Source organism: Chitinophaga sp. W3I9, assembly GCF_050434025.1.
Taxonomy (GTDB): Bacteria; Bacteroidota; Bacteroidia; order Chitinophagales; family Chitinophagaceae; genus Chitinophaga.
In genome coordinates this window covers 3,886,111-3,943,781 of record NZ_JBNPWC010000001.1, presented here as the reverse complement: position 1 = coordinate 3,943,781, position 57,671 = coordinate 3,886,111, and the positions used below count along the sequence as shown (strand labels likewise).

Below are 57,671 nucleotides of genomic sequence, written 5' to 3'. Positions count from 1 at the left end.
GGCCATGCGTGGGTACCACTGTGCTATTTCGTAGATCCATCCGTTGGCGGTGCGCAGGCGGCCGGTGCGGTCGGTACCATATTCCGGGATGGTATAGGCGTAATCTATTTTCAGTTGTACGGAGGCGCCTGTTTTAAGGGCATCTGCCAGCTTCACCTGCATACGGGTATCATTTACCAGGTAATTGGCGGAGGCGGATTTGCCGTTGGCAACTACGTTTACGCTTTTCAACTCAAAGCCCTGTGTGAAGCTCCGGTTAGCAAATCGTTCGCCGGAAGCCGCTACGGTAGCGCTACCGCGGGAATCTTCCCGGTAAATGTTCTGGTCCAGCTGCAGCCATAAAAAGGGCAGTTGGTCCGGGCTGTTATTTTTATAGGTAATGACTACGGAGCCGCTTATACGATGTTGCGCCGTGTCGAGCGTTACGGCCAGTTTATAATCTGCTGCGTTCTGCCAGTATTTCGGACCTGGTTGTCCGCCTGCACTGCGGTATTCGTTACCGGGAGCAGGATAAAATAGTGGGGAAAAAGCCTCATGCGCATCATATTTAGATACTGTCTGGCCTATTACCTGCTGCATCCCGGTGCATAATAACAAGGACGCGATAGCATAGATTCTGTTGATTTTCATCGGAAGAGAATAGATTTAGCAGCACCGAATATACAGAAAATGCCGACAGTATAAAGCTGTTACAGCGAACGGCAAAGTGGTGAATTACTTTGTGGTTCGCTGTAACAGCTTCTACGGCGTATCTTTTTTTAAAGGCCGTGTTCTTTTAATTCTTTTTTAACATGTTTGAGACGGAAAGCGAAGATAATACTGAGAATACCGGTTCCCCAGAAGGCAGCGGCCATCAGTCCGAGTACAGTAGCCACACCGAGTGCGGGGTTATCGAGAATAAAGATAGCGATAATAATAAGCCCGATTCCTCCCACCAGCAGCCAGCCCCAGTTAGGCACCTTATCTGTTTGAAGCTGGATAGAGAATCCAATGAGACTGATACCTTTGAACAAAAACCAGAAAGCCAGGAAAAGCGGGATCACAGCCATACTTACCGAGGGATACAGCATCAGGATAAAGCCTATCACTACATCTATGATACCTGAGGCCAGCGACCATCCCCACCCGTGGTGCCCCCTGCGGTTGCCGGCAGCAAAAGCTATTTCAAAGATCCCTGTCACAAAAAGGGTGACACTGAAGAATATGCTGAGCAATACATAGCTGCTGAAGGGATTGGCGAAAACAACGCAACCCGCAATGAGGAATATGATCCCGTTGAGCAGGTACAACCACCAATACTTCACATTGTTCCTGATAGCCGAAATGAATTGTGACATAATAATTACTTTAACGTGATGAAAGGATAGTACTACGTTTCTCTCTAACACATCCGGTTGTAAAATGTTCGCCGGAATATAGGCGCGCAAAAACCGGGGAAAAGCACTTAACTTTGTCCAAATGATTTAAATCATTTATTTAATAAAAGACGGAAATTATCTTTGTGGAATGAATAAGGCGATCAAGCAAGAAAGACAGCCACCTAACTGGTGGCACCAGGCAGACTTCATGGGCATTCACGCGGTGCCCTTACTGGCATTTTTCACCGGTACAACAGCTTTTGACTGGATATTGTGCGGTGTACTGTATGTAGTACGTATGTTTTTTGTAACGGCTGGTTATCACCGTTATTTCTCGCACCGTGCATTTAAAACGTCGCGGTTCTTCCAGTTTATCCTGGCGGGAGGTGCACAAAGCAGTTTACAGAAGGGCGCCTTATGGTGGTCAGCCAATCACCGTATTCACCACAAACACAGCGACACCCCGGAAGATCCGCATTCAGCAAATGTTTACGGATTCTGGTATGCGCATATCGGCTGGATCATGGGCCCGGAATACAAGCCCACCCGTTTCGACCTGATCAAGGACCACAAAGCAAAAGAATTGTTGTGGCTGAATAAATGGCATATGATACCGGCAGTGGTACTGGCAATAGCAGTGTATTTTGTGGGCAATAAAGTAAATGGTACTGGCTGGTTCGACTGGTCCGCCGGGTTATCTACTTTACTGATCGGGTTTTTCCTGAGCACCGTACTGTTATATCATGGTACTTTTACCATTAACTCACTTATGCACAAAATTGGTAATAAGAGATATTATACCGGAGATGAGTCCCGCAACAGTGCTATCCTGGCGCTGATCACCCTGGGAGAAGGCTGGCATAACAACCACCACTACTACCAGAGTGCAGCCAGACAGGGCTTTTACTGGTGGGAATTTGATATCACCTATTATGTGATCAAAACACTGGGTTTCCTGGGAATCGTATGGGAAATACGCCCGGTTCCAGCCAAACTGAAGGAAAGCAATAAGCTGAAGCAGGAAGCTGCTCCACGCGTACCGGTGGAGGAACTGAGCTAAAGCGGATGTTGTCTTGGCTCAGGATTACGCTGATTTTACTGATTACCTGGATTTTTACTTTTTGATTTTTTTTGATTTTTTAGATTTTCGTATAATAATAGTTAAGGGAGATAAGAGCGAATACCCGCTTCTATCTCCCTTAATCCTTTATAAAATCCAAAAGAATAAAATCCAGGTAATCAGTAAAATCAGCGTAATCCTGAGCCAAGACAAAATCCGCTTTATTTTTCTATCTTGTCTCCCTAAAATTAAAATTCCATGCATTACACACCCGCTGCAGACAGGTATAACAATATGACCTACAACAGGTGCGGTAAGAGCGGTTTACAGCTGCCTGCCGTATCACTGGGTTTATGGCACAATTTCGGCTCTGTTGATAATTTTGAGAACGGACGCAGTATTATTCATAACGCTTTTGATAAGGGTATCACTCATTTTGACCTCGCCAATAACTACGGGCCATTACCTGGTAGTGCGGAGGAGAATTTCGGCAGGATATTGAAACAGGATTTCACCGGGCACCTGCGGGATGAACTGATCATTTCTACTAAAGCAGGTTATACCATGTGGCCTGGTCCTTATGGCGACTGGGGATCCCGTAAATACCTTGTTTCCAGCCTGGACCAGAGTTTACGCCGCATGCAGCTCGAATATGTGGACATTTTTTATTCTCATCGCCCGGATCCGGCTACCCCTGTTGAGGAAACAATGGGAGCGCTGCATAGCATTGTGCAACAGGGCAAGGCGTTGTATGTGGGACTTTCCAACTATACCGCCGAGCAAACAAAAGTCGCTGTAGAGATATTAAAATCGCTTGGTACGCCCTGCCTCATACACCAGCCTAAATACAGCATGTTTGAACGCTGGATAGAAGGCGGACTGCTGGATGTACTGGAGGCCAACGGCGTAGGTTGCATTCCCTTCTCTCCCCTGGCACAGGGATTACTGACAGACCGTTACCTGAATGGTATCCCGGCCGGCTCACGCGCCAGCAAACCAACAGGATTTCTGCAGGAAGGTGAAGTAACGCCTGAAAGAATTGAGAAAGTAAAAAAGCTGAATGTATTGGCGCAACAACGCGGCCAGTCCCTCGCCCAGATGGCGCTGGCCTGGATCCTGAAAGACAAACGGATTACCACCGTATTGATCGGCGCCAGCTCTGTTGCTCAGCTGGACAACAACCTGGATACGCTGAAAAATACCGCCTTTACAAAAGAAGAACTGGACGCTATTGAAGCGATACTGAAATAGTTTTTTGGTGGTTAGCCGTTAGCAGAAATTGCTAACGGCTAACTGCTACTTTCTTCGTTTTGCCCGCTCGTATTGCACCGGCCATTTGATCTCAGCCCCCAGTTCATGGGCCGCCCTCAACGGGAAATATGGATCACGCAGCATTTCACGCGCCATCAATACCATATCTGCACGCCCCTCGGCAATGATAGATTCTGCTTCTTCTGCTGTGGTAATTAATCCTACTGCACCGGTGGCAACACCGGCTTCCTTCCGGATTTTCTCTGCAAAAGGAGTCTGGTATAAAGGTCCCACTTTAATTTGCTGATGTGCGGCCAGTCCGCCGGAAGAACAATCTACCAGGTCTACCCCCTTCCCTTTTACAATTGCCGCCAGCTTTACAGCTTCCTCCGGGTTCCATCCACCTTCCGCCCAGTCGGTAGCCGAAATACGCAACAACAAAGGATATTGCTCCGGCCACACTTCCCGTATGGTTTCTATTGTTTCTACCAGCAACCGTATCCTGTTTTCAAAACTGCCTCCATATTCATCTGTACGTTGATTACTAAGGGGAGATAAAAAGTTGTGCAGGAGATAACCATGCGCGCCGTGTATTTCTATTACCTGGAAGCCGGCCTTCTGTGCCCGGACAGCGGCGGTCTTAAAATCATCTTTCACTTTACGTATACCTGTTTCCGTGAGTGCTACCGGCATAGGATATACGTCGTTGAAAGGAATGGCGCTGGGCGCTACCACCTGCCATCCACCGTCTTCTGCGGGCAGGGCGCGGCTGCCTTCCCACGGTCTTAGTGTGCTGGCTTTCCTGCCGGCATGCGCCAGCTGAATACCAGGAACGGCGCCCTGCGCGGAAATAAATGAGGTGATTTCCTGCAGCATAGGTATGTGCTCATCTTTCCAGATACCCAGGTCGTGAATGGAAATACGGCCTTCGGGGGATACGGCTGCGGCCTCCGTGAGCACCAGTCCTGCGCCGCCCACTGCCCGGCTTCCAAGATGCACCAGATGCCAGTTGGTGGCAAATCCATCGGTAGAAGAATATTCACACATAGGCGACACCGTTATCCTGTTCCTGAACGTAACTTCCCTCAATTGCAGAGGGCTAAACAAATGTGACATAAAACGCTGCTTTTAAGACCTTTAAAATTAAGCATTAATCGTATAGCGAAAACATAATATTCAAGACACGCCAGGCAAAGCAAATATCCGCGGAAAAGCCTATTTTTAGGGCTTATACCTATACGTCCGATGTACCGTTTCCCTGTCCGATGCAAATTTGTTGTATCCCTTGTACTATGTTTTGTTATCAGTTTATGTGCGTTGGCGCAACAAAACGCCGACTTTTCTGCTTCCGCCACCAGCGATTGTGAATCGCTCATCACCAGTTTCACCGACCTGTCTACCGGTAACCCCACCGCCTGGCTGTGGGACTTCGGGAATGGAACTACTTCTACCAAAAAAAATCCCGGCGCCACCTATGTAAAAACAGGAAAATATACTGTATCGCTAAAAGTAACCTTCGGAGATGGCAGTACGAAAACAGCCGTTAAAACAAACTATATCGCAGTAAGGGCAAAGCCGTCAGTAAACTTCAGTGTGTCTTCCGGCAAAGGATGCGCACCGTTTACGACTACGTTCACGGATAAATCCACAGCGGAAGGTACCCTGCAAAACTTCAGCTGGGATTTTGGCGACGGCGAAGTTTTACAGAACGGCAGCGGCGTAGTTGATCACATTTACAGCAAACCAGGAATTTACAGTGTAGTACTTAGTGTAACTGACAGCTATGGCTGCACGAATTTCAAAGTACTGGATAAGGCAGTAGATGTAGCCCCTGCTATAAATGCTGATTTTACTGTAACAGAAAAAACCTTGTGCAGTGGTCCGGCCGATGTGTTCTTTAAAAACACTTCTACAGGTCCGGGGACCCTTTCGTATAAATGGGAATTTGATGATGGTGGCAGCAGTACTCAAAAAGATCCCGCCAAACATACTTTCAACAAAGGGCAGCACAGCATTAAGCTCACGGTTACCAATGAAAGAGGATGCAGTGATACAAAAGAAGTAAACGATATCAACGTCGCCAACTATGGTACCGACATTATTGTTCCGGCGCTTATGTGTTCTAACGAATATGCCACCTTTAATGCCAGTTTTAGCGGGGTTACTCCAAACAGCACCTTATGGGAATTTAATGGACAAAACGCTTACGGCAACTTCGACAACGCCACCTATATGCCCTATGGCAGTGCCGGCACTATTACGGTACGGCTAACCGCCAACTATGGAAGCTGTAAAGAAGTAGTAGAGAAAAAAGCGGTTATTAATCCCGCTCCCACAGGGAATCTGCTGATAGAAAGTCCTCCGACCTGCACGGTACCGGCTACCGTCAAATTCAAAGACAATTTAACCGGCGCCAGCAGCTGGAAATGGGATTTTGGGGACGGACAAAGTTCCACCGAACAAAACCCTTCTCATATTTACCAGGCAGAAGGCGCTTACCAAATTGTGTTGACCGGCACCAGCAGCAACGGTTGCGCTATGAACAGCTACAGTGCGGTGACGGTTTATACTACAAAAATATCTGCCATCGCCTATAATGACAGTGGTTGCGAAGGCATGTCGTCCGGCTTTACCGCCATTGGCAACTATAATGATCCCATTACAAAATATGAATGGGATTTTGGGGATGGCAGCCCGGTGTCCCATGAAGCCACACCAAACCACATTTTTAAAAAATCCGGCATCTTCGAAACATATCTCCAATATACCACCACGGCAGGCTGTACAGGCAGAATAAAAGTTTATAACGACGTCAGGGTATTTAAAAAACCAGTGGTAGATTTCAGTTCTCCCAATGCACCTATCGTTTGTGGGAATTCTATGGTTACCTTTAACGACAAATCTGATGTTGCCGATGCCTGGTTCTGGGAATTTGGAGACGGCGCAGGAGATGGCCATAAAAGCACTCAACATGAATACAGTGAACCCGGTGCATATGATGTAACACTTACCGTATGGAACGGCGGTTGCCCTGCTACGCTTACCAAAAAGGCATACATCACTACTGTTGATCCCTTCCCGCGGTTTACGATAGACGATGTGGATTGTGCGAACCGGAATGTAATCACCGTGACCGATGGTTCTCTGGGCGCCACCGGCTGGAAATGGGAATGGGGCGACGGGCAGGATACTGCTTATACGGTGAGCAGCAATAAGATCTCACATTATTACCAAAAAACCGGCACCTATATTATTAAACTTACTACAACAGCGGGCAATTGCACCACTTTTAAAGAAGTAATGGCGCGTATATATACTAAATCCCCGATTGAAATCACTACTGATAAAACCATATTGTGCGCCGGTGAGGCGCTGACCACCACCATTACTAAAGCTGATCCTTCCTATTATGATGTAGCTGGTTACTACTGGCAATTAAACGATCTTAGCAATTTTCACAATAATTCTTCCCAGTCGTTTGGTTATTACATCATGGAACCCGGTAAATATCGCGTAAGGGTAATTGGTATCAATGATCTCGGCTGTGTAGACACCAGTAATTCGATTGATGTAAACGTACGCGGCGCTGTTGCAGATTATAATTTCCCCGTTCCCTATTCCTGCCGCGGCACCGAAATGAGCTTTACTGATAATTCAAATGTCAGTAACAGCAGTGGAATTGTAAAATGGGAATGGGACTTCAGGGACGGAAGCACTCCGCAGACGTTTACAACCCCTCCCTTCAAACATACCTATAACAAATCCGGCTATTACCAGCCCTCCGTTACTATTACGGATAAAGAAGGTTGCAGGAATACATTTGATGGCAGGTATATCCAGGTGAATGGCCCCATAGCCGATTTTGAAGCAGATAACTATATAGTAAAACCCGGTACAGACGTATTTTTCCGCAACACCTCGAGTGAAGTGGGTGGCAATATCTCTATGGTAACATGGAATTTTGGAGACAATAATACTTCCAATGCCATGCAGGATGTAACCCATAATTATCCCAATAAAGGAACATATCCTGTAACTATAAAAGTAAATGACAATAACGGCTGTACGGACGAGGTAACCAAAAATATCAAAGTGGCATCTGTTGCCGCAAGTTTTGTTTACACATCAGAATTTGTAAACGGCGGAAAATGCGCTCCTATGATATTCCGTTTTAGTAACCGGTCCCTCAACTATCTGAACAGCTCCTGGGATTTTGGTGATGGCGGTACCTCTAATCAAAGTGATCCCGTACATACCTACACAGAATCCGGCCATTATACCGTAAAATTAAAGGTATACGGAGAAGCCGGCACTGAAGATGAATACAGCGAGATAGTGATCGTTACCGGGCCGTACGCTACCATCGCTACCAGTGCCGACGGCGGTTGCCTGGAAAAAGAGATCACCTTTACCATCAAGCCGGAAAATGCAACGACCTTCAGCTGGGACTTTACGGATGGTAACGTTGAACAAACCACGTCGCTCGAAATAAAACATCATTTCACCGAACCTGGCATTTATAAACCACGGCTATTACTGAAAGATGATGCCGGTTGTAAAGGCAGCGCCTTCCTGGATCACCCGGTGGTAATAGATCAGCTGGATATTAAGCTGAATCCTTCTCCCGCAAAAATATGCGATGCAGGAACGCTTACTTTTGCGCCTGCGTTTAATAGCTATTCTGCAGATGAACTAGGTATTACACCTGCTTATACCTGGACCTATGATGCCGCACTTACTCCAACGGATATCAATACTACCACACCGGTGTTTCACCTGGACAAAACCGGCGAATACATCTTCGGCATGACGGCCACCACTAAATACGGCTGCACACAAACCGTAACGGTACCGGTAAACGTATACCCGAAGCCGTTAGCTGCCATCAGCGCGCCCGATAAAGCGTGCAAGGACGTGCCGGTTACCTTCAGTGGCAGCGTTACCAAAACGAATGACGTTACCTGGAGCTGGGATTTGGGTAATAATACCACCAGTGATGTGCAGCAACCAGCGGCCTTGTCTTATTCGCAGCCCGGCCTGGTGCAGGTAAAGCTCACCGTTACCAGCAAAGACGGCTGCACGGACGAAAAAATACATCCACTGAATATTTTACCCTTACCGGACGTCAATGCCAGCGCCCCCGCAGATTTTATTTGTCTTGGTAACACCACTGTATTACACGCCGCCGGCGGCGGCACCTATGAATGGACCCCTGCCACCGGGCTAAACGATCCCACCATCGCTACCCCTACGGCCGCACCATTGGCAACCACCGCCTACCAGGTAAAGGTAACCGACAACAACGGCTGTATCAATAACGATGAAGTAGTAATACGCGTAGTACAGCCCTTTAAGATACAGGCAACGCCTGATACTGTTTTATGTCTCGGTGATAAATTGCCGCTACAGGTATCGGGCACGGATTATTATACGTGGACCGGCACCGGAATCGACAAGCCCTCCTCCCCTGCGCCTGTAGCCACGCTCAACGCCACAGGGCAATACGTGTATGAGGTAACCGGGTTCGACAAAGACAATTGTTTCTCCGATAAAGCTTCCCTTACCGTAAAAGTAAATCCTGCCCCAACCGTAAATGCTGGCGTAGACCGTGAAATTATGGCGGGCATCCCTGTATACCTGGCGGCCCACGCCAGCAATGATGTAATCCGCTGGCGCTGGACACCTGCGGAATTCCTGGATTGCGCTACCTGTACACGGGTGCAGGCACTGCCTGATTTCACGACAAAATACCGGGTAGAAGTAGAAAACGTATATGGCTGCAAAGCTGCCGACGAAGTAGTGCTGCACATTCTCTGCAACCAGGGCGCCGTTTTTATGCCAAACGCCTTCACCCCCAATCATGATGGCAGAAATGAACGCATCTATCCAAAAGGAAAAGGTGTAAAAGAAATTGAGTGGCTGCGCATCTACGACCGCTGGGGTACCCTTGTATTTGAGAACACCCACTTCGCTATCAACTCGCCTTCCTCCGGCTGGGACGGCCGTAGCGGCAACAAGGAAGCGCCAATGGGCACTTATATTTACTCCATGCAAACCGTGTGCGAAGGCGGCGAGAAATTCGAGTTTAAAGGGAGTATTACGCTGATTAAATAACGCGGATTTTGTCTTTCTCGCTGATTACGCTGATTATACTGATTACTTTGATTTTTACTTTTGGATTTTTAGATTAATAATATTTAAGGGAGATAAAAGCGAATATCCGCTTCTATCTCCCTTAATCCTTTATAAAATCCAAAAGTAAAAATCAAAGTAATCAGTATAATCAGCGTAATCAGCGAGAAAGACAAAATTCGCGTTAATTTGCAAAAGAATAGTTGAACATGACGAACGACGCCATCACACAACACCGGCTGGAATTAAGCAGGGACGGATATACGGTGATTCCCGGTATATTTTCGGAAAGTGCCATCGGGGAAATGATTGCTTTGATCGACAGCGTGGATCCTACCGGTCCTCTATTCCGGAAAACCAACGATCTCTTTGCCATCCGTTGTTTTTTGCAGGAGGTTCCTGCCATCACCCCGCTGATATTTACACCAGGTATCAGGCAAATTATCAGGGAGCTGTTTGGCGAACAGCATGTGCCTGTTAAATCCATTTATTTTGATAAGCCCGGGCAATCCAACTGGTTTGTTGCCTGGCACCAGGACCTCACTATTTCCGTAACAGAGAAGCTCTCCGTAGCCGGCTACGGCCCCTGGACCGTGAAACCCGGCCAATTCGCAGTACAGCCGCCAACAGACATCCTGGAAAGCATCTATACCCTCCGCATTCACCTCGACGATACAGATGAACAGAACGGCGCATTAAAAGTACTGCCAGGCTCACACGCCAAAGGTGTTTACCGGGCAGACAGTATTAACCTGAACGAAACACCGGATGTTAGCTGCCGCGTAAACAAAGGCAGCGTGATGATCATGCGGCCTTTACTGATGCATGCCTCCGGACGCAGCAGCAACGGTCGTAACCGCCGTGTAATCCACATCGAATTCAGCAACCGGCAACTGGCGGGTGGCCTCGAATGGGCAGAGGCTCAGAGCGGATTTTGTCTTGGCTCAGGATTACGCTGATTATACTGATTAGCTGGATTTTTACTTTTGGATTTTTTCCTGATTTTTAGATTTTCTTAATAATAATTAAGGGAGATAAAAGCGAATATCCGCTGCTATCTCCCTTAATCCTTTATAAAATCCAAAAGTAAAAATCAAAGTAATCAGTATAATCAGCGAGAAAGACAAACTCCGCTTAATACCCCGCGTTCTGCTTCAACGTAGCCGTACCGTTTTTAACACTGAGATCGATCTGGCGTTGTGGAATAGGGAACCGCACGTTTTTGCTGGTGAAGCTGCCGTTCACGATGTCGGTGGTGATATTTTTTTCGTAACTGAAATAGCGGTTCAGTTCTGTTTGTGCGATGCCCCAGCGCACCAGGTCAAAGTAGCGGTGCCCTTCCATTGCCAGTTCCAGCTTACGTTCAAACTGGATGGCTTTGATGGCCCATGCTTTGCCGTTGGCGGTAAAGGCGCCGGCAGGATAAGCTTTGATGTTGTATTTCGCAGCGGGCGTGTTGGTATATCCGTCCATCGGGTGTGATGGATTCAGGTATGTTTTTACCCAGCCAACAGGATTTGCAGCGCGCGTGCGAACAGTGTTGACATGATCCTGTGCGGTAGCCAGGCTTCCGGCCTGTGCCTGGCATTCGGCTGCCATGAGTAACACATCGGCGAAGCGGATCAGCACATAGTTGATGGCGTTGCCGGGCGCCCAGCCATTACCATCATAAAATTTATCCTGGGTAGCCTGCATGTACACGTTTTTGATGGCGGCATAAGGACCTGCGGATTGCTGGTCGCGCACCCAATTCATACCAGGATGATTGCCCCAGTCGAGAAAAGGAATACCGCGGCGGCCAACGGTCCAGTCGAGACGAGGGTCCAGGTTACCTGCATCCGGTGTAAAAGCGGCGCTGCTGGCTAGTCCCATGTCGTTCTTCACAGGATGGCTGTTAAAGTCGTCGATGTAGGGCAGCCCATTGGCGTCGGTGCGATAGGAGTTCACCAGGTCTTGTGAAGGCTGGTAGAAACCACAGCAGCTGAAAGGTCCGTTGTAAGGATAGTTCAGCATTTCGCCCTGGTTAGCGTTGCCGGTGCCGCCGGAACCATCGTTGGCGCTGTATTGAATGGAGAACACTGCTTCACTGTTATTCTCTGTAAAAGCATCAAAATTATCATGGAACTTTGTAGTGAGGGCGTAAGGAGTTCCTTTGGCGGTAACGCCGTGCGCAATCACATCTTCAAAAATGGGCATGGCTTCCGCATATTTCTTTTCATAGAGCAATGTTTTAGCCAGGTAGGCTTTGGCGGCCCAGCTGTTAGCGCGACCTATTACATCCTGTATTTCATTAAGATTTTCAGCTGCATATTTAAAATCCGCTTCAATCATCGGCCAAACGTCTTTGTCGTTCGGTATTTTATATTCATCTACATCGAGCTTGTTATAGCTGTTGGAATTTTCATCTACCCAGGGAACATTATCAAACATCTTTTTCAGGTCGGAATAAAAATGACCGCGAAGGAACCGGGCTTCCGCTGCCAGTTCTTTCTTTTCATCTTCCGTCATATCTGTAACATTTGGCAGGATGTGCAATACAAAGTTACAGCGGCGCACGCCTTCATAATTTACGCGCCATTTATCATTGAAGAAGCCGTTGGTAGCATTCCCCACGAAAGTGCCGATTTGCAAAATAGCGGCAGCATCACCGGGATCGCTGCCTTTATGGGCATCCCCACCGCATACGCTGCCATAGATCCAGTTATCGGGAGATACGGCAAAACCGCTGCCACCGGAGATATTCACCATATCGCCATCTTTAAAATCCTGCCCGTCCAATGCACCATAGGCGCCAATGAGCAGCGTATTTACACCCTTTTTATTGGTGAGGGAAGATTCTTCGAGGGAAGATTGCGGGGTGCGTTCGAGAAAACTCTTGCTGCAACCGGAGATGAAGGGAGTTGCAATGGCCGCACTCAATAGTATATGATATAATGATTTCATGATCCTACTTTTTTAAATGAGCAATTGTTAGAAACCCAGGTTGATGCCAATGAGGAACTGCCGCTGGTTGGGGTATGCGCCTTCGTCTACCCCAAAGTCGGTGATATCGGAACCCCCGATTTCAGGATCCAGTCCGGAGTATTTTGTAATGGTGAATACATTGGCAGCCTGTATATAAACACGCAGTTTTTCTACGTGTATACCCGACAGCAGTTTAGTGGGCAGGGTATATCCGAGCTGCATATTTTTGGCCCGGAGATAAGCGCCGTTTTCCACCATATAGGAATTGGGAACGCCTTGTGTGCTGGTAGATCCGTCCACTTCCTGGATAGGCGCTGTTGCGTTGTGGTGATCGGGTCTCCAGGAATCATACAAGGCTGTTTTGCTTTTGGCGCTTTCAAAGGATGGATAGAAATCGCGCCACCAGCGTACATTATTCCAGATCTGGTTGCCGTGTGTACCAAAGAGGAAGATGCTGAAATCAAATCCTTTGTAAGTTACGCCCAGGTTGATGCCGTAAGAGAAGTCGGGGTTAGGGTTACCGAGGAAGGTACGGTCGTCTGGTGTGATGATACCATCGCCGTTCACATCCTGGTAGCGGAAGCGTCCGAGCCCTTCGCCTTCCTGGTAAATGGCGTCTGTGCTGTTGGTTACTTTCTTTGCCTGTTCATCTGCTGCTGCAATTTCAGATTCTTCATTCCAGAAACCGATCACTTTATATCCAAAGAAAGAAGAAACCGGTTGGCCTACTGCATTGCGGATGATGTTGCTGCCATCGAAGCGGCGACCGTCGCTATCGAAGTAGTCTACGCCGTCGGCAATTTTCACAATTTTATTTTTATAGGTAGTGAGTGTACCGCTGATGTTCAGCTGCAGATCTTTGTTGATATTTTTATGCCAGCCGATGGAGAAGTCGAATCCTTCATTTTTCATGCGGGCAATATTTACAAACGGCTGGGCGCCTGTGCCGGCAAGTCCGGGCAATTCAGGGTTGTAGAGCAGGTCTTTGATATCTTTGCGGTAGTAGTCGGCAGAGAAATCTAATTGTCCGTTAAAGAGACTGGCATCGATACCGATGTTTGCATTCACATCGCTTTCCCATTTGGCGTCGGGGTTACCGATTTGTGTGCCTGCAAAGCCGGCATTGAGACCATTGTTAACGCCGGCCAGGTCGTAATAGGAAGAGTTGCGGTTCCCACCGTAGAGGAAGTAGCCATTGTTAACGCTGAGGTTGAGCTGGTTGCCCATGATTCCCCATCCGCCGCGGATCTTCAGGTCGGTGATCCAGCTGATCTTCTTCATAAATTCTTCCTGGGAAATACGCCATCCTGCGGTAATAGCGGGGAAGGTGCCGTAATGGTCGTTTACAAATTTGGAGGAACCATCACGGCGGATGGTAGCGCTTAAAAGATACCGGTCGTTAAATGAATAATCCACGCGGCCCAGGATAGAAAACAGTCCTTCTGATGCCCGGTTGCTGTAGTTGGTTTGTGTGCCGGTGCCGGTGCTCAGGTCCGGGAAGTAATCATCGAAAGTAAAATAATCTTTCGTAGTACCGCCTACTGCGCGGTTGCGGCTATCAAAAGATTCCGTGCCGGCAATTATTTTCAGGTCGTGTTTATTAAACGTCTGGTGATAGGTAAGGGTATTGGTCCAGGTCCAGCTATGCGCGTTCACAGATCCTTCTGTGTAGGAATTGCTGGTGGAATTTTCTTTGTTCTCATATTGCGGGAACAGGAAAGAGTGCGACCAGCCGGAGGCTACTTCTCCGCCGAAGCTGGTGCGGAAGGTCAGGTACCTGAGGAAGTCCACTTCTCCATATACATTCCCGAACAAACGGGTATTGAGACCTTTATTATTCCGGGTACGATACTGCGTCGCTACCGGGTTAAAAGCGTCTCCCAGTGCGTCGCCGGAGGAACCGGCAAAGTTGCCTTTGATATCATATACCGGTATAATGCTTTGTTCGCGCATAGCATGACCAATAGCGGCATCCGACGTATTGATATCTACCGAAGGATTTTCTGACATGGAAAAAGCGAGGTTCTCTCCCACCCTGATACCGGGTGTGATATTATACTGGGTGTTGGAGCGTACCGTATATCTTCTCAGGTAGGTGTTCATTAAAGTTCCCTGCTGATTAAAATAATTAAGGGAGAAGAGATAGTTCCCTTTATCGCCGCCGCCGCTCACTGCTACATTGTGGCTGGTGATGGGCGCCGGGCGGAAGATCTCACGGTACCAGTTGGTACCTGCTTTGTTGGCCTTTGAAATCTGGTAAAAGCTGTTATAATCGTCCAGGTCAGTATAGTTTGGATTTACATAATAGAGAGATGGGTCAACGGAGGGATCTCCTTCCATTGCGCCCGATGGCAGGATGTAATCCGGGATAACGGGTTTTGTACCGTTGCCATAGAGTTCTGTTCCGGGATCTAATCCGGAATTTTTGTAGGCCAACCACCGTAGGTCGGCCTGTTCCTGGGGGTTGAGGGTATTCCATACGTTACCTTTCTTTGGATATTGCCGGCCATAGTAGCCGTCGTATGCCACCTTTACCTTGCCGGAACCGCGGCGGGTGGTGATGATGATCACGCCGTTAGAGGCACGGGAACCATAAATGGAAGCAGCGCCGGCATCTTTTAATACCTGCAGGCTGGCTACGTCGTTGGGGTTGAGGTCTGCGATATCTGTGGTAGGCACGCCGTCCACCACATAAAGCGGGGAATTGGCGCCGAAGGTATTCACACCACGGATACGGATCTGCGGGGATTCGCCAGGCTGACCGGAGCCTATAACGGTGACGCCTGATGCCTGTCCTTGCAACTGTTCTGTTACCTGGCCGGAAGGTTGCTTTTTCAGGTTATCGATGTTCACTACCGCCACGGAGCCTGTCAGATCTTTCTTTTTCTGCGTGGTGTAACCGGTGACCACTATTTCGTTCAATGCGCTGGAACCCTCTTTCATGGTAACATTGATGAGTGATCTACCGCTAACGGGTATACGTTGTGCTTCGTACCCGATGAAAGTGATATCCAGTTCATCACTGCTTCTTCCCGGGGCGGAAATGGTATAAGAGCCATCGGCATTGGAAACGGTACCGATGCTGGTGCCCGCAATGCGAACCGTTACACCAGCCACGGGATTTCCTTTTTCATCCCTTACCACGCCCTTTACCGGGTGTTGTTGCTGTATGCCGGCGGGTTCTGCAGGAGCAGGAACAATGGCTTTTTCTGTGACCATGTAAAAGTGTTCCCGTACCTTTTCGAAGTGGAGATTAAAGGGCGACAACGCCTTGCCCAGGGCTTCTTCTGCCGACTGACAGGCAGCTACCGACAATTGTATCTTTTTGTTTTTAACCAGGTTGCTTTTGTAGGCGATGGATACGCTGAAATGTTCTTCGATGAGGTGGAGAACTGTTTTCAGGGATGATTCATCTGGTTGTGCTTCCGCACTGTTACCGGTTGCGGGGGGAACCGGCTGATTGCCGGCATCAGCCAATTCCTGAGCTGATACCGTTTGGGACAGGAAATACAGGGCCAATGCTTGCATCAGCAAAACACGTAAACCTTTTTTCATCTTGAACAGGTTTTAACGATTAAGAATAAGACATCTATAAAATTGAGCGGCGAATGTTACGGTTTATGGATCCAGACTTCGTCGCCTCTTTGGTTGAATTGCATACGGAAAACCTTACCCAGCTGTGTCATCATAGTATCGGCGTTATAAACGATAGGCATTGAGCCCGATACTTTATAGTTTAATAGTTGTGTGTCGCGAACGATCAGTTTTTTACCAAACACCTGTTCCATGAAGATGGCTGCATCTGCCAGCGTAAAATCATCCATGATTAACCTGCCGGTGTGCCAGGAGGTGTAGTGTATAGCATCTACACTTTTTTTGGTATAGTCGCCGTCCTGTTTGTTGTACCGGAGCATTTCCCCCGGCTGCAGGTACAGCGCTGCGGCTTTTCCCTTACTGGTTTCGCCTATATTGAGCAGGATACTTCCCTGCTGCAGCACTACTACTATTTCTTTACCGGTGCTGTTTACATTAAACTGTGTTCCCAGTACTTCCACGTCGAGGTTATCGTAGGTATGCACAATAAACTGCTGTTTGGAGGCGGTATGTTTTACATGAAAAAAGGCTTCTCCATCGAGCCATACCTCGCGCTGCCCGTTTCCGGCAACAGCATACAGCAGGCGGGAGTCGGCGTTCAGCGTAACTTCCGAGCTATCCGGCAACATCAGGTGCCTGGTTTCTCCCAGCCGGGTATAGGTGCTGAGGATGGCCGGTTGCTGTACTGCAGGCTTCCACCACCACCAGGCTGCAGTGAGCAGGATACCGAGTATTACGGCTGCTGCATATTTACCCACATTCCTCCAGACAGACGGATGTATTGGGATGGTTGTTTCTTCTTCCTCCTCTTCCAGTCCATTCAGCACGGCATCCCACAGTTGTTCCTTGTCCGGTGCGGACAGGGAATAGTCGCGGAAGCGGATGCTTTGCACGAGTTGCCTGGCGTCGCTGATGACCGATTCTTTTTCCGGGTGTTGCCTGAGCCATGATTCCCAGAATACATTCCTTTGCTCCGGGTGTAGTACCCATTGCTGAAAGTCCTCGTCCATCGCAAACTCCCGGGCCGTGTATGATAAATAGTTACTGGCTGCCAAGAGAACGTGCTTTTACCTAAAGAGCAGGTTAAGCTCAAAATCTCATCACTTTTTTAAAAAATATTTTTTATTTGCCCAAAAACAGCAACAGGAGCGGTAGCGGGAGGTTCTTTTTGAGGATACCGATGGCTTTGGAGATGGTATTATATACAGAATCTACCTGCATGGACATGATATCGGCGACTTCAGTATAGCTCAGGTTCTGGAAAAAGCGGAGATAGATCGCTTCGCGCTGGCGCCGTGAGAGGTTGCTGAGGGCTTCCTGGAGGAGGCGCTTTTGTTCTTCTATGGTTTCGTGCTGGATTAACTGGTTTTCGAGCGGCAGGGTGTATTCAAATTCAAAGGCTTCCCATGATTCGCGGTGCTGGTAGCGGCGGTCTTTACGCAATGCGCGGAGCAGCCGTCTTCTCAGGCTGCTGATCAGGTAATACCGGACATTCCCGATATTGGCAGTCAGGTGTTCCCTGCTGATCCAGAGATCCTGGAACAGGTCCTGCAAGCAGTCTTTCACCCTTTCCTTATCCTGGCAGAAATGCATGCCATAATGAAAGAGGTCATCGATGTGTGCATCGTATATTCCGGCGAAAGCGTGGCGGTCACCCTGTAGAAAGAGTCCCCAAAGTGAGGAATGGGAAGCCACCACGTGCAGCCCCGATCTGAAGGCTTTCCCTGTATTCATACTATTCTGGTTGATCTGCTAAAGCTTGTTAATTATTCTGACACTTGCAAATATTTTTTGGTACAGGATATGTCTGGTAGTATATAACATTAAAACTGAACGATATGAAAAACCTCACTTATTTGTTACTGTCATGCCTGGTACTTTTACTCAGCAGTTGTGAAGTTATAGGCGGAATATTCAAAGCAGGCGTGTGGACCGGCATATTAGCCGTAGCAGTGGTGGTGGGCCTGATCATTTTCTTAATAAGCCGCGGCGGCAAGCGGGGCTAAAGCTTTCTAAATGCAGCCTTGTAACAGTGTTACAAGGCTGTGTTGTTATCATGGGTGTTTATCGTAGTGATGGTTGTTAAAGGTAACCATGTGGTTGTTAAAGGGTATTTATTACGCTTCAGCGATTTTTTTCCTGCTCCTGCTTCAACATCGCTTCCAGCAATTCAATACGCTTCCTTTCTGTGGCCAGGAGTTGATCGTATAAAGCCACTATTTTTTCAATGGGATTAAACTGGTAATTGATCACGGTATTATTCTGGTCATACACATTGTTGATGATCACGTCTTCCCGGAAATTACGGATTACATCCGGCGATACTTCCAGGGCGGAAGCCACTCTCTCCAACCGTTCATCATCCATCGACTCACAATTCTCCATTTTAGATAACGCCTGTTGTGTAACGCCTAACCGACGCGCCAGATCAGCCTGCTTAATGCCCCGGATTTCCCGGAGACGGGCAATTTTCTGACCAATATTCATAGTAAAAAAAGTTTTGCTTTCTAAAAGTACGTCAAACAATCAAATAATAGCTGATCCGGTACTTTTTTCAAACACTTTATATACAATAAGTTAGCAGGACTGGCAATCGAACCATTTGTAAAACACAACTATACAGGTTGTATTTTACAACCTGCAAAACTTGCATTAAGCGCAATATTATGGAATCTTTGTTTTGGTGCTGCAACAGTTCCTATATGCTTAAAACAGCACCTGCCCACAACCAGATGATAAACATTCCCCTATTTGTGATCCACGTATGAAGCAATGTTTGTTAAGGGGAAAAGAATAATGACCAAGACAAAGTACTGAGATTAACATTCCGGCAGCAACCGCCGGAAAGGATGTATGTTTTTTTTAACCACGCTTGCAATCGATTACAAGAAAAATTGACCGCCACAAAAAATCCTTTATGAATTATTATCTCCTGATGAAAACATCCGGCGCATAGCCGCGTACTGGCAACATTCTCCTGAACAAAGGTGATTACCGCAGTTGCTATTCCACTGATCCACCGGATAAAATACTGGTGGAAATGGCCTTTCTGTGTCTGTAACGGAAACGTATACACGAATTTTATCCATCTTTTAAAAACAATTTATGCGAGACAAATTTTACGTTGGTATAGTAGCCATATTGCTGCTTTTATTCCGGCTGCCTGCCTCTGCTGACGCCATTCTCCCGGCAGCCGACAAGGAAGTAAGGGGACTGGTAACAGACAGCAGCGGCGTTCCCATGATAGGCGTAACCATCGCTGTAAAGAACAAGCCAGGAGTAGGCACCGCCTCCGACGTCAACGGACGGTATATCCTGAAAGTTCCGGACAATGCCTCCCTGATATTTTCCATGATAGGTTTCACCTCACAGGAGATCCCGGTAAACGGCAGGGAAGTAATTAATATCATCATGCGGCCCTCCTACAGCCAGCTGGGAGAAACAGTAGTAGTAGCTTTTGGCAAACAGAAAAAAACAGATGTAGTAGGCGCCGTAACCACTATTAACCCCGCTGAATTAAAAGTACCGGCCAGCAACCTGACTACCGCCCTGGCAGGCCGCATTGCCGGCGTCATTGGCTACCAGCGCAGCGGCGAACCAGGCCAGGATAACGCGGATTTTTTCATCCGCGGCGTAACTACCTTCGGCTATAAAAAGGATCCGCTGATATTGATAGATGGTATAGAACTCACCGTAACAGACCTCGCCCGGCTGCAACCGGATGATATTGCCAGCTTCTCTATCATGAAAGATGCCACCGCCACCTCCCTCTACGGCAGCCGCGCTGCCAATGGCGTAATACTGGTAACGACCAAGGAAGGAAAAGAAGGGAAAGCCGCCATCACCGTCCGGCTGGAAAATTCCCTGGCCTCCCCCACCCGCAATGTGGCACTGGCAGATCCCATCACTTATATGCGGCTGAATAATGAAGCGGTACTCACCCGCGATCCACTTGGGCAGCTACCTTACACAGATCAGAAAATTGATAACACCATTGCCGGCATTAATCCTTACATGTATCCGGCTACCGACTGGAGAGGCACACTTTTCAAGAGCTATACCACCAACCAGCGCGCCAACCTCAATGTAAGCGGTGGCGGCACCGCAGCAAGATATTATGTGGCCGGCTCTTTCAATAAAGACAATGGCATACTGAACGTAGATAAACGGAATAATTTTAACAGCAACATCGACCTGAAAAATTATTCGCTCCGTTCCAATGTAAACGTGAACATCACCAAATCTACTGAGATGGTGGTTCGTTTAAGCGGCTCCTTCGACGATTACACCGGTCCTATCGACGGAGGCGCAGACCTGTACAAAAAAGTAATGCGCACCAATCCCGTGTACTTCCCGGCCTATTACCCGGCCGATGCAGACCACCAGTATGTTCAGCATATTATGTTCGGCAATTATGATGACGGCACCAACGCCTATCTGCTGAATCCATATGCCGACATGGTAAAGGGATATAAAAATTATTCCCGCTCTATGATGGCGGCGCAGTTTGAAGTAAAACAAAACTTATCGGCACTGACAGAAGGTTTGAATTTCAGGACGATGGTAAATGTAACACGCAATACCTATTTTGATGTAACCCGTGCCTACAGCCCCTTCTGGTACCAGGCAGGTTCTTATGATAAACTACAGAACACCTTTAAACTGGAACTGCAGAACGAAGAACTGGGCACAGAATACCTGAACTATGTACCCGGCGCCAAAACAGTGAACTCCAGTTTTTATATGGAATCCGCACTTAATTATAACCGCACTTTTCACAAGGATCATACCCTGAGTGGTTTGTTTGTGTTTATGGTACGTAACAATCTTACCGGTAACGGCGCGGATCTGCAGGCGTCGCTGCCTTTCCGCAACGTGGGCCTGGCAGGACGCGGCACCTACTCTTACCAGAACAGGTATTACGTGGAGCTGAACTTTGGCTATAACGGGTCGGAACGTTTTCATGAGTCCCACCGCTATGGATTTTTCCCTTCTGCAGGCGTAGCCTGGAGTATCTCCAATGAGAAATTCTTTGAGCCTTATAAAAATGCCATCTCCAACCTGCGGCTCCGCGCTACTTACGGGTTGTCCGGTAACGATGCGATCGGTGATCCAAACGACCGCTTTATGTACCTCTCCAATGTAAACATGAACGACGCCGGCAAAAGTGCAGTATTTGGCCGCGACAATGGCTACAGCCGGCCAGGTATTTCCCTCTCGAGATATGCAGATCCTAACATCAGCTGGGAAACTGCTAAAAAAGCCAACCTGGGCCTGGAGCTGGGCCTGTTCGGCAAACTGGATATCATGGCCGACTTCTACCAGGAACAACGCAGTAATATCCTCATGACCAGAACTGCCACACCAGCCACTATGGGACTTTCCGCCCAACCCCGCGCCAACGTGGGCGCCGCCGAAGGAAAAGGAATCGATCTCTCAGCCGATTACAACCATTCTTTCAACCAGCACTTCTGGATCCAGGCAAGGGCCAACTTCACCTATGCCACCAGCAAGTTCACCACCTATGAAGAACCATCGTACGATGGCGCACCCTGGAAACTGCACGTGAACTACCCCATCTCCCAGCAATGGGGATACATCGCAGAACGGCTTTTTGTTGATGATGCGGAAGCTGCAAAATCGCCGCGGCAGAATTTTGGGGAATACGGCGGCGGAGATATCAAATACCATGATGTAAACGGCGACGGGCAAATCACCCAACTCGACCAGGTGCCACTGGGTTTTCCTACCACGCCTGAAATCACTTACGGATTCGGTTTTTCTATAGGATATAAACGATTCGACCTCTCTGCATTTTTCCAGGGACTTGGCCGGGAATCGTTTTGGATCAATGCACGCGCCACTGCCCCTTTCATGACCTATTATTATGATAATGAAACATTGTCAGGTAAACCACAGAACCAGCTGCTGCAGGCATACGCCGACAGTCACTGGTCAGAAGAGCACCGCGATCTGTATGCTTTATGGCCGCGGCTCAGCACTACCGCCATTGGCAACGATAACAACTCCCAGCAAAGTACGTGGTTTATGCGGAATGGCGCTTTCATCAGGCTGAAGCAGGTGGAAATAGGTTATACCGTGCGGCAATGGGCGCATATGAGAACATTACGTGTATACACCAACGGTACCAACCTGCTTACCTGGAGCAAGTTTAAACTATGGGATGTGGAAATGGCCGGTAACGGTCTGGGTTACCCGGTACAACGGGTATTCAACGTTGGCGCACTCGCCACTTTCTAAACATCCGATTTCTTATTCTTTTAACTGCATGTTATGAAAAAGATCATCTGCCTGATATTCATTGTTACGTTACCACAGCTTTTCAGCAGCTGTAAAAAATACCTGGACATAGTACCGGATAACGTGGCCACCATCGACTATGCCTTCCGGCTCCGTTCTACTGCCGAAAGATTTCTTTTTACCTGCTACTCCTATATGCCGGCGCTGGGCAACTTTGACGGCAATCCGTCTAATGCCGCCGGAGATGAGTACTGGCTGCCCGTTACCAATACCTCCAATGCCTGGCAGATTGCCCGTGGCAACCAGAATGTAGTGAACTGCTACATGAACTACTGGCAGGGTACTTCCGGGGGTAAGGATTTGTTTGAAGGAATCCGGCAATGCAATATTTTCCTGGAAAACATTGGTAAGGTGCCCGATATGGAGAGCACCGAAAAAGAACGCTGGGCAGGGGAAGCAAAATTCCTGAAAGCCTATTATCATTTTTGGCTGTTCCAGATGTATGGCCCTGTTCCGCTCATCAAAAACAATGTGCCGGTAAGCGCCGGCGAGGAGGAAGTATATCCAGCCAGAGAACCGGTAGATTCCTGTGTGAACTACATTGCCAAGCAGCTGGACGAAGCTGCTGCACAACTGCCGGACAAAATAGAGAATGAAGTATCAGAGCTGGGCCGTGTTACCAAAGCCATTGCATTAACGGTGAAAGCACAGGTGCTGGTACTGGCGGCCAGCCCGCTGTTTAACGGCAACTCCGACCACGCCGGTTTTAAAGGTCCCGACGGCAGGTTGCTGTTTGCCCAAACCAATGATCCGCAGAAATGGGTACGCGCCGCCGCTGCCTGCAAAACTGCGCTCACGCTTTGCGAATCGCAGGGATACAAACTATATACCTTCAATCCGCAGTTCTTTCAATATAAAATCTCCGACACCACGCGGATAGAACTCAGTATCCGTAATGCTGTATGTGAGAAATGGAATCCCGAAATTATATGGGGCCATACCAATAGTTTGGCCGGCAGCATACAGGCCAGCGCCACTCCGCGCGGACTGGATCCTTCTAAAACGGCCAACAGCGCTACGGTGGGCAACATCGCCCCTACCCTGAAAATAGCGCAGCTATTTTACACCAATCATGGTGTACCGATCACAGAAGATAAGACATGGGACTATAACGGCCGTTTTAAACTGCGTACCGGCACGCATGCATACCGGTACGACCTCCAGGAAGGATATCAGACCGCAGCCCTTCATTTCGACCGGGAACCCCGCTTTTATGCCGACCTGGGATTTGATGGCGGCATCTGGTACGGGCAGGGTTTATTTAACGACAATGCCAATCTCTTTTTTGTATCCAGCAAAAAAGGACAACCAGCCAGTGCGCAGAACCAGTCGTCGTACTCCGTTACCGGTTACTGGCCTAAAAAGCTGGTGAACTTCAACAACGTAATCGGCGATGGTACCACCTATACCATTCAAAACTATCCATGGCCTATTTTACGATTGGCGAACCTGTACCTGTTATATGCAGAAGCCGAAAATGAAGCCAATGGCCCCAGCGCAGAGGTATACCGGTATATCAACCTTATCCGCGAGCGGGCTGGCTTAACATCCGTGGAAAGCGCCTGGACCAACTACGCGCGTAACCCTGCCAAGTTCACGACAAAAGAGGGCATGCGTGATATTATCCAACGGGAACGGCTGATTGAATTAGCCTTTGAAGGACAACGCTATTGGGATCTCCGGAGATGGAAAAAAGCTGTGGACGAACTTAACAAACCCATTACCGGGTGGGATCTGGCGCAGGAAGACGCCACCGCTTATTATCGTGAAAAAGTGATCTATAACCAGGTTTTCACCACCAGGGATTATTTATGGCCGATACCCGAATCAGAGTTGCTGAGTAATAAAAAGATCAATCAAAATCCCGGCTGGTAATCTGTTTACAAAAAAAGAAATTAACTATGAAAAAATATATCATACCTGTTCTGCTTTGTGCTGGCTTATACTGCTGTAAAGAGGAAGGCGTTCAGCCGCTTAACAAAGACCAGGCGCCGGGGCCGGTTACCAACGTACGCGCCGAAAGTATTGCCGGCGGCGCCAATATCAGTTATAGTCGCCCGAAAGACAAAGACCTCCTGTATATAAAAGCCGTGTACTCCATCCGGCCAGGTATAGAGCGGGAAGTAAAAGCATCTTACTACCAGCATATGCTAACCATAGACGGATTTCCCGACACGCTGGAATACCCGGTAAAACTTTATGCTGTGAGTCGTGGCGAAAATATATCGGAGCCGGTCACCATCTCCGTAAAGCCACTTACGCCGCCGGTAAAACAAGTATTCCAGCAACTGACGCTCGCCGCTACCTTCGGTGGCGTAAGGGTCAACTTCGTAAATAATTCAGAAGCAGATGTGGTGATTACCGTACTGGCGGCCGATTCCACGAACGACCTGGTACCGGCGGAAACATTTTATACCAAAAGAAAGACCGGCACGTTTGCCGCCAGGGGCTTTAATACTACCAAAAGAAAATTTGCCGCCTTTGTGCGTGACCGATGGAACAATCACTCCGATACGCTGTACGCAGCACTATCGCCTTTATTTGAACAAAAACTGGAGAAAACAAAATTCAAAGAAGTAGATCTTCCGACAGATACCTATGCAGGGCACATCAGCAGTAAAATCCCCTACCTCTGGGATGACAAGCTGGGCAACGCCGGTACCTCCATCTTCCATACCAAACCAGGCAGCGGCCTGCCGCAGTGGTTTACGATCGACATGGGCGTTACTGCTACGCTGAGCCGCTTCAAGCTGCATCACCGTGACGGCAGCACCGCCGACGGGTCTTATACCGGCGGCGATCCCAAAATATATGAGATCTGGGGCAGTAATAATCCATCCAGCGATGGCAGCTGGGACAACTGGGTATTGCTATCCGGTTTTGAATCCGTAAAACCCTCCGGTACGCCCGATGGCATCATCACCACGGAAGACAAACAATTTGCCACTGTAGACGGGGAGGATTTTGATTTTCCGCCCGATGTACCACCTGTGAGATACCTACGCTTTAAAACCGTCAAAGTATGGGGCGCGCTGGATCATATCTACATCGCGGAACTTACCTTCTGGGGCAATGTGAAGTAAAATGTTATCATCTAACACAAATAACTGGTCATGAAAATATATAACGCCTGTTTATTAGCGCTGCTCCTGTTATTTGCTGCCTGCAGCAAAATGGATGACACCTACAAACAGTTCATTAAAAACGGAGAAATCCCTTACGCCGGCTCAGTAGATTCCGTAAAGGTTTTTCCGGGTGATAACCGGATCCAGCTATCGTGGCTGGTCAGCGATCCCAGGGTCACTAAAGCTAAAATTTACTGGAATAACAAAAGTGATTCCCTGGATATGGTGTTGAAAAGACAATATGACGTAGACACTATCAACGTGATCCTCTTCCCGATAGCCGAGGGCGCTTACTCTTTCGATATCTATACTTTTGATGATGAGGGAAACAAGTCCATAAAAGTAAGTACTACCGGCCAGGTGTATGGTGAGCGGTATATCAGCTCCTTGTTACCCAGACCTGTTAAAAGCGCGCTGTACTCCAACGGCAAAGTAGCCATTACCTGGGGAAGCGCAGATACCCACGTAACGGGTACGGAAATACGGTATACAGATGCTGGTGGTACGGTGCAGCACATCAGCGTACCGGTAGATTCCAATACTACTACCTTGTCTAATTTTCTTTTCAGTGATAATACCGATCTCGCATACACTACGGTATACCTGCCGGATTCCAGTGCCATCGACTTGTTTAAAACGGCCTACGAGGCGATTGCGGTAAAGGGGCCGCCGGTGGAATATGCCAAAACAGGGTGGACGGCCATCGCATCTGACTATGACGAACCCTCCGGCCGCGGGCCCGCCAATGCGATCGATAACAAAGCATCTACCGTATGGCACATGTCGAAAGTTGCAGGTCTTACTTATCCGCGTACCATTACAGTAGATATGGGTACCATCAACCTGGCCTACGGCTTTACCTTCACACAACGTACCCCGCTGGACGGACCATTGAAACTGATTGAAATTGAAGTGAGCGACGATAATACCACCTGGCAACCGCTGGGTGCGTTTACCTTGTTATCCGCAGCGGATAAGCAATACATAGACCTGACGGAAACGGTAAGTTTCAGGTATTTCAGGGTGATTGTGCGGTCGGATTATAAGAACGGAAATTTCTCTGCGCTGGCGGAAGTGGGTGTGTATAAACGTTAAAGGAGCTGTTTTGATAAAAAGGCCGCAGGTGTTCTACCTGCGGCCTTTTTTCGGTTTTACCTGAACGATTTCTTAGAATAAATGCTTATATTTAGGATATACATTTCTTACTACTCCACTACCTGTCAAAACCCCGGCAAGAAGCAAGATTTAACTTCATAGGATAAAACTAAAATCTACCATTATGCCTAAGTATGTTATCGAACGCGAAATTCCTGGTGCAGGTAAACTCTCAGGAGAACAGTTGAAAGCTATTTCACAAGCTTCCTGTGGCGTATTAAGCAATATGGGTCCGCAAATTCAATGGATCCATAGTTATGTGACTGCTGATAAAATTTATTGCGTTTACATTGCCCCTAATGAAGAAATGGTTCGTGAGCACGCGAAGCAGGGAGGATTTCCGGCCAATGCTGTCAGTGAGGTGGCTACTGTTATTGATCCTACAACTGCGGAGTAAAAGGTTATAGTATTTTAAAAGGGAAACTTAGGATTAAGGATCCTCTCCCACCATTAGAAAAAATTTCCTGCACTGCGGTGGTATGCTTATTGGTCGTCCATATTTGAAAATAGTAGTAATGGCTAGTGAGGATAAACTCCATTCCTTACATCGGGTAATTATTGCATCATCTGATATTGAATCATCCAATTCCCGGTCGGCAGATATTATTCTAATTCAAGACAACCAACTGCAAACTGACCATATATTTAAATACCAAGGCTGGCACATCTCCCCAATTAGTGTCAAAACAACGCTTATAAAAACACACACCTCCTCTCTTATTCATATTATTGTCGATATGACATTTAACATAGACGCATATTAATACTCTACCGGCTTTTGGGATAAAATACGTTTACAATCGGTTAATTATTCTGAATCCATGTTTACGGCTTACACCTACTTTTATTCCGCTAACTATTCTATGCAGCCCTCAACTTGTCAACCAAACGTTTATTCAAATGGCACTATCAGCAAAATCAGCAGTATCAGGATGCTTCGTACCGCTATATGTGGTATGTTTTCTCGCTTTCTTCTCCTTGTCTGCATCTGCGCAGAAGAAAGCGATTACGGGCACTGTCGCCGATTCGTCCGGCATGCCTGTTATAGGCGCCACCGTCAGGGAGAAAGGCGGGAAGGCCGTCACCACCTGCAGCGCCGACGGTACATTTAAATTAACCGTGGACGAAAAAAATTCGCTGGTCATTTCCAGTGTTGGATTTCTTAGTGCGGAAATACCGGTGGGTAGCAAAACAACGTTTGCTATTACTTTAGCCAGCAACACCTCGGCGCTGAATGCCGTGGTAGTAACGGCATTGGGAGTAAAACGGGAAAAACGCAATCTTACCTTCAGCTCCCAGCAGCTGAACGGAGAAGAACTATTAAAAACCAAGGAACCCAACCTGGTGAATACTTTGGCCGGCAAGGTGCCGGGCATACAGATTACCAGTTCTTCCGGTAATGCAGGCGCCTCCTCCCGCATTGTGATCAGGGGTAACTCTTCTCCCACCGGGGAAAACCAGGCGCTGTTTGTAATCGACGGCGTGCCCGTTGATAACACGGAAACCGGCAATATCAGCGGCGGAGCCGCGGGCTCCGGCGTAAACCGTATCGCAGATATTGATCCCGCTATCATTGAAAATGTGAACATCCTGAAAGGCGCCGCCGCTACGGCGTTGTATGGGTCTTCCGGCGCCCGGGGTGTAGTACTCATTACCACTAAAAATGGCGGTGTGGATAAGAAACCGGTATTCAACTTTTCGTCAGATGCTTCTTTTGAGCATCCACTCCTGCCGGAACGGCAAAATATATATGGACAGGGTACCACCGGTATCTTTTATAACGGTGAGGACGCCGACAAAAAAACAAGCCTTTCCTGGGGTCCCCTCATGGATACCCTCAAAGTAAACGGCCAGCCCGCACCTACCTACGACCCGTACGATTTTTTCCGCACGGGTATTACTACCAACAATACTATTTCTGCCTCCGGCAGTACCAATAATTCCAACTATTTTCTCAGCTATTCCTATTTCAACCAGAAAGGTGTAATGCCGGGAAATGATTTTAAGCGGCACTCCTTCTTTGCAAAGTACAATTCCAAAATAGGCAAATATGTGAGCACTACTTTCCAGATGGGATACAACAACTCCGACCAGGAAAGGCTGCCGGAAGGCGCCAGCAACGGGCCTTTATTTGTGCTGCTGCTGCAACCGGTATCGTGGAATCCATACCCTGTGCTCCTGCCCGATGGTAGCCAGCGCGGCTACCGCTATTCCAGGAATATGCCGCTGTGGACGCTCGATAACATCAGCAATGATTCTAAAGTCAACAGGTTTCTCCCGGTATTTACCGCCAACATCACTCCTACCAGCTGGCTTACTATTACAGAAAGACTTGGCGCGGACATCTACACGGAGTCTGATAAGTATATAGAACATCCAAGTCCGCAGATTGGCCTCACAGGACAAATCAGGAACCAGAACATCAACTTCCGGCAATTCAATAATGACCTGATCATCAGCGCCACGAAAACATTTGGCAAATTCAACGTAAACCTGTTAGTCGGTAATAATATCTATACTACTTACAGCCAGTATATGAATATTAACGGCACCGGGCTCAATATTAACGACTTTAATAACTTATCGTCCGGCTCCACTATCACAGGTACTGAAAGTTACACCCAGCTCAGAAAAGTAGGCTTCTACTCCCAGGCTAATATTGAGTACAACCGCTTCCTCAACCTGTCTTTAACCGGCAGGTACGATGGCAGCTCCGTGCTCAATCCCGATAAAAACTTCTATCCTTACGGATCGGCCGCTGCCAGCTTTATCTTTTCCGAATTCCTCGGACCTAAAGCCTCCAATGTCATTAACTTCGGAAAGGTACGCCTGAGCTATGCTACGGTGGGTAACGACGGCGTAGGTCCGTATGCGTTATCTACCCCTTATGTGCAGGCAGGCAGGAATACAAACGCCGGTTTTTTCCAGTTCCCGTTCCAGGGACAGCAAGGCTTTTTACTGACAACTGCATTGGGTAACCCCACGCTCATCAATGAACGGCTCAATGAATATGAAGCGGGGCTTGAAATGCGTTTCCTGAAAGACAGGATCACCTTTGAAGGATCTTATTTTAGCCGTCGCTCCAAAAGCGGGCTCATTCCGGGGTCACAAATCCCCCCTTCAACCGGTTTCAACAGCACTACTATTAACTCCGCTGAAATATCCAACAAAGGAATAGAGCTGCTGTTGGGCGCCACTCCTGTAAAGACAAAAGATTTCAGCTGGAATGTTACCCTGAATTTTTCGAAGATCAAAAACGAGGTACTTTCCCTGGCGCCGGGCGTTGACCAGCTGGGACGTTTGATCAAAGGAGAACCCTATAACATCTTCTTTGGCAACCGCTATAAACGGGCCGACAACGGGGAACTGCTCATCGACGCCGGTGGACTACCGGTAGTAGATCCGCAACAAGGCATTGTGGGCGATATTAACCCGGATTGGCTGGCCGGCATGGATAATACCTTCCGTTATAAACAGCTCAGCCTCTCCTTTTTCTTCGATATGAAAAAAGGCGGCGATGTGCAAAATGATGTTGAGTCGGCCGGTTTCTACTACGGCACTGCAAAGGTAACTGCCACCCGCGGCCAAATGGTGGTGAAAGGAATCAGCGAAGTAGACGGAAAGCCCAACACCGTGGCAGTAGATGCGCAAACCTACTACCAGACCAGGCAATACGAATCTACCATCCAGGATGGTACTTATATCAAGTTGCGGAATGTAAGTCTTTCCTACCTCCTGCCTGCTTCCTTTGTGGCTAAAACACCTTTCAAAACCGCTTCCCTGGCAGTAGCCGGCAGGAATCTCTGGATCTACAGTCCGCATTTTACCGGTGCTGATCCGGAAGTAAGTTCCTATGGCACAGGCAACAGCTCACAGGGTATTTATGCGTTTTCAACGCCAACATCACGCTCTATCAACTTCTCATTGAAATTTAGTTTTTAGTATGCCGGCACCACTAAAATTTATCGACATGAAAAAGTCTCTTTATATACTGCTGCTCACCGGTCTTTGTTTACAGGGATGTAAAAAATTCCTGGATATAAACACCGATCCCAATAATCCGATAGATGTGCAGGAATCACTGATCCTGGCGCCGGCGGAACTGAACATTTCTGACAATATCCATGGCGGCAATGCGGGAATCATTATACAGAACTATGTGCAGAACATAGCCGCCAACCAGCTGAATCCTTATGTGGGCAGTTACCAGCTGTTTAATATTGATATGGATGGCGACTGGTCCAACTTCTACGTCACCTCACTCAACAACCTGATCACGTTGAATAAAAAGGCGGAAGCGAATAACAACTGGAACTATGCGGCCATTGCCAAAATACTTACGGCTTACACCCTCGGCACTGCCACCGATTTCTGGGGAGATATTCCTTATTCTAAAGCGTTTGTCAGCGGCATTTTCACAGTACCTTACGATAAACAGGAAGATATTTACAAAAGTATCCAGTCATTGCTCACCGATGCCATAGCCAACATCGACAAAAACAGCAGTCCAAAGAGCCCAACAGGTGACGACTACTTCTACAACGGCAATATGAACGCCTGGCGCAAGCTCGCATGGTCGCTGAAAGCGAGGTATTATATACATCTCACCAAAGCACCCGGATACACCGCCAAGGTACAGGCCGAAAGCGCAATAGCTGCTTTAAAGCAAGGCATGACATCCAACAACGATGATCTTAAGTTCACCTACTCCGGCGCGGCAGGATCGGAAAACATCTGGTACCTCACCTTTACACCGGTAACTACCTACGTGATGAATGCCACACTAATCGATACCTTACGCAACCGGAATGATCCGCGGCTGCCGAAGATGATTGCTCCCGCCACGGCAACAGGACTGTTTACCGGCAGAAAGATCGGTACGCCCACAGGAGACCTGGCTAAGTACTCTTACCCCGCTGCATTTTATGGCGCCAAAGCATCGTCCAATTACATCTTCAATTATTCTGAAGCACTATTCATACAGGCAGAAGCCCTGCTGATCACCAGCGGTTATGCCGCTGCGCAGCCGGTATATGTAAATGCGATCAATTCCCATCTGTCTAAACTCGGGATCGATACTGCCAGCGCTGCGGCCACTGCTTATGTAAACCGCCGCAAACTGACCGCCGGAAATGCGCTACAGCTGATCATGGAGGAAAAAGCAGTAGCTAATATCTTCAACTTTGAAACGTATAACGACTGGAGAAGAACGGGTTTTCCAAAATTGCAGAAAGTAGATGGGGCATTGATAGATATCCCCCGCAGGTTGTTATATCCGCAAAACGAGATATTAACGAATGCACAACCACAACAAACAGCTATCCAGAGTACAAAGGTTTGGTGGGATAATTAAGAGAAGAAAAGTAAAACAGTAATACGGGGCGTCTCAAAAGTATTTGAGCTGCCCCTTTTTTTTAAAACAAAAGCTGGTGTGGCTACCTCTTATTTTTTCCGGACCTTTTTCCCGGTTGCGCCACCTTTTCCGGATGATGCTGCCGCCGGCTTTTCTTGCGTTGCCCAAAATTGATTGATACCGTCTACCATGGTAGCAATAATGCGTTGCCCTTCTTTCAGCCGTTCCAGGGTATCCAATACAGCTGCCCTGCTATCACCCAGTGGGATCTTTGCAAAAGCCCGCAGGTCAAAACGTAACTCTTCTAATCTGTCAGTGCTGCTTCTCAGGAAACTGAGTTCGTCTTTCAAAATGGAATCGTCCCCTTTTATAATGGTATTTAATAAATTCTCTAAGGCTTGGTTTAATGCCTGTACTTCAACGGCATTCCCAGCCAGGGTTTGGCTTTCATATTCCCTGTCCAACGCCTGTTTTTGTTCTTTCGCTACTCTTTTCCTTTCTATATTCTCTGCAGAATTTTCCTGTTCCGAGAGTGATTTCATTTTTCTACTATCGCCCAGCCGCCGCTGCAGACGTTCTTCCAATCCATGCATTAAATGCTGGCAAGCCTTACAGGAAGGTACAATATCACCACTGCCATATTTTATGATCTTGCCATGTGCATCAATTATAGGAACCGTACTGTCGGCATTGAGTGGAGACACCCATCTTTCCGTCATGGATGCATGCTGCATAGTGGTGGGATGCAATTTCACATGGCCTCCATCAATGATAGACCAGATCAGCTTCGGGGCAGCACAGGTACCGGCAAGCCCGGTTTTCACTTCCTCGCTCCCCGTATGTTCTTTTACAATGTTTTTCTCCTCTCCGGTTCCAAAACTATGCGGCCCTATTTCTTTGACGATAATTCCTCTTGCTTCCTCCACATTCATTACGGAGCTCACGTACTGCATCCCCAGTGACTTGGCGATGAGCTCAAAACCGGCCGACTGACCACCGGAGCAGGTAGCAAACACCTGCCCATCCATAATAAGTACACCCAGCATATATCCTTTGTAGGTGTCGTGCTCTTTATCATAACGCAGCAAGTTTCCCAATTTCGTTTTTGCCCCATTATCTTCCTTTTTCACCAGTTCAAACAAGCGTTTCGCTTCCTTATCAATCTCTTTATACAGTGTCTCCGAGCGCTCCTGGCTTTTCTCGCTTTGCGGAATGGTAAAAGGCTTGTCCGGCCTGAGGTCATGAGATCTCAGGTTGGGATAGGGCGTATGTTCCATGAAGATCGTATTCACGTCTTTAGACAACCGGATAATGCAGTCTGTTATGACATCAATTTTTTCACCAGACAAGGATTCCTTTAGTAAAAGCCAGGTTTTGGAGATTGCCAATTTATCACTCAACGCCGGGAACAATACCATCACTTCTTCCACCGCCTGTTCAAAAGTCTGGCCCCGTGAATTCACGGAGCCTTTCATATAACGTTCAATCGCCTGCTTATCACTTCCGTTGTCCAATAACTTGTCAATTTTGAGCTGCATGATCCCCTGTTGTTGTAATACAGGTGGCGTTATAACGGCCGGATAGGCAATTCCACTACGGGGAACCGTTTGATTTGCAGCTGCACGGGAAGCGGCAGGGACAGGTATTTTGAGGAAGCCTGATGACATATGGGATGCATCTATTTATACAAAAAATAATCAATTGCACCTTCATAAACAAAAATTGTTTGCAGATGGGCCACCCGGCAACATTTCACTTTTTCATTCCCTTAAAAAACCTGCCGATATTATACGATATACTCATAGTAATACAAATGGGACATACCCCGAAGCGGAAAAATGTTAGGGCCACTTTCTTATACCATGGCAGACGAGCGGGAACAACAGGGCAGCTTTTACCATCTCCTTCATATTCCCTTATTCCCCAAATATTGACAGCTGTTTTCATTCTAACTGTTTTTTAATCAACCAAAGAAATGATAAAGGCAAATACCAGTTAATACTAAAGAGACAATACAAAAAATGATTTTTGTTTTTACAGACATAATTAAACTGTTTAAAGGTGATTTCCTATTAATACCCGTTCATAAGATTTATCACCCAAAAACTATATGCTTTCTTCTTTTGCCTTCATTTTCCTAACCTGTTGAATGCATTTATATTGCTGATTGGCTGCTGTATGCCTGTTTTTCCAGCCCATTCTTTTCATTAAAACTTCCATAGGCTCCCGGTAAAAAAAGATGGCTTTTAGTATACGCTGGCAATGCCCTGTGATCCTGGATATCCAGGTTTGTACTTTTTCATCTTCGGTTTTCTCCTGGTGTAATTCCGTTGGAAAGTCCGCTGTCGCGCACGGATACAGGGATACATCCTCTACGGGCAATAACCTATTATCCCGGAGATGTTTCAGCCAGAGGTTCCTGGAAATAGCAAAAAGATAAGTTTTCAGGGAAGCCGTAAGTAAGAAATCAGGTTGCCTTACTTTTTGAAGCAATACAATCATTGCTTCCTGGAAAATATCTTCCGCATCCTTATTTTGCCCGTAGTTATTAATAATATATGCGGCAATAGTTGGAAAATAGTATTGATACAATACCTCAAAAGAAGCATTGTCCTCACTTCTGAGCATATTGAGCAATGTGTGGTCTGATATTGTTTGCATACGATGGTGAACTTGGTCCATACTATATACCGGAAGACGCGATTTATCACCCGCAAAGCATAAAATTAACGATAAATGTCATTGCTGGAAAGCTTCGACAGCTTTTTATCCTTTTGTATCTTTTCCCTTATCTGCTCCAGATAGGCCGCCCGGTTCGTTACCATTTCATTCAACCGTTGCTCCCAGGCAGCAACGTCCCCGAACCAGGCCGACAGCGTATTGGCAGGCACAGCTGCTGCTTGCTGACGGATACTTCTCAGGCTTTCCCGGACCTGTGCCTCATCGTCGACATAAAGCGCCACATGCAATTTTATCAGGTGAAAACCTATCAGATATTTAATTCGCGCTTTCACCTCGATCCATTCCATAAAATAATCAATCATTCTGTAAATCGCTTCCTGTGTTATATCCCGATCAAAAGGAATACTGAATTGTGTAAGTACACCATCAATTACAGCCGGTAATATAACATCATACTTCTCTTCAGGTATAAACAACTGCCTGTTATCCGTATCCCTTGCCTGTATAACTATCTCTGTACTGCCTGCTTTGCCATCCGCTTTTACGTCGATTAACGGAATGAATACAAAATAGGGCGCATAACGCTTCCAACCGGGAATTTTATTTATTTGTATCCCTATAACCAATGGCCCCAGTATCTTAAGTAATCGTGTACTGCCATACATCGACAGACCAGGCAATACTTTCAGCCATTCCTGCGCAATCATTTTACCCGACACATTTTCCGTCATTTTACTTATTTGGTTTAATAATTGTTGATGATGAGCCCGTAAATTCATTACGGTATCTTATCATTTGGGGGGAATTATTCAACATAGCCGGTGTTTTATCCGGATACCCAAATTTAAAATCGTATATCATATTATTTTGCGGGTCCCATAAATCCAGGAATCCCGCCCTGCCATCATTAAAATACTCTCTATACCGGAAACCCCTTGATCCGTCAATACGCTCAAACTGATCCAGAAGTGTAGTCACATAAGAGTGTTTCTCCGTCCCCGCGAATCTTCCTGTCCCGCCTACCATTCTTTCTGCCTCGTCGGCGCCAAACTGTATCAGTTCTGTATTGGTCAGGCCCTTTGGAATTAAATGTTCATTTCCGTTTACGACCACCCGTACAGTAGCTTTTTCTGCCAGCTTCACAGCCTGCCCGGAAATTTCCTTTACCAGGACTTTCTCCGCTACCTTCATCGTCACCTTCGCGACACCCTTGGCAGCCCCTTTAAACAAGGATTCTCCCGCCAGGTCGGTGGCTGCGTATAATACGCCAGTAATATAGTTTCCTTTTTTAAACTCTTTAGCGGCGTCAACGAAAGGTACAAATCCTTCCACAATCTCCTGCGCAAAATCTACTGCTTTTACAAAAGGCCTACTTGCAGGGATGGCTTTATCCATCATAAAGTTAAAGTAAGCCTGCAGCTTCGGATCCACACCATGATCGCCCTTGTCCCGCCCCGGGACGTTCAATCCCCTCGCTATATAATTGGCCACCATTTGACTCATTCTGTTACGTGGCCCCGGGCCATCAACAGGCGACATCCCGTCCGGATCAATGAACCTGATTGGGTTATCAAAAGCGTAGTTATAAGGCGACCACCTCCTCATTTCATCTGCCCGGGGATCCGGGGTAAACCATCTGCCAATCTGCGGGTCATACATGCGTGCCTCAAAATCCAGCCACTGCAGCCCTTCCCCGTCACTAAACTCACGGCTTTGCAACTCCTTACCACCAAACTGAAAATCGTTAGGCTGCTTACCAAATGCCTTACTGCAGATACCTTCCAGCCTCCCTCCAAAAGGATAGTAATGCGTTTCCTCCAGGATCGCACTGCGTTGCTGCGTTACCTGGAAATTGTCAAAGTATACCTCTTCCTCCGTCTCATTACTGTAATAGATATAGGCATATCCGTTCTTATTTACATTAATGGCATTGGACAGGGATTTATCAATCGTCTGTTTAACTTTGTTGCTGATATAACCTACCGGGAAAACTTTGCTGTTTACCTTATCAAACTGCAGCTGTTCATTAAAGAATATAACGTTCAGGTATGCTTTCGGCGCCTGGTTGGTACCGCTGGTGGCAGGGCTGGTATTCAGGAGATTGGCCAGGTCAGCATTGCCGGAGAGTCCTCCGGTAATAGCTGATACATTACCCTTGATGAGTTCAGAAGGCACAGCACTGGCGGTAAGGGCATTCAACAGGCTGGCAACAATACTTTGCGCACCGTTCGCGCCGGTATTATTAGCATTGGGTACATCATACCAGTAGTCTACCTTTACATGCAACCTGTCACCACTCATGACCTTCAGCAGCTTAGCCCCGCCTATGGCACCGGCGCTCTTTTTTACAAGCATACCGTAATCATTGACCGTGCCCGGAGCTACCGGGTTATTGGCTTTATAAGCCGAAGGCCATGTTGTCCGGCTACCGGCAACAGCGATGCTGTTACCATTGCGATTCTCATAATTATTATCCTGTGTTATGACTTCAGGACTACCCGACGCTCCTTCAAAGGATAATGCAGGATAAGCATCCGTCTGTACCTCCTCTGTCAGTACCATCCTGACATTGCCCAGGTAGTCTTTTAGGAGGTAGTCAAAATCATACCTGCCAGGGTTGCTGCCTATACCTTTCGTGAAACGGATACGGCCTTCTTCATGCTGGAAGTATTTCAGCTGGTCATCTTCATATACCGCATTGTCCAGATACTGGAAAACCTTCACCGGCTTGCCGGTTTCATTTATCTTCTTTGTCAGCTTGTTTCCCGAGGCATCATAGATATACTCTATGGTGCCTTTGGATGTTCCGTCACTTTTAAGCAACGTGATAATCCGGGGAAGGTTCAGGTGATTATAAACGATACTGCTGATTCGTTTATTCTTATCCGTTAGCAGGTTGCCATTAGCGTTATAAGAATAATCATCGTTGCTACGGTTGATATCTGTGAAATCACCCAGCTTATTGTTGGTAAGACCGATGGACGCATCCTCTGTTACCGCCAGTAACTGGTTACTGGTTCCGCCGGCAGTATAGGTATAGCGCATTTTATCCAGCGGCGCGGAAGTTCCCAGCTTTAGTCCGTTCTGGAAAAGACTCAGCAGGTTACCGTTTGCGTCGTACCCGATCTTATTACCGTGTTCAGGCGCCCCATATACGCTAAAATCAACACCGGCAGCAGACCATCCGCTATTGTCCTGATTCTGGGTAAAATCGGCCTTATTGAGCCGGTCCAGGTTATCATAGAGGTAGTCATACTTACGGAGTATCCCGTCTCCTTTGCTTTTCCATACCACTCCGCCAATACTGCCATTGAACCTGGCTGCCTGGTAAGCCGTACCTGGGATACCCGCATCGGTTTTATCATATCCGATCACCATACCAAAATAGTGGACACCATTACCTTTTACATAGTCGCCGTTGATACCGCTTACCCACCCCCTTACATTATAGGTATAGTCAACTGTTTCCAGGGTTCCGTTGTTAGCGCCCAGCTTCTTGCGCAACGGTTCACCCAGTTTATTGTATTCGTAAGTAACGATCGACTGTTCCGGTTTGTCGGCTGCCAGTGTGGAAGATATTTTCTTACGCACGCTCAGTAACCCCACATGATTGTACGTATTACGGGTGAGCACTTCATGAACCTGGGCATTAGCGCCCGCTTTCTCCTGTTTGAGATAACTTGCATTTATCCTTCCTGCAAAATCATATTGGGTAGTAATGATATCTGTCCCACCCGTTTGCTGTTTGGTCTGCGACTGAACCAGTTGTTGCCTGGAATTATAGAAATTCACACTCAACACAGCGGTATTCCCATCGTCCAGTATCAGGTTTTTCACACCAGTAGATAAACCTCTTGTTTGCGTGCCCTGTGCAATGGACTGCGGATAAGGGTAAACCGTATTGGAAGCAGCCGGCAACTTGCTGTCGTAGCTGTTATTCTTTATTGAACTGATACCCTGTGTGCTGCACCAGTCGTAGTCATCATAATAGCTGGCTGTAAGAAAAGGCGGATTTAAAACTGACGGAAAACTGAGACTGGTAGTATAACCATGTGCGGTACCAACATCTCTTTTTTCTGCACGGCTAAGTGTGGCGGTACTGGCGTCCACAAAGCTTTTCATCTGTGCTAAACCAATATGGGTAGCGTCCGAGTAAAAGCCCGTCATCACCACCCTGTCCAGGCCATCATACTTGGTAAAGATCCATTTGTTGGTCTTCCGCAATTCCCCGCTCTGCGTTAATACCACCCGTCCCCACTGGTCATACACCGTGAATACCGGGGTGGCGCCCGGTGTCCTTTTGGAAATTGTTCTTCCCTGTACATCGTAAGTATACTCAAAACAATACTGTGTAATCAGATTTGCTACAGCGGCGGGATTCCAGGTGGCATTCCTGATCAGTAACTCCACCCCGGCAGGCTGCATAACCATTACCAGGTTTTTGTAATCATCATAAACATAATAAGTACATAACCATCCTGTGTGATTTACACCCGGAGCATCCGCCAGCTGCACTTTTTTCAGTACCAGGTTATTGTTTTTATCAATGTACTCCACTACCTGTTTTCCGTTCTCATTGGTCGTAACGGATTTATAAAGTGTACCACCGGGATAGGCATTAGGCGAAGTATAAGTACCATCTGTATTTATATTCCAGATCCTGACTTCATCGGCGGCAGTATTGGTGAGAAATTGTACACCGACCCCCCTGTTACTGCCAGACCAACTGGCGCCCGGCGCCGTAGTTTTAATAATCCTGTTAAGCGGAGATGCTTCATAGCTCATTTTTTCCAGGAATGCGGATTCCCCGGGAAACTGGGCCGCATTAAAGCTCTGTTGTTCCGTGAGCGGATTGATTTTATAGTTGCCATCAGAGCCGGCCGATACATACGGCATATACTTGTTGCTCTCCCTGCCATATGCATCGTATTCCAGCGGTTGTACCAGATCAGCCGGAGCTGCGCTGCCGCTCTGCTGTTTAGACACTTTCTGGATCAACCTGCCCAGGCCATCAAAGTATTCGGTTACCTGCTGCACGTCTTCAGGACTTGCCTGGGCATCTGCCACCGCCTTATCCACAATAAGGGGTTTGAAGAAGCTACGGGTGCGGATATAGTTCATATTAAGCGCATCAGGGGGAGCCTGCTGCACCACAATAGTTACTACATTGCTCAGAGATGTTTCAGTCGCACAACTTACCACACGCCTGTAAGAAGTAGTGGCAGTGAGTATGCCAGGATCAAAATTTATTGTAGTAGCGCCTGTAATATTGGTAAATGTTGACGCATTGGGGGAAGACTGCCACTGGTAACTATAAGCACCATTACAGTTTCCTCCGCCGGCGGTAGTACCGGAGATATTACCGGCAGGCGTTCCGCCGGGTATATTTAATACCGGCGCTGATATACTGCCACCCTGCAATGCAGGCGCAACGACAATCTTCACTGTATTTGCACTCACTACGTCGGTACCGCAGATTGTCTGACGATAAAAAAAGGTGGTGGCAGTCAGCGGGCCAGGGGTATAACTCTCGCCTGTGGCGCCATTGATCACTTCAAAATAAGTATCATCCGGACTCCTGATCCATTTATACACGTAAGCGCCGTCACAGCTTCCTCCTGTGGAAGGTGTTCCCTGTATGATACCCGGGCTGGTGTTATAGAGGACCTGTGTATTTGTTGCCTGAAGAGAACCGGCAGATAAATACGGAAATACTTTCACCAAAGCGTTATTGGTAAACCCTATTGTGCTACCGCAGGTTACCCTTCTTCTGAAATAGGTGTTGACAGTAAGGTCCGACGTCCACTGAAATACCAGGGACAGGCCATTGGCGCCGCTGATATCGGTGAAATTAGTTCCGTTCGTACTGGACTGCCACTGGTAAACATAGTTACCGCTGCAATCCCCACCTGATGCAGCAGGTCCCGTAATGGTGGCGGGGGCCTGGTAGTACACAATGTTTTGTGAGGCCGGCCCTATACTGCCAGCTGCCAGTGGAGCCGTAACATAAACAGTAGCCACATTAGAGTATCCTTCCGTACTTCCTGAAATGGTTCTCCTCCTGTAGGAAGTGGTATTTGTAAGTGCAGCGGAGAAGGACAAATTAACCCCGGTAGCGCCGCCGACATCCGTCCAGTTAGTGTTATCTGAAGAAGATTGCCACTGATAAGCAAACGAAGGATTACAGGTACCGCCTTTACCAGGTGCACAGCTGATCGTAGCCGGCATAGTATTGTAGGCGATCTGTTGTGTGGTAGCCGACGTAATATTACCCGGTACAAACGGTGATACGACCGTTACTGTAAGACTCGCATTTCTACCACTTAACTGGCAAGTCACCGTAGCTGTTCCGGGATTCCCCCAGGTGATCTGGATAGAAGGTAATGGTGTGCCGGACCGGCAGGTTCCGTTACTGCCCGTAATGATCCCATTGTCTGAGCACCATAACATATTGGTCGTAACCGACCAGTCGCCCGCTATCGCATAATTATTGGAGGAACCGGATATTACACAGGTAGGGCCGGATATAGTAAATTGTGAAAAGCCTTTTAAAGAAAAAAGGGAGTAACAGATTATTAGCAGCACCCTGACTACGAACCTGTGATGGAAAAATCGTTTCATACCAGTGTCGTTAAATGAGTTAATAGTTTTTATAGTTGTAGTCGACTGTCTTCTGGATATTCCGGTCTTCGTCCCTGATTATTTTCAATCTCAGCAAATCATCATACTCATAATAAGTAACGACATTTCTTTCATCACACTTGGTCAACATGCCAACACCCGGTTTATAAGTATAAGTCCGCATCAGTGCATCAGCAGGGTATAGCCGTACTTCATCCAGTAAAACCGTACTACTGCCGATCGTATAATCAGCCGCATTGGTAGTGGTGATAGAGACAGGTTGTTCCTTGTATACCCATGCGCCGCTGCTGCCGGCAGTTTTCTCCCACCACGATAGTATATATTTCCCCAATGTCCAGGGCATCGGTACATTAAAGGGACCGGTAACGCTTTTGCTACCTGTTTTGCCTTCGTTCTGAAAACCTGTGGTGAGGTCTTCAAAGCTGGTGTGGAAAATGCTTCTATGAATACGGGCTTCGTTATAATTAATCTTGATATCCACCCTGGTAGTGGTCGCCGTTACACCGGTCCAGTTCACCGAAAAATAATAAGAGTCAGTTCCTTCAGGTAACTGCGCGGTTTCGGTATAGGTATTGGCGCTGTAATAAGTACCGGTATGAACCGTTCCGTTACTGCTTCGCAGGTTTACGGTAATCATCCCACTCGGATTGGTACCTTCCATTATTACTTTAACAGTATAGGTTACGGGTTGACCGACATTGGTTTTGAAGGGGGTAAAGCTAACTGATGCCGGCGATGCGCTCAGGTCCAGAAACTGGCCTACCGCCTGGCTCCTGGGTATCATTTCATTGACAGGCTGCAGTGGCGCATTGTTAACTTCTGCAATGGGATAAGTATCGTCATATCCCCATATGTAGGAAACAGGTTTCCCTCCATTTTTAGAGAAGGACGCCACCTTTCCATTCTCCAGGTAACCGTTATATCTCATTTCGAGTTGAAGGCTCCCAAGAGGTCCTTTCTGAATAAATTCCTCATATGGTTTGATTACTTTCCCGTTATTGAGCCAGTCTTTATACGTCCTGCTTTTTTTTGTCAGCAAAACATTATCCTTGAGATAATCTTCATCGATCACCGCACCTATCATGTTCCTGCTTAGCATAGTGGCATAAACGCCACCCAACAGGGATGCTTTTTCCTGCACATAGTGATTGGTTGTTTGGATCGTATTGTTCTTGCTATCGGTACTGACAATCCGTGTCGGGAGACAATTGCCCGTCTGATCATAATAGTATTGGGTGGTACTGATCACCGGATTAGTACCATTCTGATCATAGTGATATACCGTTTGAAGACTTGGCCGGATCCACTCCGTAGTTATATCATAAGGAAAATCTTCACACTTGTCATAAGCAAAACGCCTTACATGCATCACTTTGGCATTAGCGGAGGAATATTCGTTATGAACGCGGTTCAGCAGTACATAGGCGCCATTTACCTTACTATACGTATATTCGTCATTCAGATTTCCGTTTCTGGCTGATATATTCAGGGGCACCGGAACAGGAAATATTCCCGAATAATAATTGGTGGGCGGAGGGACAACATTTTCGAAGTAAGCCTCCCTTTTGCCATTCTGCCCATTCTCACCAAAATATGTAACCACTTTATCATATCCGAGCATAGCACCATTCACCGTTTCACTCATGGTTGAATAGTTAGCTGAAACAACGAGTTTGCGCCGCACAGATCCGTAAACAGTACTCTGGTAGGAACAACAGGAGCCGGCTGGTACGATAACAGACGTAGTCAGATCTGTGGAGAAGAATTCATATTCATCTCCCATGAGTTTGCCGCCGGTATACTCAAAATTTCGGACATCCAGTTTATTGGCCGGGTCCAGGGCATAGATTTGCCGGATGCGTAATCCTTTCGGGCCAGGCATGAGGCTACCGGCTTCATTTGGTTCGAACTCGAAATGGGTACTGCCACCTGTAGGATAAACGATAGACTGTATAATACCGTTGCTTCCCATAAATCCTCCGTGGGAAGATTTATCATCCACATAGTCGCTGATATAATAAAATGAGTAGGGTTTAAATGCAGCTGTCTGCGTTTTTTCATTAATGCTCCGTAGCCGCAGGCGGGTAGAAATAGCCGGAGGAGCAGTACTGCCGGAGCTGAAGTAATCATAACCCATCTGAAAAGATTTCAGATAAACGTCTGCCCCGGAAACCTTCATGTAAATATCGATCTTGTCCAGTTTTTTACCCGGGGGTAACCCTGGTCCCACCCGTAGGTCGGTTCTGTTACTGGTATTGAGCACTATCTTTCCTGTCGGATAATCTACCTGGGTCAATACCACATCATCTGACAAAATACTGGTGTTTGAGTAGCTGTAAAACGTTCCTGGTTCAACCGATCCCGGCGCGCAGCAACCGCTGCCCAGCTCGGGCGGATATATAGATACCAGCGACGATTTGACCGATGAAGAAGTTGCCCTTAATACTTTAGTATTCAGCGGTGTTTGATAGGTATAGTTTATCCTGGAGTTATCCGGTAAAATGATGGAGGAGATATACCAACTGGAAATGTAGGTTTCTGATTTATCCTTATCAGGCCCATCGGCTGATGGGCTAACTGTACGTTCCGTAGTCATTTCAGTTTTGGAAAATACATATTTCACACCGTCATCGGTCGTAAGATTCCAGGCAGAATTAAGCATATCGTATTCAAAACGTATATTCTCCTGCGTAAAAGAGCGGACTATAAACGGTTGTCCGCCTGTTCCGACGTCCAGCACAAACTTCCCCGTATAACCGTTGAAGTTATAATAGAACATGTCAGGCTCCTGATCTATATCCTCATGACATAAATTAGGAAAACCAGGAGGGAAAGTATTCTTCCTGAAATACCCCCATTGGGAAAAATCATCCAGCTGACGTTTGGATCTGGTGATCACCCCACCGATGTTCAATGCCCAACCCAGGCCAACCCAGGACGCCTCATCAGAAGTCCTGAATCCTCTCCCGTGGTAAGTTATTGAAACCGGCATATTAAAGTCTCCGGTACTGATGGTGTGAAGCGGTATACTTATTTCTGGCACGCCGCTATACTCACTGACCGGCACTTGTCCATAGATCCCAAGGCTGGCAGCATTCGGTCCGGGAGGAACATAAGATTTTAATGATTGGGCTATCAGCGTGATTTGAAAAAAGGTACAAAGGAAGAGGGCCTGGCAAAGGCTTCTTGATAGTAATTTCATAGCATAAGAATAATGGGTTCTATAAACAGTAACCTACTCTGAATTTAAATGGCGTGGTGACAGGTGCCCGGTATCTGTACAGAAAATCATAAAGCAGCTTTATTTCATAGCTCTTAAATAGTCCGGACCCAATATTTAGTTTTTTAGTTAATCCAAGCAAGGCGCTCTGTTTCCAGTCAGACACCTGCCGCAAACTCCGCAGCATATGAAACGGCTGCTGGTAATTAAATTCCCAGCCTCCTGAAATCCAGATGCTTCCTTTAAGTTTTATATCTGTGAATGTGCGCAGCGATAAGCCCTGCCCTGTAATATTGATATCCTGAAATCCTTTTCCCCAGCCGATCTTCCCACTCGATCCCAAACCGGCTGTGCTACGTTCATTAAACCGGTAGCCAACAGAAAGGCCAAGGTCTGTCGTTGCCGGAAAGAAGTTGTCAGCACGTACAGTTTGTATATTGGTGGAGTATTCTAACCTTTCACGGAAAGATTTCCTGCGCTTAAAGCCAGCATGGACGCCTGTCAAACCAGGATCCTCTTTTTTGAGATCTGTCAGTTTCTGCAGATCTGATAACATACCGTCCACCTGGCCAGCGCCGGATGGAAGGCTTTCCTGTATCCTTGATTGTACATTACTGGCCGAACCGGTACTTTGCGCTATAATTTGATTGAGCGCATCCCTTGTTTGCAGATTAGCGGCGTTTGCAGCATTACCCTGGCTACTCCCCAGCTGAAAGATACTGCCCAGGTCTGAGTTACTGTTGAAGAAAGTACGGAAATCCGGATTACCTGCTAACAGGCCGGTGATCTTGCTTTCTAGCTTGGAAGGGTTCTCCCATATCTCTTTGCAGGCACTTATTTTTGAACGGTAACCTGCTATCTGTTCCTGCATTTTCCGAAATCCCTTATAGCGTCCCAGTTCTCCTATTTTATCCAATAACTGCTGCTGTCTCTCCATTAATAGCCGGCTGATATCATTGGTTTCATTAAATTTTTGCTGCAGTTCATTATATTGGGAAAGCAATTGCTGGTACTGTTTCTGCCCCTGTACCGATTGCAGTAACTTTTGCCGGGAAAGAAATTTCATAGCAGTTTTCAGAGAATCCAGTTTGCTGCTGTATACGTCAGAGAAAGCCTGTGCAGGTAGTTGCATCCCGGAACTTACCCTTTTCTGCAGTCCGTCATAAAAGGCTGCTGTTGATAACAGCGATCCATTATTTAATAAAGTGTCTTTCTTCTTTACTTTATTCAATAATCTATCTTCCTGCATCCGGAGCTTTTGCAGGCTCCTTTTCGTTGCCAGCAGTAATTTGTCCTGCGTTTGGGAGGTGGTACCATTTAATTTAACAAGCCATTCATCAGCTAACAGGGACTTTTTCTCTTTATAGGCTAAACTGTCAGATTGAGCGAATGACTGGATACACATAAGCATGCAGCATCCAATCATGAAAACTGAAGATTTCACGGGAACGGGTTATTGTAGTGACGTAAAAAAAAATGCGATAAAGGGCTCTCCTCTGTTGATTAATATGCTACTCTGGGAAACTAATTAGATTTGGTCTATCTGTCGGGTCGGATAACTAACATTAAATGATTCTCATAACAACTCTTAGTACACGATCAAATATAAATATTATATTCTTTAAAAATAAAATTATTTTTTGATCTAATTCAAAAAGAGGAGTTCTCTGTTGACAATGATAGTGGATATTCAATGCCTGTGATTATTTTCAGGTTTTTAATGTCATTCCATGCGGCAGTAATGGCAGCGTATTCAGCTTAACACCGGTAACATCCGCAATCGCGTTACGGATGGCAGGCGCAACACCAACAATCGGAGCTTCACCCGCTCCTGCAGATGGAATGTCCTTTCTGTCAACAAGCACGATGTCCAGTTCCGGAATATCTCCAAACCTGGGCACCCGGTAGCTGGAAAGCGATGGGTTTAAAATGCGGCCATCCTTAAAGTCCACGGCTTCAAATAAAGCGCCACCAAGTCCCTGCAACACACAACCCATCACCTGATTTTCCAGGTGCATGGGATTCACAATGGCGCCACACTCAAAAGCCACCACAAGACGGAGCAACTGCAACTGCCCGTTGGATTTATTATAGGCTACTTCCGCGCAGGTTCCTACATAGGCGTTTTTTACAAATCCACACGCCATACCGTAACCACGACCAGCTTCCTTTTGCCTTGTCCAGCCAAATTTGGATGCTGCGGCCAGTAACACTTGTTTTAATCGTTCATCTTTTAAATTATTAAGCCGGAACCGGAATGGATCCTGTTTTAATTGCCGGGCCAGGTCGTCCATTACGCTTTCTATGGAAAAGACGTTGGCCGTGGCAGCAAGACCCCTGTAAGAGCCTTGTTTCAATGGCGTATCAGATGGATGGTATTGGATGTGCTTGTGTGCCACTTCATAAGGGACTTCAATACCCGCACCGCCGGAGTTGTAATTATGAAACTCCCAGGATGCCAAAAGTCCTTCGTTGCTGGCGCCGGCAACAACTTCTACGAGTCCGGCCGGTCTGAAATAAGCCCATTTGAATTCTTCTTCACGGGTCCACACTACTTTTACCGGTTTACCTACGGCCCTGGAAAGGCGCGCCGCTTCCACCGCAGCTTCCCCGCTATGTTTTCCGCCATAGGCGGAGCCGGTATCCGGCATCATTACACGGATATGATCTTTCGGAATGGAAAATACTTCCGCCAGTTCTTCCTGCACACCAAAAGGCCGTTGCGTGCCGGTCCATACGCTCAGCTTCCCATTTTCCCACACCGCCAGCGCCGCCCTCGGCTCCAATGGCACATGGGCAATATATTGCACCTCAAAATGTTGTTGTACCTGCACCGGGGCTGCCCCAAAGGCTTTATCAACGGCCTCCCCAGCTTTTCTTTCCTTGTCTTGTGCGTGCGTTTTAAGATAAGTGAAAATTTCCGCCCTGGAAGGCTGCGGGGTAGTTTTCCAGCGGGCCTCTATTCGGGCCAAAGCATTAGTGGCTGTCTGGGGATCAGGGGCAGTTACGCCAATGAAGTTATCTTCTTTAACAACATTTACACCTGGAGAGATCTTTGCCTTTTCTACATCAGCAGCAACCAGGGATGCGCCATAAGACGGCGCACGGAGCATTTTCCCATACACCATGCCTGGCATCACCATATCTGATACATATTGATGCTTTCCTGAAACGAAGCTTTTCGCATTAACCTTTGCCACGGGTGTACCGGCTACGGTCCATTTTTCAGCAGGAGTGAGCTGCACCTGGTCGTTTACGGCTAAAAGCATTTTCTTCCCTTTGGTGAGATCGCCGAAGCTCGCGGTTTTACCGGATGCGGCATGGCTAACCTGGCCGTTTTTAACAGTCACCGTTTGTTGGGCGACGTTCCATTGTTTCGCAGCCATATCCGTGAGCACCTCTTTTAACGAGGCGGCCGCTTTCCGCAACTTCGGTCCCATAGTAGGTGTAGTGAGACTGCCATATGTACCCCGGTCGTAAGGGGTAAGAAGGGTATCGCCCATGATCATTTCAATGCTGGTCACGGGAACAGACAACTCTTCTGCCACCACCTGCGATAAGGAAGTACGAATGTTTTGTCCTACTTCCACTTTGCCGGTGTAAACGGTTACTGTTCCGTTTTCCAGGATGTGCACCCAGGCGGCGATAGCGTCATCGCCGGGAGGAACGAAAGCTGTATGCTTCGATAATGCGTTCAGATCAGAATAGGTAAGGGCAACCGCAATACCGCCGCCCAGCAGTTTCAGAAAATTCCGTCTGTTGATTCCTTCCACAGGAGTTTGCCTTGTGCCTGAATTTTTCATAACCTTGGGTTTTGAACGTTAAGCCTTGCTGATGGCATTTATAATACGTGGATAAACACAGCAGCGACAAATATTTCCCTGCATTGCTTCTATGATCTCCTGCCTGGTGGGTGTTGGATTTCTTGCTTTTAAGGCAACCGCTGAAATGATCATGCCGGAGCTGCAATAGGCGCATTGGAAGGCGTCTTCATCCAGGAACGCCTGCTGTATAGGATGCAGCTGACCGTCTTTTTCCAATCCTTCTATGGTGATAACAATTTTATTTTCCACGCTTGCTACGGGGGTAATACAAGAAGGTGTGGCATGACCGTCTATCAGCACTTTGCATGCCCCACAGGCGCCTTCTCCGCAGCCGTATTTACTACCGGTGAGATTTAAATTTACTCTTAAGGCATCAAGAAGGCTGGTGTTAGCCGGCACGTTCAGGGTATAATCTGTGCCATTTACATTGATTTTCATAAGAGATGATTTAGAATGACGGGAAAACCATTTTTATTCTATAACTAAACTTAATCAAAATTAGGTATTATACCTATTTTCTAACTATCATTCCAGGGCTTGCCATACTCCTCGCCGGATTGTTCAATGTTTTGACGAATCGTACCAAATATAGCATGCACCGCAATCAAGTGATACAATTTTATTTTAAAACCCATAGTATTTTGATATCATTATTTATATTTGAATTCAGTATTATGAAATTCCTCGGTTATATTGTTTTGCTGAATTTATTCTTACCGGTCACCATTTCTCCATGTTATGGGCAATATTATTTTAAGCACTACCAGGTGGATGACGGGCTGGTGCACAATGCAGTGACCGCTGTAATACAGGATAGTAAAGGGTTGATATGGGTGGGGACCCGTGGTGGTTTGAACCGTTTTGACGGGTATTCTTTTAAAGCCTACAAAAACAATAACGATAAATTCGGCAGCCTGGGAAATGATGTTATCAATTCTATCGCTGAGGATAAAAACAGGATGATCTGGATAGCCACCGGCAAAGGCATTTTTAAATATAACCCGTACAAAGAAGTACTCACTGAACTGGAAACGGTCCCGAAAGAATATACCAATAATCTTGTAATAGACAAGGATAATAATCTTTGGTTTCTCATCCAGTTTTCTCTATACAAATACATACAGGCAGAGAACCGGGTAGAGGATTTAAAAACAAGAGCATCCTGTATTGCACTGGATTCAAATATGAATTTATGGATGGGAGATAATGACGGTAATATTCATATTTACAACCCGAAAACAAAGCCTGGCATAAAGATAAGGATCGTTGATAAAAGTGCTCCTGCAAATGCCCGGTCTATCAGCAAAATATACCCTATCAATAATAACGAACTGTTGATAGGTTGCTTTAAACAGGGATTAAAAAGCTATCATACCCAAACAGGCATCGTTAAATCTTTATCACTGGATGCCGATAAAAACAAAGACATATTTGTCCGCGATATTGCGACGGGTAATGACGGGCAATACTGGATAGCTACTGAATCAGGAATTTACATTTACGACTTAGCCACCAACAAGAGCATAAGCCTGAGAAAACGGCCAGGCGACCCCTATGCCCTGGCAGACAATGCTGTTTATGCAGTATGCAGGGACAACCAGGGTGGTATGTGGGCCGGTACTTTTTTTGGCGGGTTAAATTACTATTCGAAGGTCAATGCACGATTTGAAAAATATTATCCGCTACCGGGTGCTAATGCTATTTCAGGAAATGCGGTAAGAGAGATATGTGCTGACAGCAGCGGCCACTTATGGGTGGGTACCGAAGATGCAGGTATTAACAAATTGAATTTAAAAACGGGCATATTTACAAACTATACAGCCACAGGCAAAAAAGGAAGCATCTCTTACTCCAATATACATGGCCTGCTATCCTGGGGGAACGAGTTATTTATCGGCCCTTTTTTACAGGGCATGGAAATAATGGATATGCGTAGAGGTTTGGTTACAGACCGGTTTAAACTTATTGGTGACAGGAACGGCCCGGTAAGTGATTTTGTAATTTCAATCTACCGCACAAAAAACAATAAACTACTGGTGGGTACTGCATATCGTAATGCAGGACTATTTGAGTATGACCCACAACACAAAACATTTAAGCGCATCAGCCAGATACCATACAACACTTATGTTTATGATATATTTGAAGACTCAGAAGGAAATATCTGGACAGGCAGTGTAAAGGAAGGCGCATTTTATTATAATCCTAAAACCGGCCGCCGCGGGAATTTACATTTTGGTGATACCACTAAGGGAAAGACCATCAACGAATTCCCCGTGTACAATATTTTTGAAGACAGCAACCATGCTTTATGGTTTGCCACAACCGGCAGTGGGCTTATAAAACTAAGCCCCGACCGGAAAACCATCAAAAGATATACAACCGCAAACGGGCTGCCAGGCAATGTATTATACAGTATCCTGGAAGACAATTCAAAACATTTGTGGATCAGCTCATCCAAAGGTCTTATTTGTTTTGACCTGCATACAGAACAGGTAAAAGTGTACACACAAGCCAACGGGCTGATAACGGACCAATTCAACTACAACTCAGCGTATAAACATACCGATGGTAAAATGTACTTTGGCTCTGTTAAGGGTATGATTGGTTTTGACCCGGTTTTATTTAACCAAAGAGAGCCAAGCCCGCCTACCTATATCATAGGTTTCCAAATTAATAACAAAGAAGCAATACCTGGCGGGCATAACAGCCCCCTCTCCCAGTCTGTTTTATACACAGACACCGTTATATTGAAATATGATCAGAACAATTTTAGTATTGAATTTGCGGCGTTGAACTTTTCCTCGCCTGAAGCAACACGGTATAAATATCTTATGAAAGGCATTGACCAGCCCTGGACCTATCTCAATACTAACCGCAAAGCGTACTTTACCGATCTTACCCATGGCACTTATGAATTTATTGTCCAGGCTGAAAGCAACACCGGAAGCTGGACGGGCAAGGAACGGCGGCTGTTCATCAAAATCCTTCCACCTTTCTGGAAAAGCAACTTCGCTTATATTGTATACCTGCTGCTTTTAGGCGTTATAATATTCATCACGGACCGCCTATATCGTCAATACCTGGAGCGTAAAAATTTGCGAAAGCTACAGTTGTTTGAACATGAAAAGGAAAAAGAAATTTACCAGGCCAAAATAGAATTTTTCACCAATATTACCCATGAAATACAAACGCCGCTTACACTGATAGCGGGCCCCATAGAATGGTTGAGCAAAAAATTTGATAAAGACCCAGATGTTAAGAAAACGCTCGCCATAGCTGAAAAAAATACCCGGCGCCTGATAGAGCTGGCCAGTCAACTACTCGACTTTAGAAAAACGGAGGCGGACCAGTTCAGCCTGAATTTTGTAAAAACAGATATTGCCGGGCTGATAACCGATCTGGTAGCGGGCTTTAAAACACAGGCTGCCGCCAACAATATTGAACTGGATATCGCATTACCGGAAAAACACCTTACGGCTTTTGTAGACAGAGAGGCGCTCATTAAAATATGCACCAACATACTATCAAATGCTATTAAGTATGCAGCCACCAGGGCCACTGTTAATATAAACACGGTAAGCGATTCCGACGAATATTTTAAGATTAGCTTTCACAACGATGGCAAAGGCATACCAGAAGAGTTTAAAGACCAGATATTTGAACCCTTTGTAAGAGTACGTGGAAATAATAAGCCGGGCACCGGTATCGGGCTGTCGCTTGCAAAATCGCTCACAGAGTTGCACAACGGATCGCTGCGATTGATTTCCGGCGAAACTGACTTAATTATATTTGAACTGCAACTGCCCATACATCAAAAATTTGAATTTCAATTAAGCAGTTGGAAAAAGATAAAATAGTATGACCGAAAATATTCTTATTATTGACGATAATGAAGATATCCTGGAATTCTTATCTATGGTTTTGAGAGATGCTTACCAGTTACATCTTGCCGCCAATGGAGAAATTGCACAAACCATTTTGGACAAAGAAATTATTCACCTCATCATATCAGACATTATGATGCCGGGAATTGACGGATTTGAGTTGTGCAGGCTCATTAAATCCAATGTTGAATACTGCCATATCCCCATCATTTTATTAACGTCTAAAAATACGTATAAGGCTCACATCGAAGGACTGGAGGTAGGCGCAGACGCCTATATACAGAAGCCATTCTCATCAGAATTGCTGCAGGTACAGATTGCCAACCTGCTTAAAAACCGCCGTAAGATAAAGGATCATTTTGCCAGTTCGCCTTTTGAGGATGTAAGGGTAATGGCGCATTCAAAAACAGATGAAGCCTTTCTAAAGAAACTGGATGAATATATCAAAACAAATATTGAAGACCCCAATATTGATATTGACATGCTTGCCGCACACATGTTCATGAGCCGCACCACCTTATATCGCAAGATCAAATCCTTGTCCTCGCTATCTCCAAAAGAACTCATCGACATCACCCGTCTTAAAAAAGCCGCCGATTTAATTGCTAAAAATGAGTTTTCATTTTATGAAATTTCAAAGATGATAGGTTACAGCTCGCAAAGTCTATTCAGTCGTAATTTTCAGAAGTATTTCAAAATGTCGCCACTCGAATACTTTGATTCATTGCCAAGAGAGTAAGCAAGCCTTGTACGCCTTCATTGGGAAGGCGTACAAGTATTTCCATTGTCCTGGGAGGTGACCGTGACCGTACCTCTCTTCTTAATCTTTGTTTTCATCATTAACGGCATCTTCCCATTTCGTCCACATCTCCACGCCCTGTCCATAACCGTTATAACCGGGGTTTTGGCGGAGTTTTCCATACAAATTTGCGTCGATCGCCGATTGAGGAATGGGCCAATAGATATTATGTGGCGCTATGGTATAGGATCTGCCCTTTACAGTTACTTTGTTTTTGTTGTAATAATTGCTGTAATGCTGTATGCGCTGATACCAATAACTGTTTTCTGAAAGGGTATTCACATTATAGGTATTCCCCCATTCATCTGCTTTACCGCTTAAGGCCAGGCTATATGACATACGGCTTAGCTCCATGTGCCGCCACTCTTCCATCCATAATTCCCGGGCACGTTCATTGGCAATATCACCAATAGTAACAGTAGTGTATAACTGCTGGCATTTTGCTCTTTGTCTTACAATATTTACGTCTGCTGTAGCTGCGCCAATATTCCCTTTATAAAATTGGGCCTCGGCACGGAGCAGATAGGTTTCCGCAAGGCGATAGCAATACCAGTCTGCCGCCCCACCCTTATTGTTATTACTTGCAGCATTGCCAATATGATCAGGATCGTTTACGAAAACTTTGTAATGCGGCCAATCGAACCAGCTACGCACCGTATCGGTACATAAAAGTTTATTGCCATTGTAAAGCCGCAGGTTTTTACCGAAATACAATGCGTCTGAAGGATCATTGTATTTCAGGGAATCCATTCTTGCCCAATTGCCCACGCTGCTGTTGTGTCGCAGGTCTCCGGCATCATTAATCCCGTTTACGTTCCAAAGATCGTGTTGTGCAAAATAGGTAGGGCTAATCATTGCAATACCACGCCCTACAGCCGAGTTATAATCGAGGTTGGCCCGGTAGGAGCTGCTTGATGAAGCGTAGCACTGCATAAATTTCCCAGCAGGCGACACTAAGGTAGAGATATTCCACATCGGCCCCCAATTCCGCATGGTGCGCATTTTTATTGCGGCATCTGTATTATCACGGTTGGGCATAGCAAGAATGGCTTCTTTATTTGTCAGGATACATTTGTTCACAGGGCGGTGCAGGTCCCATATCACGTTCCGCGTAATATGCCAGGTGCCTTCCAGTGGGCTTTCAAACGTACCAAATGTGTTTGTCATTAAGGAATAACCTGAATTATTAATTAAAGAATCAGCTTGTGCAATTGCCTTGTCCCACTGACCGGTAGCCAGGTAGCATTTGATCAATAACTGGCGGCAGGCGCCTTTATTAATCATGCCTATATATGACATACTGGACTGATCAGGTACCCATTGCACGGCATCTTCCATATTTTTGGTGATCATTTCCAAAATAGCTTCACGACTGGTGCTTTTATAGTTTTGCTTGGGAGAAGAAGGGATTTGGGTTATCAGCGGAACATTGTTAAACTGAAAGCACAGGGCGAGATAACGAAAAGATCTGTGAAAGTAAGCCCTGCCAATATATTCACGTTTTGTAGCTTCATCCAGGCCGGGAACTTTATCAATAAACGAGGTGATTGTATTGGCATACTTGATACCATTATAAGTTTCCCCCCAGAAATAGCTCAACATGTTCACATCATTAGTGTACATACCATCTGTTGGAGTAAGGCGTGTAGCCACATCCGCAAAGATACTTCCATCATCTGTTTTACCAGCTACCGCCATGTCTGACAACATATACTCGGTATTAATGGGCACCGAAATATCCCTGGTCGTGATGTAGCTCCAATAGCTCCGCAGATGTTTGTCACACATCCCTATTGCAGCATCCAGTCCCGACTTGGTAGAGAAAGTAGTTTCGGGCTCATAAAAAGATAAAGGATCCGGTTTAAGATATTTCTTACTACAGGCGGCAATCATTGTTGATGCCATCACCAGGAAGAAAATTTTTCTTATATAGTTATTTTTCATTTTTGGTTTTTTTATTTCCCCTGCGTAAAAGTTTAGAATGTCACGTTTAATCCAAGCGTGTAAATTCTCGGTGCAATGTCACCAGTTTCTATATCCCAGTAGTCCCAGTTTTTGTCCTTTCTCCAAACAGCTACATTGCGAACGGTTGCATATAGTTTCAGGTTTTCAATGGCTGCCCGTGAAATAAGTTTGCGGGGCATTGTATAGCCAATTGTTACATTATCAAGCCTGATAAAAGAACGATCGAATACTCTGCTGGGGGCAGCAACTCCGGAAGGACCTCTCGCATCCAGCCGCCCAAAAAAATCACTCGGATTATCAAGCGTCCAATATTGTTTTTGATAGGTATTGGCATTGTATGTAACCAACGAAACACTATTATCCTGGTTCAGGTAAGAAGTACTTAAGCTTTTACTGCCCCAATAAGAATAGATATTGAATGAGAAGTTGAAGTTTTTATAGGTAAAATCATTTCGCAACGACCACATAGTAGGCGGTGTAGTCTGGCCCAGGAATTCCTTATCCTTATTATTATAAACCGCCGTTGTAGTTCCATCGGCGTTTTTAATATCATCTGCCGTGTAATTGTTAGCTACTTTAGGATCGCCGGGGCGCTGGCCGTACTTAGCCGCTTCTGTAACCTCATCCACCTGCCATATTCCCGTTACACGGTAGTTCCAGATGGCACTGGCCGGTTGTCCGATAAACCATCCGTTGGATATATCATCAGATTCTTTTGAGGTCACTACATTTCCATTGGCATCTAACACATCCTCGTACCGGTAATAAAGATGCTTAATCGTATTTTTATATTTCGAAAACCCCACTGTAGTATTCCAGGTAAAGTCAGGCGTTCTTATATTTTGTGTGTTGACCGAAATCTCGAAACCTTTGTTTTGTACTTCCCCTAGGTTGGTGGTGATACTCGTAAATCCTGAAAAATCCGGTAACGATTGGCTCATGATCATATTGGTGGTGGGCATGTAATAATAATCGAGCGTACCGGAGATCCGGTTATTTAAAAAAGCGAGATCCAGTCCGATATTATATGCAGTAGTTTTTTCCCATTGCAAATTGGGGTTTGCCATACGGTCAATTCTTAAATAGTAATACTGGATATAATTACCGCTGGCATCTACGTATCCCTGAGTGGTTGCGCCGTTTGCAAGGTTTGCCAATGCTATATAGGGATTGGCAAGCGACCTGTTTCCATTTTGTCCATAAGACAAGCGCAATTTACCATTGCTCAATGGACTCCATTGAAAGAATTTTTCATTAGTAAATGTCCAGGCCAAAGCTGCCGAAAAAAAAGTAGCCCTTGGATTCGAAGTGCCGAAAGCAGAATAGCCATCACGGCGCACAGAGGCTGTCAGCATATAACGGTCATCATACGAATAAAACACACGCGCAAGCATACCATCAGCAGTTTCATGAGAATCGTCCGTATTAAAACTGCTGTTAAGCGGATCGCCGGTAGAAGTTTCGTGGAATCCCAAGGCATCACTTGGTAAAATATTACGTGCATTAATAGCATCGCTCCAATACCGCCGTTCTTCTGCTTCCTGAACCAGGGTTATATTTACCTTATGTTTTTGGGCAAAAGTTTCTTCCCAGCTGATCGTATTATTCAAAGACCAGTCGAAACGCTTTCCCCAGTTCCGGTCAACACCATGATTAATTGGCAGCCAGTCGGGATGCTCCGAGGATTCAAAATAGCGGTTATAATACCACTGATACCTGGGAGAAACATTAAAAGAGTACTTGATATTAAAGGGCAGTTTTACTTTGGCAGAAAGAATGGTATTCAGAACAGTATAGCCTCTTTCCAATTTCATATACTGTTTATTGAAATCAAAATTATATCCTTTACTGGCAGTCATTTCATCGCCCATAGGATGTACTTCCAGGTTTCCATCCTCATCTTTATAAGATGCAAAAGGGCTGTTATTAATAATCTGTGATCCCCAGTTAACCGCAATATTTCCGTCGGACCGGTCCTGAAAATTAACATTGGCGCTAATATCCAGCCAATCGGTGACCTTTCCGTCCACTTTTAAGTTGGAGCGTACTGCCCTGTAATTATCACCCACAACCACTCCCTGGTTAGACAAATAACCTGCAGACAAATAATAATTTATTTTATCACTGGCGCCGGATACGCTGAGGTTATAATCCTGGTTAAAACCAGTACGGAAACTATGGTCATACCAATCGAAGGTTTTACCTTTCAGATAGTTATCCAATGTTGTATATTGAAGACCTAACCGTTTAGCCCGGATTTCGTTATCAGGTGCGTTACCTGTATTTGTTGAATAGGCTCTCCATTCGTCGATAGTGATACCGTATTTCTTCAGCGTTTC

32 protein-coding genes (2 of these 32 only partly in view) are annotated in these 57,671 nt (G+C 46.4%); 14 read left to right on the top strand and 18 right to left on the bottom strand.

The window, feature by feature from the left end; translation table 11 throughout:
* Both QFZ51_RS16180 and QFZ51_RS16175 read right to left on the bottom strand, forming a co-directional pair.
* A protein-coding gene (locus tag QFZ51_RS16180; RefSeq protein WP_429047179.1) for a M1 family metallopeptidase crosses the window boundary here: on the bottom strand, positions 1-630 show its start. Its footprint begins 1,980 nt before the window's first position; only the first 630 of its 2,610 coding nucleotides appear in the window; it begins with the start codon at positions 628-630; the stop codon falls past the left edge of the window.
* A 128-nt stretch (positions 631-758) separates the two neighbouring features.
* A complete protein-coding gene (locus QFZ51_RS16175; protein WP_370913032.1) occupies positions 759-1,337 on the bottom strand; it encodes an HdeD family acid-resistance protein in 579 nt (192 codons plus the stop codon).
* A gap of 169 nt (positions 1,338-1,506) precedes the next feature.
* On the opposite strand from QFZ51_RS16175, the gene QFZ51_RS16170 reads away from it, so the two are divergent.
* Together QFZ51_RS16170 and mgrA are read left to right on the top strand one after the other, a co-directional pair.
* Positions 1,507-2,418 (top strand): acyl-CoA desaturase, encoded by a 912-nt coding sequence (locus QFZ51_RS16170; protein WP_370913031.1) that lies wholly within the window; start codon positions 1,507-1,509, stop codon positions 2,416-2,418.
* A gap of 258 nt (positions 2,419-2,676) precedes the next feature.
* Positions 2,677-3,669: an L-glyceraldehyde 3-phosphate reductase gene (mgrA, locus tag QFZ51_RS16165; protein WP_429047176.1), complete on the top strand. Its 993-nt coding sequence runs from the start codon at positions 2,677-2,679 to the stop codon at positions 3,667-3,669.
* Between the two features lie 45 nt (positions 3,670-3,714).
* Here the strand turns inward: mgrA and namA are convergent, their stop codons facing one another.
* Complete coding sequence (gene namA / locus QFZ51_RS16160) at positions 3,715-4,785, bottom strand: NADPH dehydrogenase NamA (RefSeq protein WP_429047174.1); 1,071 nt, start codon at positions 4,783-4,785, stop codon at positions 3,715-3,717.
* 201 nt (positions 4,786-4,986) lie between these two features.
* Between namA and QFZ51_RS16155 the strand changes: the two genes are divergently transcribed.
* A complete protein-coding gene (locus tag QFZ51_RS16155; RefSeq protein ID WP_429047173.1) occupies positions 4,987-9,783 on the top strand; it encodes a PKD domain-containing protein in 4,797 nt (1,598 codons plus the stop codon).
* A gap of 227 nt (positions 9,784-10,010) precedes the next feature.
* On the top strand, positions 10,011-10,760 hold the full coding sequence (locus tag QFZ51_RS16150) for a phytanoyl-CoA dioxygenase family protein (RefSeq protein WP_429047171.1): 750 nt from the start codon (positions 10,011-10,013) through the stop codon (positions 10,758-10,760).
* Positions 10,761-10,935: 175 nt separating this feature from the next.
* Here the strand turns inward: QFZ51_RS16150 and QFZ51_RS16145 are convergent, their stop codons facing one another.
* The 4 genes from QFZ51_RS16145 to QFZ51_RS16130 all read right to left on the bottom strand — a co-directional run bounded on the left by QFZ51_RS16145 (position 10,936) and on the right by QFZ51_RS16130 (position 18,093).
* Positions 10,936-12,744 (bottom strand): RagB/SusD family nutrient uptake outer membrane protein, encoded by a 1,809-nt coding sequence (locus QFZ51_RS16145; protein WP_429047170.1) that lies wholly within the window; start codon positions 12,742-12,744, stop codon positions 10,936-10,938.
* A 27-nt stretch (positions 12,745-12,771) separates the two neighbouring features.
* Positions 12,772-16,320, bottom strand: a complete 3,549-nt coding sequence (locus tag QFZ51_RS16140) for a SusC/RagA family TonB-linked outer membrane protein (RefSeq protein ID WP_429047169.1) — start codon at positions 16,318-16,320, stop codon at positions 12,772-12,774.
* A gap of 56 nt (positions 16,321-16,376) precedes the next feature.
* Positions 16,377-17,414, bottom strand: coding sequence for a FecR domain-containing protein (locus QFZ51_RS16135; protein ID WP_429047168.1), 1,038 nt, complete (start codon positions 17,412-17,414; stop codon positions 16,377-16,379).
* Positions 17,415-17,481: 67 nt separating this feature from the next.
* A complete protein-coding gene (locus QFZ51_RS16130; protein ID WP_429047167.1) occupies positions 17,482-18,093 on the bottom strand; it encodes an RNA polymerase sigma factor in 612 nt (203 codons plus the stop codon).
* Positions 18,094-18,197: 104 nt separating this feature from the next.
* Here QFZ51_RS16130 and QFZ51_RS16125 point away from each other — a divergent pair, with 104 nt between their 5' ends.
* On the top strand, positions 18,198-18,365 hold the full coding sequence (locus tag QFZ51_RS16125; RefSeq protein WP_079467765.1) for a phosphatidate cytidylyltransferase: 168 nt from the start codon (positions 18,198-18,200) through the stop codon (positions 18,363-18,365).
* Positions 18,366-18,483: 118 nt separating this feature from the next.
* Here the strand turns inward: QFZ51_RS16125 and QFZ51_RS16120 are convergent, their stop codons facing one another.
* Entirely contained in the window at positions 18,484-18,846 is a 363-nt protein-coding gene (locus tag QFZ51_RS16120) for a helix-turn-helix domain-containing protein (RefSeq protein ID WP_370913021.1), read from the bottom strand.
* Between the two features lie 618 nt (positions 18,847-19,464).
* Between QFZ51_RS16120 and QFZ51_RS16115 the strand changes: the two genes are divergently transcribed.
* The 7 genes from QFZ51_RS16115 to QFZ51_RS16085 all read left to right on the top strand — a co-directional run bounded on the left by QFZ51_RS16115 (position 19,465) and on the right by QFZ51_RS16085 (position 32,313).
* Positions 19,465-22,620: a SusC/RagA family TonB-linked outer membrane protein gene (locus QFZ51_RS16115; protein ID WP_429047166.1), complete on the top strand. Its 3,156-nt coding sequence runs from the start codon at positions 19,465-19,467 to the stop codon at positions 22,618-22,620.
* A gap of 33 nt (positions 22,621-22,653) precedes the next feature.
* Positions 22,654-24,555 (top strand): RagB/SusD family nutrient uptake outer membrane protein, encoded by a 1,902-nt coding sequence (locus tag QFZ51_RS16110; RefSeq protein ID WP_429047165.1) that lies wholly within the window; start codon positions 22,654-22,656, stop codon positions 24,553-24,555.
* Between the two features lie 26 nt (positions 24,556-24,581).
* The gene (locus tag QFZ51_RS16105) at positions 24,582-25,763 is read left to right on the top strand and encodes a DUF5000 domain-containing lipoprotein (protein ID WP_429047164.1); all 1,182 of its coding nucleotides are present in this window, start codon (positions 24,582-24,584) and stop codon (positions 25,761-25,763) included.
* A 30-nt stretch (positions 25,764-25,793) separates the two neighbouring features.
* Entirely contained in the window at positions 25,794-26,900 is a 1,107-nt protein-coding gene (locus tag QFZ51_RS16100; RefSeq protein WP_429047163.1) for a DUF4998 domain-containing protein, read from the top strand.
* 184 nt (positions 26,901-27,084) lie between these two features.
* Positions 27,085-27,357: a DUF4242 domain-containing protein gene (locus QFZ51_RS16095; RefSeq protein ID WP_370913016.1), complete on the top strand. Its 273-nt coding sequence runs from the start codon at positions 27,085-27,087 to the stop codon at positions 27,355-27,357.
* Positions 27,358-27,860: 503 nt separating this feature from the next.
* Complete coding sequence (locus QFZ51_RS16090) at positions 27,861-30,902, top strand: SusC/RagA family TonB-linked outer membrane protein (protein ID WP_429047161.1); 3,042 nt, start codon at positions 27,861-27,863, stop codon at positions 30,900-30,902.
* A 28-nt stretch (positions 30,903-30,930) separates the two neighbouring features.
* Positions 30,931-32,313, top strand: a complete 1,383-nt coding sequence (locus tag QFZ51_RS16085) for a SusD/RagB family nutrient-binding outer membrane lipoprotein (protein WP_429047160.1) — start codon at positions 30,931-30,933, stop codon at positions 32,311-32,313.
* An 89-nt stretch (positions 32,314-32,402) separates the two neighbouring features.
* Here QFZ51_RS16085 and QFZ51_RS16080 read toward each other — a convergent pair whose 3' ends face one another.
* The 8 genes from QFZ51_RS16080 to QFZ51_RS16045 form a co-directional block, all read right to left on the bottom strand.
* Positions 32,403-33,980 carry a hypothetical protein gene (locus QFZ51_RS16080; protein ID WP_429047158.1) on the bottom strand — a complete coding sequence of 526 codons (1,578 nt, stop codon included), beginning with the start codon at positions 33,978-33,980 and terminating at the stop codon, positions 32,403-32,405.
* A 439-nt stretch (positions 33,981-34,419) separates the two neighbouring features.
* Positions 34,420-34,974: an RNA polymerase sigma factor gene (locus QFZ51_RS16075; protein WP_429047156.1), complete on the bottom strand. Its 555-nt coding sequence runs from the start codon at positions 34,972-34,974 to the stop codon at positions 34,420-34,422.
* A 65-nt stretch (positions 34,975-35,039) separates the two neighbouring features.
* Positions 35,040-35,726 carry a hypothetical protein gene (locus tag QFZ51_RS16070; protein WP_429047155.1) on the bottom strand — a complete coding sequence of 229 codons (687 nt, stop codon included), beginning with the start codon at positions 35,724-35,726 and terminating at the stop codon, positions 35,040-35,042.
* A gap of 1 nt (position 35,727) precedes the next feature.
* Positions 35,728-41,616: a DUF6443 domain-containing protein gene (locus QFZ51_RS16065; RefSeq protein WP_429047153.1), complete on the bottom strand. Its 5,889-nt coding sequence runs from the start codon at positions 41,614-41,616 to the stop codon at positions 35,728-35,730.
* Positions 41,617-41,635: 19 nt separating this feature from the next.
* Positions 41,636-44,839 (bottom strand): hypothetical protein, encoded by a 3,204-nt coding sequence (locus tag QFZ51_RS16060; RefSeq protein ID WP_429047152.1) that lies wholly within the window; start codon positions 44,837-44,839, stop codon positions 41,636-41,638.
* A gap of 19 nt (positions 44,840-44,858) precedes the next feature.
* Positions 44,859-46,268, bottom strand: a complete 1,410-nt coding sequence (locus QFZ51_RS16055; protein WP_429047150.1) for a hypothetical protein — start codon at positions 46,266-46,268, stop codon at positions 44,859-44,861.
* A 298-nt stretch (positions 46,269-46,566) separates the two neighbouring features.
* Positions 46,567-48,660, bottom strand: coding sequence for a molybdopterin cofactor-binding domain-containing protein (locus QFZ51_RS16050; protein ID WP_429047149.1), 2,094 nt, complete (start codon positions 48,658-48,660; stop codon positions 46,567-46,569).
* Between the two features lie 18 nt (positions 48,661-48,678).
* Positions 48,679-49,119, bottom strand: a complete 441-nt coding sequence (locus QFZ51_RS16045; protein ID WP_429047148.1) for a (2Fe-2S)-binding protein — start codon at positions 49,117-49,119, stop codon at positions 48,679-48,681.
* Between the two features lie 203 nt (positions 49,120-49,322).
* On the opposite strand from QFZ51_RS16045, the gene QFZ51_RS16040 reads away from it, so the two are divergent.
* Both QFZ51_RS16040 and QFZ51_RS16035 read left to right on the top strand, forming a co-directional pair.
* Positions 49,323-52,541 (top strand): ligand-binding sensor domain-containing protein, encoded by a 3,219-nt coding sequence (locus tag QFZ51_RS16040; RefSeq protein ID WP_429047147.1) that lies wholly within the window; start codon positions 49,323-49,325, stop codon positions 52,539-52,541.
* 1 nt (position 52,542) lies between these two features.
* The gene (locus QFZ51_RS16035) at positions 52,543-53,307 is read left to right on the top strand and encodes a response regulator transcription factor (RefSeq protein WP_429047146.1); all 765 of its coding nucleotides are present in this window, start codon (positions 52,543-52,545) and stop codon (positions 53,305-53,307) included.
* 81 nt (positions 53,308-53,388) lie between these two features.
* On the opposite strand, the gene QFZ51_RS16030 is transcribed toward QFZ51_RS16035, so the two are convergent.
* Both QFZ51_RS16030 and QFZ51_RS16025 read right to left on the bottom strand, forming a co-directional pair.
* Entirely contained in the window at positions 53,389-55,311 is a 1,923-nt protein-coding gene (locus QFZ51_RS16030) for a RagB/SusD family nutrient uptake outer membrane protein (RefSeq protein WP_429047144.1), read from the bottom strand.
* A gap of 32 nt (positions 55,312-55,343) precedes the next feature.
* On the bottom strand, positions 55,344-57,671 hold the 3' portion of the coding sequence (locus QFZ51_RS16025; protein WP_429047142.1) for a SusC/RagA family TonB-linked outer membrane protein. Its footprint extends 963 nt past the window's final position; 2,328 of the gene's 3,291 nt are visible here — the last part of the coding sequence; the start codon falls outside the window, past its right edge; the stop codon is at positions 55,344-55,346.

What these genes read in the sequence shown, in the direction of transcription:
- QFZ51_RS16175 (WP_370913032.1), bottom strand. Translation starts at nt 1,337, where the DNA reads ATGTCACAATTCATTTCGGCTATCAGGAACAATGTGAAGTATTGGTGG.
- QFZ51_RS16170 (WP_370913031.1), top strand. Translation starts at nt 1,507, where the DNA reads ATGAATAAGGCGATCAAGCAAGAAAGACAGCCACCTAACTGGTGGCAC.
- mgrA (WP_429047176.1), top strand. Translation starts at nt 2,677, where the DNA reads ATGCATTACACACCCGCTGCAGACAGGTATAACAATATGACCTACAAC.
- namA (WP_429047174.1), bottom strand. Translation starts at nt 4,785, where the DNA reads ATGTCACATTTGTTTAGCCCTCTGCAATTGAGGGAAGTTACGTTCAGG.
- QFZ51_RS16150 (WP_429047171.1), top strand. Translation starts at nt 10,011, where the DNA reads ATGACGAACGACGCCATCACACAACACCGGCTGGAATTAAGCAGGGAC.
- QFZ51_RS16145 (WP_429047170.1), bottom strand. Translation starts at nt 12,744, where the DNA reads ATGAAATCATTATATCATATACTATTGAGTGCGGCCATTGCAACTCCC.
- QFZ51_RS16140 (WP_429047169.1), bottom strand. Translation starts at nt 16,320, where the DNA reads ATGAAAAAAGGTTTACGTGTTTTGCTGATGCAAGCATTGGCCCTGTAT.
- QFZ51_RS16130 (WP_429047167.1), bottom strand. Translation starts at nt 18,093, where the DNA reads ATGAATACAGGGAAAGCCTTCAGATCGGGGCTGCACGTGGTGGCTTCC.
- QFZ51_RS16125 (WP_079467765.1), top strand. Translation starts at nt 18,198, where the DNA reads ATGAAAAACCTCACTTATTTGTTACTGTCATGCCTGGTACTTTTACTC.
- QFZ51_RS16120 (WP_370913021.1), bottom strand. Translation starts at nt 18,846, where the DNA reads ATGAATATTGGTCAGAAAATTGCCCGTCTCCGGGAAATCCGGGGCATT.
- QFZ51_RS16115 (WP_429047166.1), top strand. Translation starts at nt 19,465, where the DNA reads ATGCGAGACAAATTTTACGTTGGTATAGTAGCCATATTGCTGCTTTTA.
- QFZ51_RS16110 (WP_429047165.1), top strand. Translation starts at nt 22,654, where the DNA reads ATGAAAAAGATCATCTGCCTGATATTCATTGTTACGTTACCACAGCTT.
- QFZ51_RS16105 (WP_429047164.1), top strand. Translation starts at nt 24,582, where the DNA reads ATGAAAAAATATATCATACCTGTTCTGCTTTGTGCTGGCTTATACTGC.
- QFZ51_RS16100 (WP_429047163.1), top strand. Translation starts at nt 25,794, where the DNA reads ATGAAAATATATAACGCCTGTTTATTAGCGCTGCTCCTGTTATTTGCT.
- QFZ51_RS16095 (WP_370913016.1), top strand. Translation starts at nt 27,085, where the DNA reads ATGCCTAAGTATGTTATCGAACGCGAAATTCCTGGTGCAGGTAAACTC.
- QFZ51_RS16090 (WP_429047161.1), top strand. Translation starts at nt 27,861, where the DNA reads ATGGCACTATCAGCAAAATCAGCAGTATCAGGATGCTTCGTACCGCTA.
- QFZ51_RS16085 (WP_429047160.1), top strand. Translation starts at nt 30,931, where the DNA reads ATGAAAAAGTCTCTTTATATACTGCTGCTCACCGGTCTTTGTTTACAG.
- QFZ51_RS16080 (WP_429047158.1), bottom strand. Translation starts at nt 33,980, where the DNA reads ATGTCATCAGGCTTCCTCAAAATACCTGTCCCTGCCGCTTCCCGTGCA.
- QFZ51_RS16075 (WP_429047156.1), bottom strand. Translation starts at nt 34,974, where the DNA reads ATGCAAACAATATCAGACCACACATTGCTCAATATGCTCAGAAGTGAG.
- QFZ51_RS16070 (WP_429047155.1), bottom strand. Translation starts at nt 35,726, where the DNA reads ATGACGGAAAATGTGTCGGGTAAAATGATTGCGCAGGAATGGCTGAAA.
- QFZ51_RS16065 (WP_429047153.1), bottom strand. Translation starts at nt 41,616, where the DNA reads ATGAAACGATTTTTCCATCACAGGTTCGTAGTCAGGGTGCTGCTAATA.
- QFZ51_RS16060 (WP_429047152.1), bottom strand. Translation starts at nt 44,839, where the DNA reads ATGAAATTACTATCAAGAAGCCTTTGCCAGGCCCTCTTCCTTTGTACC.
- QFZ51_RS16055 (WP_429047150.1), bottom strand. Translation starts at nt 46,268, where the DNA reads ATGCTTATGTGTATCCAGTCATTCGCTCAATCTGACAGTTTAGCCTAT.
- QFZ51_RS16050 (WP_429047149.1), bottom strand. Translation starts at nt 48,660, where the DNA reads ATGAAAAATTCAGGCACAAGGCAAACTCCTGTGGAAGGAATCAACAGA.
- QFZ51_RS16045 (WP_429047148.1), bottom strand. Translation starts at nt 49,119, where the DNA reads ATGAAAATCAATGTAAATGGCACAGATTATACCCTGAACGTGCCGGCT.
- QFZ51_RS16035 (WP_429047146.1), top strand. Translation starts at nt 52,543, where the DNA reads ATGACCGAAAATATTCTTATTATTGACGATAATGAAGATATCCTGGAA.
- QFZ51_RS16030 (WP_429047144.1), bottom strand. Translation starts at nt 55,311, where the DNA reads ATGAAAAATAACTATATAAGAAAAATTTTCTTCCTGGTGATGGCATCA.